The 57,671-nt window shown below is 46.1% G+C and carries 40 protein-coding genes (2 of these 40 running past the window's edge); 14 read left to right on the forward strand and 26 right to left on the reverse strand.

Annotation, left to right across the window (positions count from 1 at the left end; translation table 11 throughout):
• A protein-coding gene (locus tag K7R10_RS12980; protein WP_224485150.1) for a Pycsar system effector family protein crosses the window boundary here: on the forward strand, positions 1 to 38 show its end. The gene continues 1,138 nt to the left of window position 1, outside the view; the window shows 38 of its 1,176 coding nt (coding positions 1,139-1,176); its start codon lies beyond the left edge, outside the window; it ends in the stop codon at positions 36 to 38.
• Here K7R10_RS12980 and K7R10_RS12985 read toward each other — a convergent pair.
• The gene (locus tag K7R10_RS12985; RefSeq protein ID WP_224485151.1) at positions 7 to 2,388 is read right to left on the reverse strand and encodes a GAF domain-containing protein; all 2,382 of its coding nucleotides are present in this window, start codon (positions 2,386 to 2,388) and stop codon (positions 7 to 9) included. The genes K7R10_RS12980 and K7R10_RS12985 overlap by 32 nt on opposite strands.
• Positions 2,389 to 2,539: 151 nt before the next feature.
• Between K7R10_RS12985 and K7R10_RS12990 the strand changes: the two genes are divergently transcribed.
• Entirely contained in the window at positions 2,540 to 3,442 is a 903-nt protein-coding gene (locus K7R10_RS12990) for a metallophosphoesterase (protein ID WP_224485152.1), read from the forward strand.
• Positions 3,439 to 5,601: an outer membrane protein assembly factor BamB family protein gene (locus K7R10_RS12995; RefSeq protein WP_224485153.1), complete on the forward strand. Its 2,163-nt coding sequence runs from the start codon at positions 3,439 to 3,441 to the stop codon at positions 5,599 to 5,601. Before K7R10_RS12990 ends, K7R10_RS12995 begins: the two co-directional genes overlap by 4 nt.
• Here the strand turns inward: K7R10_RS12995 and K7R10_RS13000 are convergent.
• The 8 genes from K7R10_RS13000 to trmB all read right to left on the reverse strand — a co-directional run bounded on the left by K7R10_RS13000 (position 5,554) and on the right by trmB (position 11,042).
• Positions 5,554 to 6,348 (reverse strand): cation efflux transmembrane domain-containing protein, encoded by a 795-nt coding sequence (locus K7R10_RS13000; RefSeq protein ID WP_224485154.1) that lies wholly within the window; start codon positions 6,346 to 6,348, stop codon positions 5,554 to 5,556. The two genes, K7R10_RS12995 and K7R10_RS13000, sit on opposite strands and share 48 nt — an antisense overlap.
• Before the next feature lie 11 nt (positions 6,349 to 6,359).
• Positions 6,360 to 6,680, reverse strand: coding sequence for a 2Fe-2S iron-sulfur cluster-binding protein (locus K7R10_RS13005; RefSeq protein WP_224485155.1), 321 nt, complete (start codon positions 6,678 to 6,680; stop codon positions 6,360 to 6,362).
• Between the two features lie 62 nt (positions 6,681 to 6,742).
• Complete coding sequence (locus K7R10_RS13010) at positions 6,743 to 7,795, reverse strand: NAD(P)/FAD-dependent oxidoreductase (protein ID WP_224485156.1); 1,053 nt, start codon at positions 7,793 to 7,795, stop codon at positions 6,743 to 6,745.
• 79 nt (positions 7,796 to 7,874) lie between these two features.
• Positions 7,875 to 8,114, reverse strand: a complete 240-nt coding sequence (locus tag K7R10_RS13015) for a NifU family protein (RefSeq protein ID WP_224485157.1) — start codon at positions 8,112 to 8,114, stop codon at positions 7,875 to 7,877.
• 4 nt (positions 8,115 to 8,118) lie between these two features.
• Positions 8,119 to 9,252, reverse strand: coding sequence for an Mrp/NBP35 family ATP-binding protein (locus tag K7R10_RS13020; RefSeq protein ID WP_224485158.1), 1,134 nt, complete (start codon positions 9,250 to 9,252; stop codon positions 8,119 to 8,121).
• A 158-nt stretch (positions 9,253 to 9,410) separates the two neighbouring features.
• Complete coding sequence (locus K7R10_RS13025) at positions 9,411 to 9,746, reverse strand: MGMT family protein (protein WP_224485159.1); 336 nt, start codon at positions 9,744 to 9,746, stop codon at positions 9,411 to 9,413.
• Positions 9,733 to 10,368, reverse strand: coding sequence for a LysE family transporter (locus K7R10_RS13030; RefSeq protein WP_224485160.1), 636 nt, complete (start codon positions 10,366 to 10,368; stop codon positions 9,733 to 9,735). Before K7R10_RS13030 ends, K7R10_RS13025 begins: the two co-directional genes overlap by 14 nt.
• The gene (gene trmB / locus K7R10_RS13035; protein WP_224485161.1) at positions 10,368 to 11,042 is read right to left on the reverse strand and encodes a tRNA (guanosine(46)-N7)-methyltransferase TrmB; all 675 of its coding nucleotides are present in this window, start codon (positions 11,040 to 11,042) and stop codon (positions 10,368 to 10,370) included. The genes K7R10_RS13030 and trmB overlap by 1 nt, the downstream gene beginning before the upstream one ends.
• A 70-nt stretch (positions 11,043 to 11,112) precedes the next feature.
• On the opposite strand from trmB, the gene K7R10_RS13040 reads away from it, so the two are divergent.
• A complete protein-coding gene (locus K7R10_RS13040) occupies positions 11,113 to 12,174 on the forward strand; it encodes a glycosyltransferase (RefSeq protein ID WP_224485162.1) in 1,062 nt (353 codons plus the stop codon).
• Here the strand turns inward: K7R10_RS13040 and K7R10_RS13045 are convergent.
• Complete coding sequence (locus K7R10_RS13045; protein ID WP_370631318.1) at positions 12,106 to 13,071, reverse strand: sensor histidine kinase; 966 nt, start codon at positions 13,069 to 13,071, stop codon at positions 12,106 to 12,108. The genes K7R10_RS13040 and K7R10_RS13045 overlap by 69 nt on opposite strands.
• A 203-nt stretch (positions 13,072 to 13,274) precedes the next feature.
• Positions 13,275 to 13,961, reverse strand: coding sequence for a response regulator transcription factor (locus tag K7R10_RS13050; protein WP_224485164.1), 687 nt, complete (start codon positions 13,959 to 13,961; stop codon positions 13,275 to 13,277).
• Between the two features lie 179 nt (positions 13,962 to 14,140).
• Here K7R10_RS13050 and K7R10_RS13055 point away from each other — a divergent pair, with 179 nt between their 5' ends.
• The 3 genes from K7R10_RS13055 (at position 14,141) to K7R10_RS13065 (ending at position 19,978) form a co-directional block, all read left to right on the forward strand.
• Complete coding sequence (locus tag K7R10_RS13055) at positions 14,141 to 16,930, forward strand: TonB-dependent receptor (protein WP_224485165.1); 2,790 nt, start codon at positions 14,141 to 14,143, stop codon at positions 16,928 to 16,930.
• A 30-nt stretch (positions 16,931 to 16,960) separates the two neighbouring features.
• Positions 16,961 to 18,922 (forward strand): beta-helix domain-containing protein, encoded by a 1,962-nt coding sequence (locus tag K7R10_RS13060; protein WP_224485166.1) that lies wholly within the window; start codon positions 16,961 to 16,963, stop codon positions 18,920 to 18,922.
• Between the two features lie 78 nt (positions 18,923 to 19,000).
• A complete protein-coding gene (locus K7R10_RS13065; protein ID WP_224485279.1) occupies positions 19,001 to 19,978 on the forward strand; it encodes a LuxE/PaaK family acyltransferase in 978 nt (325 codons plus the stop codon).
• Positions 19,979 to 20,352: 374 nt separating this feature from the next.
• Here K7R10_RS13065 and K7R10_RS13070 read toward each other — a convergent pair whose 3' ends face one another.
• The 3 genes from K7R10_RS13070 to K7R10_RS13075 form a co-directional block, all read right to left on the reverse strand.
• A complete protein-coding gene (locus K7R10_RS13070) occupies positions 20,353 to 20,709 on the reverse strand; it encodes an endonuclease domain-containing protein (protein ID WP_224485167.1) in 357 nt (118 codons plus the stop codon).
• 64 nt (positions 20,710 to 20,773) lie between these two features.
• On the reverse strand, positions 20,774 to 20,905 hold the full coding sequence (locus K7R10_RS15290) for a hypothetical protein (protein ID WP_255610516.1): 132 nt from the start codon (positions 20,903 to 20,905) through the stop codon (positions 20,774 to 20,776).
• 251 nt (positions 20,906 to 21,156) lie between these two features.
• Positions 21,157 to 22,023, reverse strand: coding sequence for a hypothetical protein (locus tag K7R10_RS13075; protein ID WP_224485168.1), 867 nt, complete (start codon positions 22,021 to 22,023; stop codon positions 21,157 to 21,159).
• A gap of 81 nt (positions 22,024 to 22,104) precedes the next feature.
• Between K7R10_RS13075 and K7R10_RS13080 the strand changes: the two genes are divergently transcribed.
• The gene (locus K7R10_RS13080; RefSeq protein WP_224485169.1) at positions 22,105 to 23,124 is read left to right on the forward strand and encodes a LacI family DNA-binding transcriptional regulator; all 1,020 of its coding nucleotides are present in this window, start codon (positions 22,105 to 22,107) and stop codon (positions 23,122 to 23,124) included.
• Here the strand turns inward: K7R10_RS13080 and K7R10_RS13085 are convergent.
• The 5 genes from K7R10_RS13085 to K7R10_RS13105 are packed head-to-tail and all read right to left on the reverse strand — an operon-like array spanning position 23,121 to position 35,252.
• Complete coding sequence (locus K7R10_RS13085) at positions 23,121 to 24,020, reverse strand: GyrI-like domain-containing protein (RefSeq protein ID WP_224485170.1); 900 nt, start codon at positions 24,018 to 24,020, stop codon at positions 23,121 to 23,123. The genes K7R10_RS13080 and K7R10_RS13085 overlap by 4 nt on opposite strands.
• A 3-nt stretch (positions 24,021 to 24,023) precedes the next feature.
• Positions 24,024 to 25,367, reverse strand: a complete 1,344-nt coding sequence (locus K7R10_RS13090; protein WP_224485171.1) for a vanadium-dependent haloperoxidase — start codon at positions 25,365 to 25,367, stop codon at positions 24,024 to 24,026.
• Positions 25,360 to 28,635, reverse strand: a complete 3,276-nt coding sequence (locus tag K7R10_RS13095) for a VCBS repeat-containing protein (RefSeq protein WP_370631315.1) — start codon at positions 28,633 to 28,635, stop codon at positions 25,360 to 25,362. Before K7R10_RS13095 ends, K7R10_RS13090 begins: the two co-directional genes overlap by 8 nt.
• Positions 28,625 to 31,981, reverse strand: a complete 3,357-nt coding sequence (locus K7R10_RS13100) for a VCBS repeat-containing protein (protein ID WP_224485172.1) — start codon at positions 31,979 to 31,981, stop codon at positions 28,625 to 28,627. Before K7R10_RS13100 ends, K7R10_RS13095 begins: the two co-directional genes overlap by 11 nt.
• Positions 31,962 to 35,252, reverse strand: a complete 3,291-nt coding sequence (locus tag K7R10_RS13105; RefSeq protein WP_224485173.1) for a VCBS repeat-containing protein — start codon at positions 35,250 to 35,252, stop codon at positions 31,962 to 31,964. The genes K7R10_RS13100 and K7R10_RS13105 overlap by 20 nt, the downstream gene beginning before the upstream one ends.
• Positions 35,253 to 35,517: 265 nt before the next feature.
• Between K7R10_RS13105 and K7R10_RS13110 the strand changes: the two genes are divergently transcribed.
• Both K7R10_RS13110 and K7R10_RS13115 read left to right on the forward strand, forming a co-directional pair.
• Positions 35,518 to 36,816 (forward strand): sensor histidine kinase, encoded by a 1,299-nt coding sequence (locus K7R10_RS13110; RefSeq protein ID WP_224485174.1) that lies wholly within the window; start codon positions 35,518 to 35,520, stop codon positions 36,814 to 36,816.
• Complete coding sequence (locus K7R10_RS13115; protein ID WP_224485175.1) at positions 36,788 to 37,486, forward strand: response regulator transcription factor; 699 nt, start codon at positions 36,788 to 36,790, stop codon at positions 37,484 to 37,486. Before K7R10_RS13110 ends, K7R10_RS13115 begins: the two co-directional genes overlap by 29 nt.
• A gap of 102 nt (positions 37,487 to 37,588) precedes the next feature.
• On the opposite strand, the gene K7R10_RS13120 is transcribed toward K7R10_RS13115, so the two are convergent.
• The 7 genes from K7R10_RS13120 to K7R10_RS13150 all read right to left on the reverse strand — a co-directional run bounded on the left by K7R10_RS13120 (position 37,589) and on the right by K7R10_RS13150 (position 52,645).
• A complete protein-coding gene (locus K7R10_RS13120; protein ID WP_224485176.1) occupies positions 37,589 to 39,133 on the reverse strand; it encodes a RagB/SusD family nutrient uptake outer membrane protein in 1,545 nt (514 codons plus the stop codon).
• 12 nt (positions 39,134 to 39,145) lie between these two features.
• Positions 39,146 to 42,241 (reverse strand): SusC/RagA family TonB-linked outer membrane protein, encoded by a 3,096-nt coding sequence (locus K7R10_RS13125; RefSeq protein ID WP_224485177.1) that lies wholly within the window; start codon positions 42,239 to 42,241, stop codon positions 39,146 to 39,148.
• 248 nt (positions 42,242 to 42,489) lie between these two features.
• Positions 42,490 to 43,212, reverse strand: coding sequence for a fibronectin type III domain-containing protein (locus K7R10_RS13130; RefSeq protein ID WP_224485178.1), 723 nt, complete (start codon positions 43,210 to 43,212; stop codon positions 42,490 to 42,492).
• 7 nt (positions 43,213 to 43,219) lie between these two features.
• Positions 43,220 to 46,591: an alpha-amylase family glycosyl hydrolase gene (locus K7R10_RS13135; RefSeq protein ID WP_224485179.1), complete on the reverse strand. Its 3,372-nt coding sequence runs from the start codon at positions 46,589 to 46,591 to the stop codon at positions 43,220 to 43,222.
• Between the two features lie 75 nt (positions 46,592 to 46,666).
• A complete protein-coding gene (locus K7R10_RS13140) occupies positions 46,667 to 48,049 on the reverse strand; it encodes a SusE domain-containing protein (protein ID WP_224485180.1) in 1,383 nt (460 codons plus the stop codon).
• Between the two features lie 19 nt (positions 48,050 to 48,068).
• Positions 48,069 to 49,676 (reverse strand): RagB/SusD family nutrient uptake outer membrane protein, encoded by a 1,608-nt coding sequence (locus K7R10_RS13145; RefSeq protein WP_224485281.1) that lies wholly within the window; start codon positions 49,674 to 49,676, stop codon positions 48,069 to 48,071.
• Between the two features lie 11 nt (positions 49,677 to 49,687).
• Positions 49,688 to 52,645 (reverse strand): SusC/RagA family TonB-linked outer membrane protein, encoded by a 2,958-nt coding sequence (locus tag K7R10_RS13150; protein ID WP_370631316.1) that lies wholly within the window; start codon positions 52,643 to 52,645, stop codon positions 49,688 to 49,690.
• A 245-nt stretch (positions 52,646 to 52,890) separates the two neighbouring features.
• Between K7R10_RS13150 and K7R10_RS13155 the strand changes: the two genes are divergently transcribed.
• The 4 genes from K7R10_RS13155 to mdxK form a co-directional block, all read left to right on the forward strand.
• A complete protein-coding gene (locus tag K7R10_RS13155) occupies positions 52,891 to 53,934 on the forward strand; it encodes a LacI family DNA-binding transcriptional regulator (RefSeq protein ID WP_224485182.1) in 1,044 nt (347 codons plus the stop codon).
• 106 nt (positions 53,935 to 54,040) lie between these two features.
• Positions 54,041 to 55,570 carry an MFS transporter gene (locus tag K7R10_RS13160; protein WP_224485183.1) on the forward strand — a complete coding sequence of 510 codons (1,530 nt, stop codon included), beginning with the start codon at positions 54,041 to 54,043 and terminating at the stop codon, positions 55,568 to 55,570.
• A 9-nt stretch (positions 55,571 to 55,579) separates the two neighbouring features.
• Complete coding sequence (pgmB, locus tag K7R10_RS13165; RefSeq protein WP_224485184.1) at positions 55,580 to 56,236, forward strand: beta-phosphoglucomutase; 657 nt, start codon at positions 55,580 to 55,582, stop codon at positions 56,234 to 56,236.
• Positions 56,233 to 57,671, forward strand: the 5' portion of a protein-coding gene (gene mdxK, locus K7R10_RS13170; protein WP_224485185.1) for a maltose phosphorylase MdxK. It continues 868 nt past the right edge of the window; the window shows 1,439 of its 2,307 coding nt (coding positions 1-1,439); its start codon is at positions 56,233 to 56,235; its stop codon lies off the right edge, out of view. Before pgmB ends, mdxK begins: the two co-directional genes overlap by 4 nt.

The raw sequence follows: 57,671 nt of genomic DNA on the forward strand, positions 1-57,671 counted from the left end.
CGGTGCTTACTTTTCTGGCGGCCTTTCTTCTGATTTAGCAAGTTCCTGCATCAGGTCTTCATAAGTGAGCTTGCTCTTATGTTCTTCATGACGATAGAGTATACCCACCCTTAAGGCTTTAAGTCCGCTGACACCCTGGGTGTTGTCGATCTCATGGATCTCATGGTTGGCAGCAAGTATTCCCTTTGATTGCAGAAGTCTTACGTATCTTAAATATTCCCGTTCTTCATTTTTTCCGCCATATACAATGGTGATATGCCCGGGTTTGGTGATGCGCTCGTCGGTTCCCAGAATCAGGGATTTGTCGATACGTTTTTTAAGTATCTCATAGCGGGCATTATATGACCCGTCTACATCGAAATGCTTTTCATCCATTCTGAACTTAATGGCAAGCGGGTTGGAATGCACGAGAATCATAGAGGTGACATCAAGCGGAATTTCCAGTTCGGGTTTGAGATTATAGTACACATTTTCCATATGGCACATGGTTTCTAATTGCCATAATCTCAGGTTCTGAAGATACACCTCGCTGTATTCCCGGTCTTTTGAAATGGAAGCTCCGATATACATGGTATGCTCCACCCCATCGGTCTTGTACCGCTCGAAGTAATGAGGGAACATCGCGTAGGCTTCTTCGTGTTTCTGATCCAGAAGCCTTGCCATACGGCGGTTGATCAGGTTGACAGTATTATCGTATTTATTCCGGTAGGTGTTGATCATTCCGCTTTTCGAATCGATTCGCTCTTCATATTGAAGAACCTTCTTATTCAGATCTGCACTAATCGTTCTCAGTTGTGGGAGAACCGGATGGATTTCCTCGAAAAGAAAATTGATGATATCCTGTTCCGTATTTGTCAGGTAGTCGTTCCTGACATTGTCGATCAGTGACATGATACGGAAGTTGTATTCTTCATAAATAGGAAGTCTGCCGTGTTTAATGGCAAGATCCATGATCTCCTCGACCAGCGATAGTTGTTCCAGAAGGTCCCGCCGGGTTGCTGAGTTTCTTTCCTCTGAGGAATTCCTGATGTCGATCTGACCGTAAAGCGGGTGAACATCTTTAAAGCTGATCTCTCTGAATGAAACCATATTTCCTTTTTCCTTTTCTCTGAGGAAGTGTCTGGCTTCTTCAACAAATTTCCATTTCACACTGTCATGTATGGAGGTGCACTCGTTCTGTATCACTGCCTCAATGCGGTTGGCCTCTTCATTGCGGTTCCTGGCTACGGCAGTCACAATAAAAGGCATGACGTCATTCAGCTTATTGGCATTCACGCTGTTGAGTTCTTTTCTCCTGGGTGACAGCAATTCCAATACGCCCAGCAACTCCCCGTCACGGGCTACGGGAGCCAGGATGATACTTTTGTACCCCTGCTTCTTATACCGGTCATAGGCTTTGCGGTCTCCGGAATCTGTGACATAGCGGTCGATGTCAGATATGGCAAAATAACTGTGATTGTTTAACAGGGCATTCTTGGCCCCTCCGCAGAACAAATGTTCACAACGCTCGAGGCTTTCCCCTTCCAGCAGGTAACTGGGAACGTTCTCGTTGATGCGTTCAAAGCTTTTGGTATTCTCTTCATAGGCAGAAAACCCGATCTTCAGATCCGGAATACCATATATCGACTTAAAGACATTAGTGAACCAGGAAAGGTTAAGACTGCTTTTGGCACTGGTGTTCAGCAAGCCCGTTTTTAATTCAGAAATAGAATTGTCGATGGTCACATCAAAGATGTTTGAAATAACAAAGCCTTTGGCAACCCAGCTTCCCGGAGGAAACTTCTCTTTCCACAGCTCTATATTATCAAAACCATTCAGCAATTCGTCTATGTCGCCTTCATCGAGGTCAACCGCATTTTCCGTCGGGTAGATCTCCATGAAGTCTGCGTTATAGGTTACCCTGTAATGCTTCATGATTCCCTGTGAATCGGGTATGTCGTAGTATAAGGGTCTTCTGAACTGCACATTTCGCCCGTAGTAAAAACTCAGAATAACACTGCAGGCCATAATGTACATGTCATTGTCAGGGATCTCCCTGAATTTCGGACTGAAGTCATCACCTGCTTCACTAACGATATTGTCAAAGCGTTTAGAAGATTTAAAGATAAAACCTTCAAACGGTACCCCTGCGGTCTTGATCTCGTTATAAGTCAATATCGGGGAAAAGGAATCCTGTAACAGGCGGTCGATGACCTCCTGGTACTTATGAACCGATTCAAATTCGGTAAACCCTTCCCGAAGTTCAGGGTACTCCTTTTGAATCTCAAGCACTTCTTTTGCCCTGGCGGCGATATCAGTATCATCGCTTTTAGCGAGCATTTCATATGATTCCATCAGCTTATTAAAGCTGATATACATAGTAAAAGGAGAAGAAGTATGTTTATCCATAAAAATGTGCTTACTACCCTTCTGTCGTAAAAGTTGGCAATAAATAACATTTGACCTTCAGGGAATTGCAAAGATAATGAACCGGGAAAGAGATTGAAAATTCAGACTTCCCGGTTTCCCCTCTTTGGGGTTTATTTGGTATTTTTAAATCATGTCTGTTAAAAGCCGTTATGATCTGGCCTATCGGAGGGCCAAAGTTCTCGAGTTCGATGATCGCTCCCGATTTATTTTCTTAAGTGATTGTCACCGCGGCGACAATAGCTTTGCCGACGAATTTGCGAACAACCGGAATATTTATTATCACGCCCTTCAGGTCTATTATAAAAAGGGATTCACCTATTGTGAGCTTGGAGACGGAGATGAACTTTGGGAGAATCTTTCATTCGAGCCCATATTCGAATCACATAAGAATGTATTCATGCTGATCAGGGAATTTCATCGTGACAACCGGTATTTTCCCATTTACGGCAACCATGATATGGCATACCGGGATCCCGACCGGGTACGCAGGAATTACAATACCCGGTTCGACCCTGAGAAAAGGCGGGAGGTACCATTTATGCCGGGCCTGGAATATACCGAATCGATCGTTTTGAAGCATCGTGACAGCGGTCAGGAGATCTTCCTGGTTCACGGGCATCAGGCAGACTGGTGGAATTACCTGTTCTGGAGAATGAGCAGGTTTATGGTTAGGGTGTTGTGGAAACCCCTTCAGGTAGTTGGCATATCTGATCCGACCAGCCCTGCCAAAAATAACCGCGAATCTATCCGGCAGGAAAAACGTACCGAAAGGTGGATAGCAGAAAAGGGAAACCTTTTTACCATCACAGGGCATACACACCGGCCACGTTTTCCGGAGCCGGGAGAGTTGCCCCTTTTTAATGATGGCAGCTGTGTGCACCCCAGGAGTATAACGGGTATTGAACTGGAAGAGGGACAGTTGAGTCTGATCAAGTGGTATGTCGATATAACCGAAGAAGGCTTTCTCCAAATAAAGAGGGAAGTTCTGGAAGGTCCCACCCGCCTTGAAGATTACCAAACATCTGCCATATGATAAAAAAGATTGCGTTAGCAGCCGCTCTTAGCCTGACTGCCTGCTCTGAAAGACGACCCTCACAAGCGACGCCTGATCATTATGCTTGGGAGAGTTACCTGGGTGGTCCTGAGAGAAATCATTATACCCGGCTTTCACAGATCACCGCTGAAAACGTCAGCCATCTAGAGGTTGCATGGCGGTATTTTACACCTGACAGCGGACAAATGCAGATGAATCCTGTGATCAGGAATGGCCTGCTTTATGGTAGTGATTCCCGGGGAATGATATTTGCCCTCAATGCCGGAACCGGTCAACTGGAATGGCATTTCAGGGATACATTACAAACACAAAGTACCAGCAGAGGAGTGGCATACTGGGAAGGTGAAAAGGGAGATCGTCGCATATTGGTAACTACCGGACCTTATCTTTGGGCCTTAGACGCAGATACCGGGAATCCGGTGACTTCATTTGGCAAAGATGGGCGTATCGATCTTCATGACGGATTGCCTGAAATCGCCGCAAAAAAGTATATAGGTGCCACCACACCCGGTACGGTTTTTAAAGATATGATCATCATTTCTGTACGGGTTGCGGAAGGAACTGAAGCAGCGCCAGGAGATGTAGGGGCTTTCGATGTGAGAACAGGAGAAGTTCGCTGGACCTTTCATACTATCCCACACCCGGGAGAGCAAGGGTATGAGGCCTGGGAAAACAGGGAGGCTTACAGGAATGAGGGGATCGGGGGAGCGAATAACTGGGCCGGTATGGCTTTAGATGAACAGCGGGGAATAGTCTATGTTCCTACCGGAAGTATAGCTCCTGACTTCTATGGAGGTGACCGTAAAGGTGACAACCGATATGCGAACTGCCTGCTCGCCTTGAACGCTTCTGATGGAAGGCTGTTATGGTATTATCAGTTCACACACCACGATGTCTGGGACAGGGACCTGCCTGCTCCTCCCAATCTGATAAGTGTAGACCATGATGGAGAAAAGATCGATGCTGTGGCTCAAATCACAAAACAGGGTTATGTGTTTCTGTTCGATCGGGAAACCGGGGAACCTCTTTTTAATATAGAGGAAGTGCCTGTTCCCGAATCTGAACTGGAGGGGGAAGCGTTGTGGCCCACCCAGCCCAGACCTGTGAAACCTGATCCCTTTGCAAGGCAGGCTCAGGATCTGAAGGAAGAAGACATCAGCAGGGATGCTCCCGATCGCGACAGCTTGCTGGCTTTGTTCAGAAACTCCGACCGGCGGTGGTATGCCCCCGGAAGCAGCAGCCCTGTTTTACTGCTTCCCGGCTACGATGGCGGGGCCGAATGGGGAGGTGCCGGTGCCGACCCCGATCAAGGTATTCTTTATGTAAATGCAAACGAAATGCCATGGATTCACCAGTTGGAAGACTTGCAGGATGATTCCAGGGGAGCTGCCTCTGCAGGAGAGCTTCTTTATGACCGGTATTGCGCTGCCTGCCATCTATCGAATTTGAAAGGGATGCCCGAGAGTGGTTATCCTTCCCTTGAGGGCCTCCGGAATAGACTTAACAAGGAGTCATTTTCGCAAATGCTTTCAACCGGTAAAGGAATGATGCCGGGCTTCCCCCAGTTAGATGAAAAGGAGATAGACCTGCTCTATAACTTCCTGGGAGGACAGGATAAGTCTGAGTTTGTCGGGGAGCAGTTAAATGTAAATGTCGAACAGCGCTACCGGCACAAGGGGTATAGAAAATTTCTGGATCAGAGCGGATTGCCGGCCATAGCACCACCGTGGGGGACACTGAGTGCCATCGACCTGAATTCTGGAGAGTATATATGGAGAATACCTTTTGGTGAAGAAGAGCGAACCACTGCTTACAAGGGTGAACAACCTACCGGAACCGAGAATTACGGTGGTCCGATCATCAGTGAAAACGGCCTTTTGATGATCGCTGCCACCCGCGATGGTTTCTTCCGGGTGTATGATCGTCATACAGGAGAGTTGCTGTGGAAATACCGTTTGCCGGCTCCTTCTTTTGCCACCCCGGCCACCTATGAGATAAATGGCAAACAATTCGTAGTGGTCGTATGCGGAGGGGAAAAACTCGGAACATCTAAAGGAAACCAGGTCATAGCATTGAGTCTCCCCGATGACCTAGCGACCGAGCCTGAGAATTCTGAAAGCTCCCCTGATAACCACTAAAAATACGATCGTACCAATGATCAGATCCGGCAAGTTTGATTGAAATGCGGTTACGAGTATCCCCGCCAGTATTACTCCCGAATTGATAATAATATCGTTTGAAGTGAAGATCAGACTGGCCTGCATATGAGCCTCTTCTTTTCCTTTTGCCTTTTGCAGGACATACAAGCAGAAGGCATTCGCTGCCAGTGCCAGGGCAGCAATAACGATCATGGTCTGGTGATTGGGAATTTCCCGAAGGCTTATAAATCTCCTGATAACCTCAGCGAAACCGAGAAGTGCCAGGCCCAGTTGTAGGTATCCGGCGATGGTAGCTATCGATTGTTTGCGTTTAAGAGTACTGTTCACTCCCAAAAGACTGATGCCATACACTGAGGCATCTGCCAGCATATCAAGACTGTCTGCTATCAGCCCCATGGAATTTGAGATCAGTCCGGTAGTCATTTCGATCAGAAAAAAAGACAGGTTTACCCAGAAGACGATCTGCAATGATTTCTTCTGATCCTTACCTTCGAAAGTATATGGCTCTTCAGTTTCTTCTGAACTAAGCAGTTCTTCTCCCAATTTAAGAGACGCTATTAACTGTAGTAACTCATCAGGCTGTCGGTGGTGAAATATGGTCAGGCGACGGTTGTCGAGATCAAAATCCAGGTCCTGGACCTCGGGATGGTCCCCAATTTTGAGGCGGATCATATTCTCTTCCGAGGGGCAATCCATCTTTTTTATGTGGAGTACCGTTTTTCTCATGTATAGACTGCTCAGGATTCAGGAGCCAACTCCACTTCCAGTCCGTCAAGCTCTTCCGAAATCGGTATCTGGCAGCCCAGGCGGCTGTTCTCCTGAACATGAAAGGCTTCTGAAAGCATAAGATCTTCATCCATGCTCATCTCAGGTAGCGGGTGATCGCTCAGTATATAACACTGACAGGAAGCACACATAGCCATACCACCGCAAGTACCTTCTACCGGTAATTCATATGCTTTGCATACCTCCATGAGGTTCATAGCCATATCTGTCGGGGCAGTGACTTCGTGTACGACGCCCTCTCTGTCTTTGATCTTGATCTGTATGTCTGACATTCAGAAAATTTTGAAGGCAAAGATAGGCAAGAGCCGGTAAATAAAGAATCGATTATAAGGTATTAGTCAATGCTTTTGATCACCGCCTTTTCAGCTTCTTTCCGGCTTCCGTCGAAACCATCGATACCGCTCACGGTAGTATACTTCATGACATATCGCTTGTCAGGGAATATACGCTTATAGGCTGACTGGCACATAAGAGTTGCTTCATGGAACCCGCAGAGGATCAGTTTCAGTTTCCCGGGATAGGTGTTTACATCGCCGATCGCATAGATGCCGGGAACGTTGGTCTGATAGTCCAGGGTGTTGTCTACCTTGATTGCATTCTTTTCAATTTCCAGTCCCCAGTTCGCTATAGGACCTAATTTTGGAGAGAGACCAAACAAAGGGATAAAGTGATCGGTTTCCAGAATATGATCTTCGCCGTTCTTTGAAACAGTTACGGCTGTCAGATTTTCTTCACCGTGCAGTGCGGTAATCTCTGCCGGGGTGATGAGGTTGATCTTTCCTTTTTGCTTGAGTTCTTCTGCTTTTTCAACCGAATCAAGAGCTCCCCTGAACTCATTGCGTCTGTGTACCAGGGTAACGTCTGCGGCTACATCAGACAAAAATATACTCCAATCAAGTGCAGAATCACCTCCTCCGGCGATCACCACGCGTTTGTCGCGATACATTTCGGGGTCTCTGATGATATATTCAACGCCTTTATCTTCAAATTTCTCAAGATCTTCGAGCTGTGGTTTTCGGGGCTCAAAGCTTCCGAGTCCGCCGGCTATGGCTACTACAGGTGCCTGGTGGCGTGTTCCGCGATTGGTGGTGACTATAAAGGTGCCGTCTTCCTGCTTTTCAATCGTTTCAGCTCGTTCACCCAGGGTGAATCCCGGATCGAAGGGTTTGATCTGTTCCATGAGATTATCTACCAGGTCCCCGGCAAGAACTTCAGGAAAACCGGGAATATCGTAAATAGGCTTCTTAGGGTAGATTTCCGCACACTGGCCTCCGGGCTGGGGAAGTGCATCGATCAGGTGACATTTAAGTTTTAATAAACCGGCTTCAAAAACCGCAAATAGGCCGGTAGGTCCGGCTCCGATTATGAGTATATCTGTTTTAATCATTTTCATTATTCCTTAAGCAGCTTGATGATTTTCACCACGGGCTTATCCGAACACGTGACGGAAGGTGATCAGTCTGCTTTTATTCTACATTAATGACCTCCTCTATCTGGGGAACATATTTCTTGATGGTCATTTCCACTCCGCTTTTCAATGTCATTTGATTGACACTGCAACCTACGCAGGTGCCCTCGAGCCTTACACGTACCAGCTTGTCATCGTCGATGGAAACGAGGGAAATGTCTCCTCCGTCGCTTTTCAGGAAAGGCCTGATTTCTTCGAGCGCCTTCTCTACATTGGTCTTGATTTCTTCAGATGTCATGGGTTTATTTCTTGTTCACGGCAGAGCAACCGGCCATGGTGGTTATTTTAATAGCCTCTGTCGGAGGCAGGGTTTCGTTTCTTTTCACTACCTGTTCAACCGTGTCACGGGTAATTTTTTCGAAGGCTTCAGATTGCGGAGTGCCTGACTGCAGTGCAGCAGGTCTGCCGACATCTCCGGCCTCACGAATGCTTTGAACCAGCGGCACCTCTCCCAGGAAAGGTACTTTCAGGTCTTCTGAAAGATTCCGTGCACCGCTTTCTCCGAAGATATAATATTTATTATCGGGTAATTCAGCCGGAGTAAAATAGGCCATATTTTCAACGATGCCCAGCACGGGTACGCTGATGCTTTCCTGCTGGAACATGGCGACACCCTTTTTAGCATCGGCCAGGGCGATATTCTGAGGGGTACTTACCACCACCGCTCCTGTAATAGGAAGGGCCTGCATGATACTCAGATGAATATCACCTGTTCCCGGAGGAAGGTCAACCAATAAAAAGTCCAGTTCTCCCCAGGCAGCATCGAATATCATCTGGTTAAGAGCCTTCGATGCCATTGGTCCTCTCCAGATCACGGCCTGGTCGGGTTGGGTGAAAAAGCCGATAGACAAGATCTTTACCCCATAACTTTCAACCGGCTTCATTTTTGATTTCCCATCGACGTTAATGGCCAGGGGCTTTTCTCCCTCCACATCAAACATGATGGGAATCGAAGGTCCGTAGATGTCAGCATCGAGCAATCCGACCTTAAAGCCCATTTTCGAGAGTGTGACCGCGATATTGGCAGTAACCGTAGATTTTCCTACCCCGCCTTTTCCCGAAGCAACAGCCACCACGTTCTTGATCCCGGGAATCGCTTTCCCTTTGATCTTTGGCTTTTCGGCAGGCGCGTCAACCTTTACATTGACGGTTACTTTCGCCTTCTGGTGCACCTTATCGTGTATGATCTTCATGATCTCCACTTCGGTTTTCTTTTTAGCCTGAAGGCTTGGGTTGTTTATGGTGATATCGACGACAACTTCTTCGCCAAAGGTCATCACATTTGTTACGGCACCGCTTTCAATCATATTCTTTCCTTCACCGGGTGCTGAAATATGTTCCAATGCTTTTAAGACCTCTGCTTTATCTATCTTCATAGTGTGCTATTTCTGGAGCAATTTTTATTAATTCCTTTTTTATAATCATTCTAAACAGCAAAGATAATACTTCAGGTCTATATTACGAAAGTTATGAATTGAAAAGCGCGATGAGATCATAACAGGCGGCTATAGCTGGTAATACCGGGCGCGAGCTATCATAATTCCCCGGCCGGGTCCCAGAAGGTTTCCCTGAAATCTGTAATGGTATTGTCTTCAATGCGATGACCTTCGTTTTCCAGCAGCTGTTGCATGAGGTTGGTTCCCGGGAAGTGATGCTTACCGGTAAGAACTCCCTGCCGGTTCACTACCCTGTGGGCAGGAACATCTTCGCGATTGTGAGAGGCATTCATCGCCCAGCCCACCATGCGGGCACTTCTTGCCGCGCCAAGGTAACGGGCTATGGCCCCGTAGGAGGTAACTCTTCCGTAGGGAATTTTTGCAACCACCTCGTAGACCCTCTCAAAGAAGCTATCCTGTTCAGCTTTCGGCATAGAATAATCGTATCAGGGTGATAATGAGCAGTACGCCCATAAGTGCGCTCAGAATATAATCTGAATAGCGTGCAAAACGATCTGTTTTTTCCTGCAGCTTATCAAAATAAAACACATACATATAGAGCATGGCAAAGGTGCCCACCCCGGCTGCCACGATAAAGGTCACTACGTCGGTAACTTCAAATTTGATCCATCCGCTCACATTCCAGGCGGCATTGAGGCCACAGAAGTAAGCGATAGGCAAAACATTCAGGGCGCTGATCAGCATGCCTTTAAAAAAGAGGTTCTTCTTTTTTACCTTAACCCCCCTGACCTTTTTCTTTTTTCCTTTTTTGGCGAGCACCAAAAAATAAACGGCAAAGAAGCTGAATACCAGGATGGCAATCTTCAGCAAGATGTCGATCACATAGGGGTTGTTGTAGAGGTATTTTGAAATAAGTACCCCGATATAGGCCTGTATCACTACGGTAAGCGAAGCCCCGGCAGAAAAAATGATGCCGCTTTGTTTTCCTTTGTTTGTACTGGTCTTTGCTGCGGTAATATTTACCAATCCCGGAAATACAACTCCTACCATGGCGGCTGAGAAAGTAGCAAAGAACAAAATGATGATGTGGGTCATTAGTTTAGTTTAAAACGCACGTAGGTGATGGGTTTCTCCTGCTCAAGATACTGCTTTTCATAGAATGTCTGAATTCCTGTAACTTCTTCAGGGCTTCCTTCATTGCGATAGACATGGTGATTCGCATATTCGATCTCATAGCCCAGACCATGCAGGAGTCCAAGGGTATACCCATGCAGAAATTCGCTGTCGGTCTTCAGGTGAATTCGGCCTTCGGGTTTCAGAACGGCCTTGTATCTTTCCAGAAAAACCTGGTTGGTCAGGCGGTGTTTGGTGCGTTTGTATTTGATCTGCGGGTCGGGAAAGGTGATCCAAATCTCATCTACTTCGTTCTCACCGAATAACAGGTCGATGAGTTCGATCTGTGTTCTCAGAAAACGTACGTTGTCCATATTTTCATCAAGGGCTGTTTTGGCTCCTCTCCAGAACCGGGCGCCTTTGATATCGATCCCGATGTAGTTGTGATGCGGATTTTTACGGGCCAGGTTGACGGTATACTCTCCTTTTCCGCAGCCCAGTTCCAATATAAGCGGGTTGTCGTTTTTGAAAACCTTCTCACGCCACTGCCCCCGTAATTCAAAACGACCTTCGGTAACCGTATCCCTTTCAGGCTGAATCACATTCGAAAAACCTTCATTCTCTTTAAATCGCTTCAGCTTGTTTTTACTGCCCACAACAATTTTTTAAAATTTTGACAAAATTAAGGAAATCTGGTGCACCGGAAAATAAAGTTTCTTTGGACCTATGAAAATGAAGAAACGCATACTGGTTGCTCCTCTTAACTGGGGGTTGGGTCATGCCACCCGTTGCATCCCCGTGATCAAACAGCTCGAAAAGGCCGGATACGAGCCGGTACTTGCATCAGATGGGGCAGCCTTGCAGCTTCTTCGACTGGAATTCCCTCACCTTGATAGCCATGAACTGCCATCGTATCATATTCGATATGCCGAAAAAGCCAGGTACTTCAAGTGGAGAATGATGCTCGATTCTCATAAGATCATGGCAGCTGTTCGTAAGGAAAGAGCGTTAACCGCCAGACTCGTCGGAGAACTGGATCTGAAGGGGATTATATCTGATAACCGTCTGGGTGTCTGTTCGACCCTGGTGCCTTCGGTCATTATCACCCATCAGCTGAATGTGCTTTCAGGTAACACTACATGGATCAGTTCTAAAATGCATCAGCGAATCATCAGGCGTTTCGATCAATGTTGGGTTCCCGATTTTGAGCAGGAGCCGAATCTGAGCGGTCGGTTGGGGCATATGAAGAACGGGGCGGCTAACCTTGTCTATATCGGGCCGCTAAGTCGGCTCAGAAAACGGGAAGTACCTGCCTGTTATGATCTCATGGTCGTCTTGTCGGGTCCGGAACCCCAGCGAAGTATGCTTGAAGACATACTGATGGATAGGCTTCCTGAATTCAAGGGGAAAGTACTGTTCGTAAGAGGACAGATCGGGAAACAGCAGTGCATGTACAAGCAAAACAATATGGTGGTATATAATTATATGAACTCAGGTCAGCTTGAAAAGGCCTTTAATTCAAGTACCCTGATCCTGAGTCGTTCGGGTTACACCACTATTATGGATCTTGCCAAGCTGGGGAAGAAAGCGTTCTTTATACCCACCCCGGGACAGTACGAACAGGAATACCTGGCAGCACTGCTCGATCAGGAAAAAGTGGTTCCCTTTTGCAGGCAGGATGATTTTTCACTGGATAAATTGGAAAGGTCAGTTGATTATTCAGGTTTTACGCACCTGGGGTCCTGTTTTGATCTCAACGGGCTTTTTAGCCTTTTCGAGGGTGAATGAGAATTCTGAGCCTACCCCGTATACGCTTTCGACGTAGATCTTTTCTTTATGAGCTTCAATGATATGTTTAACGATCGAAAGTCCGAGACCCGAACCTCCCTCACGACGGCTTCCGCTTTTATCGACCCGGTAAAAGCGTTCGAACAGCCGGGGAATATTTTGTGACTCGATTCCCTCACCGTTATCGGTCACCCTTACGATTACCTTATTGCGAATCAGGTCTTCGATACTCACCTCGGTGGTGCCTGATTCTTTACCGTATTTTATGGAATTCACGACCAGGTTGGTGACCACCTGCTGAATGCGTTCCTTGTCGGCATATACCAGCACCGGCTCAGGATACTCGATATCGAAGGTCAGGGTGATGTTCTTTTTATTGGCTTTCATTTCCAGCATATCGAATACGCCCTGAACCAACTCTACGATATCGAATTCTTCCCTTTCAAGGTGCAGGTCTCCTGATTCGAGTTTGCTGATCATGTCGAGGTCGCGTACGATGTAGATCAGCCTCTCCACGCCTTTATTTGCGCGGGCCAGGTATTTTTTGCGTACAGATTTGTCTTTCATGGCCCCGTCGAGAAGGGTGAGAATATAGCCCTGTACGGTAAATAAAGGAGTTTTCAGCTCATGGGAAACGTTTCCCAGGAATTCCTTTCGGTAGTTCTCCCGGATCTTTAAAGATTCGATCTCCATTTTTTTGTTCTCTGCGAATTTTTCGATCTCCTGGGTAAGCGTTTTCATGTCGGTGGTGATCGGCTGATCCTGGAAACTGCTCGATTCAAGAAGGGTTACATCATCATATATCTGTTTGACCCGTTTGTAAATAAAGCGCTCCACCCTTATCTGTATTACAAAGAAGCAGACGATAAATAAAATAAGTGCGAATCCTAAAACCAGAGGGAACTTGAATTGACCGAATGCATAAATGAAAACTGCAAACAGCAAGCTGCTGATAAGGGTGATCAGCAGAGAAGACCGTAGGGCAAAGCGGTAGGATTTTTTTAGTTTGGTTTTCAAGAATTTCAAGAAGGCGAAAAATAAGCATACGATCTTACTTCACAGAGGTATGCAGTTATCTCACCAAATTACAGTTTTAATAATTAAAGCACAAACTTGTAGCCCACACCTTTCACGGTTTTGAAGTGGTGATCACCTATCTTTTCGCGCAGTTTCCTGATGTGTACATCTATGGTTCTGCCACCTACAACCACTTCATTCCCCCATACCTTATCGAGTATGTCTTCTCTTTTAAAGACCTTTCCCGGGCGCGATGCAAGCAGTGAAAGCAGTTCAAATTCCTTGCGCGGCAGAACGATGTCTTTACCATTCTGGGTGATCTTATATTCATCACGGTTGATGATGATGTCACCCACTTTGGTCTTGTTGTCTTCGGCCTGGTCTTCTTCCTTCAGTCGGCGCAGCAGGGCCTTTACCTTTGAAGTAAGCACTTTGGGCTTGATCGGTTTGGTGATATAGTCGTCTGCACCCGCCTCGAAACCGGCCACCTGAGAATAATCTTCTCCCCGGGCAGTCAGGAAAGTGATGATGGTCTGGCTTAGTTCAGGAATGGCACGCATTTTCTCACAGGTTTCGATCCCGTCCATTTCGGGCATCATCACATCTAAGATTATAAGGTGCGGTTTTTCCTTTTTTGCTTTTGCGATTGCTTCATGGCCACCTTCGGCAGTTGAAACATTGTATCCTTCCGCAGAAAGATTATAGCTCACGATCTCCAGGATATCCGGCTCATCGTCTACTAAAAGGATCTTGGTTTCCTTCTTTTTCATGAAATAAGTGATTGATTCTTATGGTCAAAAGTAAAGATAAAATTTATTCACCAAAGGGCTTAACATTGATTTAATATGATAACAATAATGTAACCTGTACCCCAGAGAGCTTTAATTTTTAGCTAACGTGCTTCGTCTGATTAGGCCGTTATTTTGCGGCAGAATTTATAAACGTAGACATGAAGAGATTACTGTTGCTGATGTTGACATTTGTTTCAACGTCAATTTTTGCCCAGGAGGGTAGCCCCGGATCAATTATGGGACTTATTACCGATAAGGAAATGAATAACGAACCGCTTCCGTTTGCCAACGTGCAGATACAAGGATCCACTAAAGGAACGACCACTGATATGGACGGCCTTTATGAAATTCCAAATATGGAGCCGGGTACCTATACCGTAGTAGTAAGTTTTGTGGGGTACGAAACCCTTGAAATACCAAATGTAGTGGTTGAAGCAGGAAAGGTTACAGAGATCAATACAGCCTTAGGTGCTGGTAGTGTAAGCCTTGACGAAGTAGTAGTGACCACTACGGTAAGAAGAGATTCAGAAACCGCTCTGTTACTTGATCAGAAAAAAGCGGTAGAGATTAAAGAGAGTATCGGAGCACAACAATTAACAACAATTGGAGTGTCTGATGCTGCCACTGCAACCACCAAAATATCAGGAGTTTCAACCAGTGAAGGCTCAGGTGACGTTTTCGTAAGAGGATTGGGAGATCGTTATTTATCGACCACTCTTAACGGGTTACCTATTCCCTCAGATGATATTGAGCGGAAGAACATCGACCTGGGGTTATTCCCAACCAGTCTGATTCAAAACATTGGAGTAAGCAAGACGTACGGTGTTGAAAACTATGCAGATCAGGCATCTGGTACCATCGATATTTCTTCGAGGGAGCTTGTGGGAGATGAGCAATTTTCTGCAGGAGCTCTTACGGGCATCAATACAAATGTTGCTCAAAATGGGGTTTGGAGTAATTTTAAAGTTTCGCCGAACCAAAACGATGTAACTGCCGGGTATTACAATCCAAGCGGAAATATATTTTCCAACATCACCCAGCAGTCTTGGAATACCCAGACTCAGGAATTCCCTATGAACTATCGTTATCAGATCACTGCCGGGAAGAAGATCGGAGAGAAGCTGAGCGTACTGGCAACCGGTAGGCAATCTATTTCGAATGAATACCGAAAAGGAGTTTTTCGTCAGTTCCGTTCGAATTTCATCGAAGATACCCTGACCGATGTAGAGAACTTCCAACGAAATGTAAATACATCAGGCTTGCTTGATGTGACCTATAAAATGGACTATCGCAACAAGATCAAGTTTAATACCCTTTTGATCAATACGCTGAGCGATCAGATCTTTGAAGGAGGTCGTAACGGAGTGGGGGCGATATTCGAGGAAACCGAACCGGTTGAAGGTCTGGGGCAGTTTATTCGTGACCAGAATACCAAGCAGACAACCCTGTGGATCACCCAGCTATCGGGACAGAACTTCCTTACCGATAAAAACCAGCTTAACTGGGGATTAGGATATAACAATGTTAATGCAGATGAGCCCAACCGAATCAGAAATGAGGTCAACTTCGATGATGATTTCGTGCAACTGGGACGTACCGGAGGTTTTCAACAGAGAAAATCCCTGCAAAAGATCACCGATAATGAGTATAACGGTTTTGTAAAAGACAAGCAGACCTTTATAGATACCGAGAATACCACTCTTGATGTGACTATCGGGGGAAGCTATAGAAACAAGAGCCGTAATTTCATTTCACAGTTTGTCGGAGTAGAAGAAAGAGCCACAAATGCTATCAATCCTCCTTCTATAGATGATCTGAGCAGCATTTTTACCCCGGAAAATTTTGAAAGTGGTTTGCTTACCTACAACTTCCTTTCTCCCGATCGTTACGAAGGAGAGCTTCAGTCATATGCCGGGTTTGCCAATATGAACCTTGCACTTGACAAGTGGAATATCAACCTGGGCGTAAGGTATCAGAACGATGACATCTATGTGCTTTACGATGTGGGTAACATCCCCGGAAGAATCGGTGAGGCTGACAAGGCTTACAGTAACCTGTACCCCAGCCTGAACCTGAAATACAATATCAATGAGAACCAGGCGATTCGTTTTGCGACCAGCCGTACCATTACCCTTCCCGAATTCAAGGAGATAGCTCCCTTTGAATACGTGTCTCAGACAGGGCAGGTGACCAGAGGTAACCCTGATCTGGAAGCTTCAACGAACTATAACTATGATCTGAAATGGGAATTCTTTCCAAGTGCTTCTCAGCTGATCTCTGTTGCGACCTTTTACAAACTGATCGAAGACCCTATTAACAAGGTACAGGATCGTGGGTCGGCAGGCGTGTTCTCTTATTTCAATTCAGGAGATGAGGCTGAGGTTTACGGGATGGAACTTGAAACCCGACTGGACCTGATAAAAAGTGCAGAGGAAGATAAGGGATATGACCTGGCACTTAACCTGAACGCCACCCGTATGTGGCATGAGCAGGATCTTAAAGAGATACGTGACGAGAACGGAAACTTTATAAGAACCTTCCAGTATAACAATAAAACCACTAATGGCCTTCAGGGAGCTTCTGACTGGATCTTGAATTCAAGTCTGATCTTCAATACCAAGGGAGCGAATCCATTTAATGCGTCGCTAACGGCGAATTACGCTTCTGACAGGATCTTTGCCATTGGTGCACCTGAAATACAAACCGCAGGAGATTTGTTCTATAATGATGACATCATTGAAAAAGGTTTTGTCACCCTTGACGCCGTTTTGAGAAAAGACTTTGGTGATCATTGGAGCTTTCAGTTCAGGGGATTGAATCTGTTAAATCCTGAGATAAGAAGAACACAGTTGATAAAACCCAGTACCACAGGTATTGAGCGCGAAGTAGACGTGAGGTCTTATACCCGTGGTGCGATACTGAACCTGGGCGTTAACTATACATTTTAACCCAATAATCTAAATTTTAAATCAGAAATTATGAAAACTAACATGATGAAAATCACAGCCTTTGCCTCTCTGTTCGCAGCAGTCGCCTTTGTTGGCTGTAGCAGTGACGATAGCGGTATCGTTATTCCGCCCGACGGTGGAGGAGGAGAAACTCCCGATGTCGAAACCGAACTGCAGGGAACTATCAGCCAGGATTCCATCCTGGACCCCGCTATAGCATACGAACTGAAAGGAACCCTGCTGGTTGAGGCGGGAGCTACCCTGACCATTCCTGCCGGTACCACCATCACATCAGATGCGGGAACAGAAAACTATATAGCCGTATTAAAAGGAGCTCAGATCGACGTTCAGGGAACCATGTCTGAACCGGTAATCATGACTTCTGTCAACGGGAATGCCGGTGACTGGGGTGGACTACTTCTTTGTGGAGAAGGTATTACCACCGAAGGAGTTGATGCCATTGCTGAAGTAGGCGGACTGGTATACGGTGGAACCAATCCAGCAGATAACTCGGGGAATATCAATTACCTGGTCATCGAAGGTGCCGGAGCACAGATCAACTCTGAGTCGCAGTATAACGGACTATCTCTTTATGCAGTCGGTTCTGGTACTACCATCTCTAACGTGGCGATACTTGACGGTGCTGATGACGGAGTTGAATTCTTCGGAGGTTCGGTTTCAGTAGAGAACCTGTACCTCGAAAATAATGAAGATGATTCAGTAGACTGGACCGAAGGATGGGACGGTGCGATCACAAACACCTACGTATTGCACACTATCACCGGTTTTTCAACTGCCATAGAAGCAGATGGTGAAAACCAGAACCCTACCATCACCAATTTTACTGCTGTTTCAGAAACCGGAGGAACTGCATTACAGTTCAAAAAGGAATCAGGTGCTACCATCACCGGATTGTCACTTACCGGATATGATACTTCTATCGATATGCGTGACAACGGTCCTCTGGCAAACATCCAGATCGACGGCGCCGATGCAAATCCTGAACTGACCTATACCGCTCCTGCGACTGTAGATGTTAGTATGTTTGACTGGGTCTCTAACCGGGGAGAGGTAGCTGAAGATATACTTCAGGGAACCATCACCGGTGATGTTGTACTCGATGCTTCAGTAGCTTACACGCTGAACTCTTCGCTTATCGTTGAGAACGGTGCTTCGCTTACCATTCCTGCGGGAACCAAGATCACTGCCAGAGCCGGTGGAACAGATGTTTACATCGCAGTACTTAAAGGAGGAACCATCGACATTCAGGGAACTGAAGAGAATCCTGTAGTTATGTCTTCAGCCAATGAAATGGCCGGTGACTGGGGTGGACTTACCATCTGCGGAAATGCTTCTACCACTGCCGGTGTTGATGCAGTAGCCGAAGTGGGAGGTTTCATTTACGGAGGAAATGACGATGCTGACAGTTCAGGTAACATCTCTAACCTGGTTGTTATAGGAAGTGGAGCTCAGATCAATGCTGAATCTCAGTATAACGGAATCTCTTTCTATGCTGTAGGTTCAGGAACCACCGTTCAGAACATCGCGGTTATCAACGGAGCCGATGACGGAGTTGAATTCTTCGGAGGTACCGTAAGTGCGGCCAATATTTATCTTCAGGATAACGAAGACGATGCGGTTGACTGGACCGAAGGATGGAACGGAACAATTACCGATACATATGTACTTCACGATATTACAGGTTTCTCTACAGCTGTTGAAGCTGACGGAGTTAACGCCAACCCTAAACTAATCAACTTTACTGCTGTTTCTTCTACCGGAGGAACCGCCCTGCAATTCAAAAAGGAATCAGGAGCTACTTTTACCAATGCTTCTATTTCAGGATATGCAACCTTAGTTGATATGCGAGATGGCGGACCTGTGTCAAACATCTTTGTAGATGGTACGCCTTTAAGCACTGCCACTGATGATGTTTGGAACGGAACGCCGGTTGATATCTCCAGCTGGACGTGGATAGATGCCAGATTGTAATCTGCATTTATAAATTCTGTTAAAGCACCCTTCGGGGTGCTTTTTCATTTTCGTACTTTTGCGTTCTTAATGAAAGGCATGAACGTCAGGGCTGTTTTTGATATTTCCAATAAGGAAGAGTTCCGGGAGAGAGCCCTGGAGGTTTTTAATTATCAGTACGACAATGTGCCCGTCTACAGGGAATTCTGTGAGTTGCTGCAAACCGACAGGAACGCGGTGAAAACGCTTGAAGAGATCCCCTTTCTTCCCATAGCTTTCTTTAAGTCTAAAAAGATCATCACTTCAGACACTTCGGCCATGCAGGTTTTTAGCAGTAGCGGGACTACGGGAACGATCCCCAGCAAACATTATGTGGCTAACCTGGGTGCTTATGAGCAGAGTTTTATGAAAGCTTTTGAGCTGTTTTATGGTGACCCTCAGGATTACAATATCCTGGCCTTATTGCCTTCTTACCTGGAACGGGAAGGCTCCTCTTTGATCTATATGGTGGCTGAACTGATAGAACGATCGAAGAAGAAGATCAGTGGATTTTACCTGAACGAACTGGATGAACTGGCTGCCCTTCTCAGAAAGGTCGACGCTGCCGGAGAGAAAACACTACTTATAGGGGTTTCTTTTGCGCTGCTCGATCTGATCGAATCACATTCATTCGAACTGAAAAACACCCTGGTAATGGAGACCGGCGGAATGAAAGGCAGGCGCAGGGAGATGATTCGGGAAGAGCTGCATGAGGCCTTATGTAATGGTTTCGGTATCGACGCCATTCACTCTGAATACGGAATGACCGAACTGCTTTCTCAGGCCTATTCAAAGGGCAACGGAATCTTTCACGCTCCGCCCTGGATGCAGGTTCTGGTCAGAGACACTGAAGATCCTTTGAGCTATATGGAGAATGGCAGAACGGGAGGAATCAATGTCATCGACCTTGCCAATGTGAATTCCTGCAGTTTTATCGCTACACAAGATCTGGGCAAGCTACATCCCGGTGGCGGTTTCGAAGTGCTGGGTCGCTTTGACAATTCTGATATCAGGGGGTGTAACCTGATGGTACTTTAACATAACCACCCCTGCCAGGCCATGCCTGGCATCCTCTTTCAGCTAGCATGCTGCTATAATTAACCACAACCACCCCTGCCAGACCACGCCTGGCATCCCCTTTCAGCTAGCATGCTGCTATAATTAATCACAACCACCCCTGCCAGGCCACGCCAGGCATCCCCTTTTGGCTAGCATGCTGTTATATTTAATAACAACCACCCCTGCCAGGCTGAGCCTGGCATCCCCTCCTTGTAAAGGAGGGGAATTCAAGTGCATTCATATAGGATGTATTACAAACCGATTAGAGAGTTATATAAGAAAGCCATAAATCTCCCCCTCCTTTGCAAGGAGGGGGGTTGGGGGGAGGTTGATTTAAAGCTTTACATGTTTAATTATAAGTATCCGGCGATTTTTTTTAATACGTTTTCTGTATCATTAAATACTTCATCGTTCCGAAACCTTAGAACTTTGAAACCCATTCTTTGAAGGTGCAGGTCTCTTTTGATGTCTTTTTCTTCGCTTAAGGGATTAAAATGGGGAGCACCATCCAGTTCGATCACTAATTTTGCTGATGGGCAATAAAAGTCTACGATGTAATTACCCAAGCCAGACTGTCTTCGAAATTTTTGGCCTTTCAGTTTACGGTTTTTCAGATGATACCATAAGTATTTTTCAGCGGGTGTAGCTTCAGTTCGAAGTTTTTTTCTAAAGTGGTAGGTGTAAAGGCGGTTGAAAAAGAAGCGTTTCATGCTATCATATTTTGTAGAAAATATACTAAATAATACTGAAGCCTAACTTTTTTTATCTCTTTTGTCAGCGCAACCATCCCCTGGCATTTCCTTCCGGCTGGCATTTCCTTCCGGCTGGCATACTATCATGATTAGTCACAACCACCCCTGCCAGGCTGCGCCTGGCATTTCCTTCCGGTTGGCATACTGCTATCATTAGTCACAACCACCCCTGCCTGGCTACGCCAGGCATCCCCTCCTTGTAAAGGAGGGGAATTCAAGTGCATTCATATAGGATGTATTACAAACCGATTAGAGAGTTATATAAGAAAGCCATAAATCTCCCCCTCCTTTGCAAGGAGGGGGTTGGGGGGAGGTTGTTTACAAAGGTTTAGTTGAAGTATTAATAGAGCAGGACTGCAGTGTGGTTTCAGTTCCAACTTCACTGTATTCCTTCACGCAGGCTAATCACTCCACCACCAACTCATACAAATTCCCGCCGCTTATCCCGCGTCTTTCATCGCTGATCAGTAAATGGGTTTCGTCAGGGCTGAAGCAAATGCCTTCTTTCTGTGAATAGTATTCCATGTCTCTCACCGTAATCTCGCCGGTGGTGATGTCGTCGTTTTTGAAATTGCTTATGGTCCAGATCTTATTATGACCAAGAAGTACGACCGTTTTTCCATCAGCGGAGATGTCGGCGCCGGTGATAAAGCAAGTATTTTGCTCATCACAGGTCTTCAAAGTGCCCAACAGCTCAGCCGCATGTTCACCGGGCTCAGCCGGAATTTTATAAACATAGGCGCTTCCGTCGAAATCACTGCTCCTGTTTTTGGTGATGACGTATAAATAGCCCTTGCTGAAATACATGGCTTCAGCATCATAATGAAAGTCTTCCTTTTTCGGAGGGAAGTCTTTTTGTTCCGGATAATAGAAGCGAATTGCCTCCGCTTCCACATCATCTTCAGCCTTCAGCACATCTCTTACCCTGTATATGACCAGGTCATCCCGGTCGTTATCATTATTTCCGAAGTCACCGATAAAAAGGGTTCCGTCGGGAGCTGTTGCCAGGTCTTCCCAGTCATCGTTGTCTGCATTCTCGACGTTAAGGTCTTTGATTATATTTCCTTGCCGGTCGAGGCCGTAGATATGATCATCATTTCCTGAATCGGCGATCGTCCATATCAGCGGAGAACCGGGAAGGGTTTCCAGTGCTGAGTTTTCGTTCAGTAGTTCGGGCATGTCGGCTATAATCTTCAATTGACCGTAGTCGTAACTGCAACTCAGAAGCGTCATTAAGAGGGAGTTATAGAAAAGCAAGGATTTGAATTTCATGCGAAGCCGGGGTTTCGTGTAATTTCCATTCTGTATTAAAGATAAAACACTAATTTTAATCCTGCGAAACACAGCCGATTAATGAAAAAGAAAATTACCCTTAAGGAAATATCAAAACGTTTTAATGTATCGATCTCGACCGTATCTAAGGCGTTGAAAGACAGCCCCGAGATAAGTGAGAAAACACGGAAGATGATCCAGGCCTTTGCAAAGGAGCATAATTATAAGCCTAACAATATTGCCCTTAGCCTGAAAAATCAAAAGACCAAGAACATCGGGATCATACTTCCCGAGATCGTACACTATTTCTTTTCTTCTGTGATTACGGGAATTGAAAGATATGCCACGGAAAAGGGTTATAACGTGATCGTCTGTATCTCGAACGAGTCTTTCGATAAAGAGGTGATCAATATGGAGATGCTGGCCAATGGCAGCATCGATGGCTTCATTATGTCGCTGTCAAGAGGAACCGAACGCAAACAGGATTTCCATCATATCAAAGAAGTGATCAACCAGGGGATGCCGGTAGTGCTTATCGACAGGGTGACTGATGAAGTGGAATGTGATAAGGTGATCATCGATGACTTTCACGGTGCCTACAGCGCTGTGAGTTACCTGGCTGAGCAGGGCAGAAAACGTATTGCCCTGATCACCATGCCTGATTATATGAGCGTAGGCCGTTTGCGTATGGAAGGGTACAAAAAGGCCCTGGAAGATGCCGGTCTCGAATACGATCCGGAGCTGGTACTGCGCATGGAAGATTTCTATGAGAACTTTGAGGCGATCGAAAAGGTCATCAAAGAGCGAAAGGCCGATGCGGTTTTTGCAGTCACTGAATTCTTCGCCGTCAGCGCCATGAAAATGGCCCAGAAAGAAGGTATCAAGGTCCCCGAAGAACTCTCGGTGATCGGTTTTACCGACGGTATCATTTCCATAAGCAGCAGTCCTTCACTAACCACCGTAAGTCAGCACGGGGAAGAGATCGGAGAAAAGGCAGCCCATTTACTGATCGAACGACTCGAAAATGAAAACATGGCCGAGCAGAAACCACCTCAGAAAGAAGTGGTCAAGACCACGCTGGTAAAAAGAGACTCTGCCTAATTTGCCAACGGCATAAAGATCTCGGTGGTCCATGCCAGTTCATTTCCTCCCTGATTCGGATTATCATGATAGATCTCCAGAGGGAGCTTCGCCAGCTCTTTATCGCGTTTAACAGCATAATCATAGATCGAATACCAGGCACGGTTCGAGTGGATATAGTTTCCATTGAACACGGCCTTGATAGAGGGTGATGCTTCGATCTTCTTGTAGAAAATCTCAGGATGCTCCGGCAGGCTGTCGGTTTGATCCACAGGAAAACAGAAATCAAATGCGATCTCATTGGTCTCCTCATTATAATCGGTAACCTGAACCATCGGATTACCCCTTAGCGGAAGTTCGTGTTTGTTCAGGAATCCGGTGATATAGTTATAGTGACGCATCATTTCCCTTGCTTTCTTCTCTGGTGTGGAGGTAGTGCTGTAACAGGCACAAAAAGAGTCGGGAGAAACGCTTTCGCCGACTACCCTGACGCGGAACCGATCCAGGTTATCATCGAGTATGTCTTTAAAATCGTAGATGAGTTCCTTGGTGTGCAGTTCCACCGGTAATTCCTCAAAATACATGAGAGCCCGGTTCCTGAGGGAATTTCCCGGTTCTGTAACCTTAAGAGTAACCCGGCTGCTGCTGTCTGTTAGTTGCTCGACCTCCCACCTCAGCTTATAATTCCTTTCTTTAAACGCGATCTCCTGTTCGATATACCGGTATTCTTCACGGGCGATCTCATTCTTCACCGTCAGACTGTCTGAAAGGGTCGTATAGGCATTGATCTCATGAAAGAGATTACCCGTACTGGTTTCGGTGTTAAAGGCAGCGATATAATCTGCCGGTTTCAGGAAAAGATAAGTGGCAGTGCCTGCCAGCAAAAGCGCAAGCACCATAATCGTGTTCTTTTTCATTTATTATTCTTTTTCAGCGATTGTTTCTTCAGATTGCATGTCAAGATTCTCGACTACATAATCTCCCAGGTTACGCCCCTGATCCAGTCCTACCTCAATGGCCATTCGGTAATGAATACCTCCGTACATACGGCTTATGGCTGCCTCTTCGGCTGCATTGCGGAATGATTTAAAACTTCTTACCGGCAGCCCGTATGGCAATTCTGTGTCGTCGTCAAAGGCAAAATCTTCCCCGAAAACCGAGGTCAGGGCTTCTGAAGCGGCACCCGACACCACAGAATGTCCGCTGGTATATTCAGGAAAAGGCGGAGTCTGTAAAATGGGTTTCCAGTTGTCGTCTATGTATTTGTTGATCAGGGTTTCGGGGCGGATCAGGTTACTCCGGTATTTTTCATCCCAGCAGCTGATAAAGCCATCTGCGATAGCGATCGAGGTTTTGGTATAAGCCATGACCGTTTTTCTGAAATCACTATCGGTTTGTTTACAGGCGATCTTGCATATGCCGATCCAGTGTGCTCCCGGAGTGATCTTTTTTGTGGCGAACATCAGGTGACCGCGTGTAACCGAAACATAAGGGTTACAATCCCAGAACTGAGCGATGGCCACTTCTTCAGATTCGTCTGAGGTAATTTTATTTCCCACCTCGTACACTTCCATCAGTTCCTTGTGAAATTCTGAACCTTCCTCCATGGAAAAAGGAGCCGGAGGAGCCGGTTTAAACTGAGAAGCTGAGTCGAGGGTAAAAGGTCTGATCTTGTTCCAGTGCGGCTCGATACCATCCATATAAGCCGGAGGAGTGGGTTGCCACCTGCCGGGTTCTTCACTCCTGACGGTAAACTTGGGCATGGTACGGGTTTGCTTATAATTATCTTTGTCCATCCAGTCGCGGATATGCGCCACCACTTTTTCAGCATATTCCTTGGTTTTATTGAATTCTGAGCTGTTTTCTTTTTGCCATTGGTTCAGAACACTATCCTGGTAGGTGGCCAGTTTCTCTTCTGAAAAGATCAGGGATTTGCTCAGCTGCATGTGAGCGATCATTGCAGCCAGGTCCATATTTACTCCTTCTTCCTCCGGTTCGGGTATGGGAGTTAATCCGTTCACCTGCCCCGCAAGACTGTTGTAGTTGGCATCGTCTAAAGCAATGATCTCATAAGCGGCGATATTCGGATAAGCGAAGATACGGCTGGCAACAGGGGGAGAGAAGATATCGTGTATCATCACCTCAACGGTTTCATCGACAGACTGATGAAAATGGTCTGCCCTGATTGCGATCGGCGCTTCATTCCTGCTGCAGGATTGCAGTATCAGAAAAACAGTAACAAGAATTACAATAGGTTTATTCATTGATCTTAGGATTATTTATGCGATAGATTTCTGCCTCGCTGTTATTAATGGTTACAACCAGATATGAATCACCGGCAAACTCGATCACATCGAGAGCCCTGATTGCCTTACCGCTGAGGTTCAACCCATACTCGTGGGTTAAATGTACATTATCGATATCAGTTATCAAAGCACCGGGAAAGCCGTCAAAGCGGCCGTGATAAGGCCTTACTCCGAAGTAATTTCCACCGGCAAGCACTTCAGGCTGTCCGTCTTTATTGAAGTCCTGTAGAGTAAAGGCGGTAATGGGAGCCAACTGTAAATCTTCTCCAAAGGGTATGAACTTAAAAATGCCCTCCTCATTTAACAAGATGCCTGAGCGAAGTTCATGTACTTCTAATTTTTGAGCCTGATCAAGCAGGGACTGATCGATTACTTCATGAATGGGTTTTCCGGCGAAATCCCTGTAACGGGTAAATTTCTTGCGCATGAGCGTTGGCATCTGGGAAGCCAGATGATCCAGGCCGTCGAAGGTGTAATATTCACCATTGTGTTCCTGGGTTACAATGGTTTCTCTTTTTCCGTTTTTATCGAAGTCGTGATGATACATACGCAAAGGTGCTTGCTCCGTGGCCCTGAACTTAGTGTTCGACCCCCAATTTCCGAGTATAAAATCCAGGTCTCCGTCATCGTCTATGTCGAAAGGCTGAACAGCCTGCCACAACCCGTTCAGCTTATCGGGGATCACTGAGGAGGCTCTCTTGAGGGAGCCCTTTTCATTCATGAATAGCACGGGTGACATCCATTCGCCCACAACCAGCAGATCCGGCCAGCCATCTTCATTGATGTCCTGCCAAACCGCATCGGTGACCATGCCAACAGATCCCGGCTGTTGTTTCCCGTCTTCTCTGAAAACACCTTTCTCATTCAGAAGGAAAACAGACTCGGGAAGGACGCCGAAATCGTCAGAGTTCGTGTGACTTCCGAGAAATAAATCCAGGTCACCGTCACCATCATAATCGGCGGCGGCGATGACATTGTTGTTTTGATAGCTTTCGGGCAGTTGTTTTTTTACAAGCATTCCGGCCTCCCCTGCATAGTAATGGTCGAGCAGAGGCGCAGCTTTGCCAAAAAAATGTGCTCCGCCGGTAGTAGTTATCAGGTCGTTCAGGCCGTTGTTGTCGAAATCAAGAATCAGGGCCCCCGTATCTTCACTGATAGAATCTCCGGCCACTGCATCGAAGTTCTGCTCAGTAAATCCGTCTTCATTCTGCAAATAGATCTTTGACGGAAAGTAGCGGGAGCTTCCGAAGAACAGGTCGGTTTTTCCGTCACCGTTCAGATCACCTGAAGCGAATGCCGGCCCCCTGTCTGATACCTGGTACGGAATAAGCTTATGGTTATTGAAATCGACATAATTGTCTTCGGTGTGCACGTAATCGATGCCGAGATTGTTTTTCGATTTCTCAAACAACAGAGAATTCCTGAGTGGGGTTTCAACACCCCTCTCGTAAGTATCCTGTTGTACCGTTTTCAAGGTGGTATTCGTGGGAACATCTCTCAGCAGGGTCTCTGACCGGTCAGGCCATGTGATCAGAACAGAATCTATTTCGGCGACATTACCGGGGAAGCCTATATGAACAAAAGGTTCTGATGATGACTGAAATCCTCTGACGGGATACAGTTCCCGAAAATAGATTTTGCCGTTGCTGTAGGCGGTCACCTTTGTTCCGGTACCAAAGCTGTTTTTACCATTAGCTTTAAGCTTAAGCTTGAGGAAGCGGGTAGCTTTTTGATCTGTCTGGTTGATCAGTACAGTGGCAGGAGCATTCACGTTATTGATGACCAGGTCGAGGTCTCCGTCAAGATCCAGATCTCCATAGGCGGCTGCGGTGGCATTAGTGGTTTCTTTCGGTAACCAGGTATTGCTTCTGTCTGAGAAGAACAGCGAATCGCTTCCCTCAAAGATGTAGTTGGGAACGGTGCCTGAAGGCATCCGGTCTAAAGCTTCTTTATCAATACCCTTGGCAGGATTGAGACTTGCCTTGATCTCCCCACTCGATATGAACCTGATATAATCCAGATCATTAGGGCGCTTTGGAATTCCGTTTGCGATAAAAAGATCCTGGTTGCCGTCCTGGTTAAAATCGCTGAAGAGAGCCGACCAGCTCCAGTCAGTAGCTGCTATGCCGCTATGCAGAGCGGCTTCGGTAAAGAATTCGCCTCCCCGGTTCAGTTGCAGCATGTTTCGGGTGAACTGATAATGGTAGCCCAGTTTTTGTGTACGCAACTTCATCATCTGCACATTGTCATCTCCTTCAGAAGCCTTCAGTGGTATTTCCTTTTCGGGCAACATATCTAAAGAGAGCAGATCAGGCCAGCCGTCATGATTGATGTCGGCCACATCATTTCCCATCGAGAAACGGGAGATATGTTTAAAATGCGCCTTAACAGACTCTTTGAAGGTGCCGTCTCCCTGGTTCAGATAAAAATAGTCATCTTCATGAAAATCATTTCCGATATACAGGTCTGGGTAGCCGTTCTTGTCGAAGTCAGATACCGCAATTCCGAGTCCAAATCCATTGATCCCTCCGTATATTCCCGCAGCTTCGCTCACATCGGTAAAATGATCTCCATCGTTTCTCATCAGCCGGTCACCTGTTTTCGGGTTACGTTGGTCACGAAGACTAACATCGCCATAAGACTCTTGTGTGTGTACGGCATGGTTCAGAAGGTAGAGGTCAAGATCTCCGTCCAGATCGTAATCAAAGAAAGCGGCATGGGTGCCGTAAGATTCCAGGTTGAGATTGTAAGCTTCAGACATTTCTTTGAATGTCAGATCGCCCTGGTTGATGAAAAGCTCGTGGTGCCCCTGAAAATCATGGATTCCGGATACGGCAGAGACAAAGATGTCGAGGTATCCGTCGCCGTTCACATCTGCCATGACCGTACCTGTGTTCCAGTTTCCGGTGCCGGAGACTCCTGCCGTTTCGGTAATATCTTCAAACCGCAGGCCTCCCTTATTCAGGTATAATTTATTGGGAACCCGGTTGCCGCTGAGGTAGATATCAGGAAGGCCATCGTTGTTCACATCTCCGATCGATACGCCACCCCCGTTATAGTAATAGAGATAATCGAGTATGTTAACCGTATCATCCGTATCAAGGATGTTGGCAAACTCAATACCGCTTTTTTCCGGTTCCAGATACACGAACAGTGTATCTTCCTTCTTGCAGGCAAGCAGGATCATTGAAAATACAATCGATATGTAGATCGCTTTATGGTTCAAGGCTGTATATACGTGGTTTCTGATCGTTGATTGCTGCTATGACATATCGTTTTCCGTCTTTATCCTGAAAAACTTCCAGGTGTTTGATTTCATCACGAATAAACATTCCTGCTTTTTGGTAATCCTGCCATTCGAAATTCATCTTTCCGTCACCCAGCAGTACGTTGCCATAATTGGCATCAAGTCTTGAGAACTGGGGTTTGAATTCGAAATTATTCCCCCCCATAATAAGATCAGGATTTCCGTCATTATTTATATCAGTACAACTGATATCACAAACACATGAGAATTGCACCCTTGAGGGAAGCTCCTTTATGGTAAAAGATCCGTTACCCTCGTTGATAGCCACTACCGAAGCAGAAATGGTCACTTTTTTCTCCTTGCTTTTTCTGAAAACCGCCGGAGGAAAGAGTTCGTCTATCGACTTACCGGCATATTCTGATGCTTTCAGATTTTGCTTTTTAAGTGATACCAGCTGGGCGGTCAATTCCTTTTTCATATGAACGGGGTAATCCTTTCCTTTTAAATGGCGGGTAACGATCTGCTCGGTGCTGCCATTATCATCGAAATCATTTACCCACATCTTCACCGGATTTTCGGGTGAAGGCTTGTAGGGTAGGTTTTTGCCTTTATTTCCTAAAACAAGGTCCTGATCTCCATCGTTGTCAAGGTCATAGGCGGCCACGGTGTTCCACCAGCCATATTGTTCATCAAGACCTGATTCCTCGCGCAACAGGCGGCTTCCTGTGTTTTTAAGTATCACGGGGGTTCCCCATTCAGAAACCGTTACGAGGTCTTTGTGTCCGTTGCCGGTAACATCAGACCACACGGCATCGGTGACCATGCCCAAATCCTGCAGGTCAAAAGCCAGCAGATCGGTGACATCTTCAAAATTACCCTTACCGTCATTTCTCAGTAAAAAATGTTGAGGGTCTTTTCCGTAGGTTGCGGTTACATTTCGGGCACCGATAAAGACATCGGTGTCACCGTCGTTGTCGAAGTCATGCGGACTTATCACGGCGATGTTCATAGTGCTTGAAATCACATCTGTTAGTGCAGCTGTGAATTTACCTTTCCCGTTATTGAGGTAAAGCCTGGTTTTGTTGTATTCTTCCAGGCCCATTTCGTTACCTCCCGACCCTACCATGAGATCCAGGTCCCCGTCGTTATCTGCATCGAAAAATGCTGCTGCGGTATCTTCAAAAATGGCGTCCTTTTCCAAATCAGGTGTTTTGAGAACAGCCAGGTCCCCATTACCCTTATTCCTGTAAAGAACGGAAGCCTGATCCCGGGCTCCCCCTATAAAAACATCTTCATTTCCATCGCCGTCTATATCACCAACAGCCAATGAAGGGCCTTCCTGGGAGATCATTTGATACAGCAATCCTTCGTAATCAAAATCAACATGTGAGTTCTCGGCATGTTTTACCGTAGTCGAATTATCCAGCTCTCTCATCAGAGGTTTTTCAGCTGTCTTTTTACCGGGAGTATAAACAGCATCAGCATCAGCCTGGTTGAATTCGAGAAGCTGATTGCCGGCAACCGAGGAAACAACAGAAGTACGGGTATCAGGCCAGATCACACGAATGGAATCTATTTTCCGGGCGTCGCCCAGACCTATTGTCATGGTGTAATCCATTGAAGACTGAAAACCTCTTGAAGGATTGTGTTCCTGTATATAGTGCTGTCCGTTAAAATACAGGTATACGGTACTACCTACAGCAAATCTGTTGGTTTCGTTACCGTTGAGTTTTATCTTTATGTAATTGTTCTCTGTAAGTTCGTTGGCGTTGTTGCGGTACAGGAATGATTCCATGTTGACATTGTTCACCACCAGGTCCAGGTCACCATCGTTATCCAGGTCACCGTATGCACAGCCGTTCGAAAGGCTTGGTTTATCCATTCCCCAGTCAGCGGAAGCATTGTCAAAAGTGATGTCTCCGTTATTTCTGAAAGCATAGTTGGGAACCGGGACGATAGGCATTTTATTAATGATAGAATCTATGGCTTCTTTCTTTCCGGTGAGTGCCATTTTTTGAATGATCTCATTGGCAAAGAAATCCACAAAATCAAGATCGGTAAGGTCATGGTTGACCCCGTTTGTTACATAGATATCACGGTAACCGTCATTGTCCATATCGAACATGAGGCCGGCCCAGCTCCAGTCTGTTTTTGCAACGCCACTGAAATAAGCCACTTCTGAGAAGCTTTGATTTCCGTTGTTCAGCTGAAGGGTGTTCTGAATATACTGCTGGTAGAAGTCCTTACTCTGTTTAAGTTTAAATACATTGTATCCTTCGAAGGTCATCACCGATTTGGTACGCTGATCTCCTTCCGGGAGCATGTCAGTGATGAAGATGTCCTGGTTTCCATCATTGTTGATATCGGCCATATCGATACCCATGGCCGACAGGCAAAGGTGAGATGTCCAGTTCTTGATGTCTTCGGTAAAGGTGCCATCCTGGTTATTGATGTAGAGGTAGTCCCTTTCATAGAAATCATTGGAGACGTAGATGTCAGGGTAAAGATCTTTATTGATGTCGCTGATCACCACGCCGAGTCCGAATCCTATCAGGCTTCCGTAAATTCCGGCCTCTTCACTTACATCTGTAAACTTCCCGTTATCGTTTCTCAGCAGCATATCGCCCACACCTCTGAAGATTTCCGGTACTCCTTCCCAGTCCTGAGCCCGCACCTCACGTTGCTCGGCATACCCAAGACTGCTTACAGGAATATTACTGTTATTGAGTATGTATGCATCAAGATCTCCGTCTTTATCGTAATCAAAAAAGGTGGCATGGGTTGAAAAACCGGTTTTTGCCAGATTATATTCTTCAGCTCTTTCTGTAAAAGTAAGGTCACCGTTATTTATATACAGGTCGTTATCGTGATTATTACCTTCCATATTACCGGCATTGCTAACATAGATGTCCAGCAGTCCGTCCTGGTTAATATCAACCATATTAACCCCGGTAGACCACGGCTTGTTTCCCTCGATCCCTGCGCTGGCTGAAATGTCTTCGAATTTCATGTCGCCCTTGTTGAGAAAAAGCTTGTTCTTTCCCATATTGGCGGTCAAATAAACATCGGGAAGGCCATCGTTATTGATGTCACCGATAGCCACCCCGCCACCGTTATAGAAGTTTCGGTACTTGAATATGTTAAAATCGGGTTGGTTTTCCACTTCATTGAGAAATCTGAGCCCGGTTTCTTCAGGAGACATCAGGGTGAATAGGCTGGGTTGCTCCATATGTTCAGCTGTTTCAGACTTTTCACTGTCACAGGAGAAAAGTAGCGTGCAAACCGCTGCAATCAGGTACGTATGGTTATTTCTTAGAAACATCATGGGTTTTATTTGCATTTTTGGTAAAAATCAGGAGGCTGTCATTGTTTCGGCCAGTTATAAAATATTCTTTTCCGGCGATTCTTATTTTATCCAGGTCCCTGACAGGACCGTCGATTGCGAATCCGCTGTTTGTCGGGCTGAAGAATCCATTTCCATCGTTCAGCAATAATACGCCCTTATTGGCATCCAGCCTTCCGAGTTGGGTGCTTATTTCAAATAGATTCCCGGCCAGGAACATATCTGTAAACCCGTCTTCATTGAAATCATCTGTGATGATAGTCATAACAGCAGACAATTGGGCAGGGTACGGGAGTGGATGAATTTCAAAGCTATTATCACCTTTGTTCTCAAAATAAGTACTTTCAAGGGTATAGACCTTTTGTACCTCTGCCTGCGATAGCTTTTCACTGCCTATCAGTTCATTCAGGCTGGCACGGGCATATTCGCGGTAACTGAGAAACTCCTTGTTGAGATAGGGCAGATTCTTCATCAATTCATCTTTACTGGTGAAGGGCGTTTCGATCCCGTCGAGCCAGTGGGTGATGAGCGGTTCCGTACGTCCGTTGTTGTTAAAATCAAAGCGATACAGGGTGACAGGTTCAGAAGGGCTCGCATTTAACCGGGTGTTGCGCCCCCAGTTTCCGGCAACGAGGTCAATATCGCCGTCGTTGTCGAAGTCTTCAGCTACAATGGTGTTCCACCATCCGTGGGTTTCGTCAAGGCCTGCCCTGAGAGAATCGAAGCCGTCGCCTTTATTTATCATTATGCTTACCGGAGACCAGTTGCCGCAAATTATGGCATCCGGCAGTTTATCGTTGTTCAGATCTTTGAAAACAATATCATTTATCTGGCCGATTCTGGAAAGTGAGGAACTGTAGTCATTATGAGTTGTGAATCTACCCTCACCATCGTTCATCCAGACATATTGCCCGGTCGGGGTGCCAAAGGTCCCGGGTTCGGTATCTGCAGTGAAAACGAGGTCGATATTTCCATCGTTATTCAGATCAGTGGCTTCCACATCACTCGCATTCAGGGAAAGTTCAGGAAATGAATTTTCTTGTTCCTCGAGTTGTCCATTTCTGTTCAGGTATAGGCGTGGATTCAGGTTCTTGCCTCCTGTAAATTCGTTACCTCCGTATACCACGACCAGGTCTTTCCAGCCGTCGTTGTTGGCATCAAAGATTATATGGCCGGTGGTTTCTGCCATGGCGTTCTCTATGAAATAAGAAGAATTTTGAGCTTCAAAGCTTCCATCGGGCTGCTGATAATACAATTGGTCAGCCTGCCTTTTCGCACCACCGATATAGACATCATCCAAACCGTCATTATTCAGGTCTGATACCCCGATGGAGGGTCCCATGTTGGTATTCGCGAAAGGAATCAGCGGGTCTCGGTTAAACATAAGGGTTTGCTGGTCTTCGTGCTTATAGGCGATGGCGGCTTTCACTGCTTTTAAAAAGGTTTCATCCGGAACAGAAGCGGGAGAATAATTTCGGTCAGCATTTTTGATGTCTGCCTTCAGCGTGCTGCCGGCCTTAATCTTTTTCCATGTCTGTGTGCGCCCATCAGGCCATTTCACGGTCACAGAGTCGGCTGTTGACGCTTTGCCTAAACCGAAAGTCAGGTCAGAAACCTGATGGGAAAGGTAACCGTTTGTGGGGAAGTTTTCTTTTGTTTGTATCCCCTCCTCATTATACAGGGTCACCCGGGTCCCGATTCCATGTGTGTTCAGACTGTCTCCCTGTATTTTGATCCTGATAAATCCGTTTTCAGGTTGTAGTTCGCGGCTGTTGTTCTTTAAAAGGAATGCCTGTTGGTTGATGTTGTTGGTGATAATATCGAGGTCTCCGTCGCTGTCAAGATCGGCATAAACGGCTCCCTGACTATACGAGGCATCGTGACCAATTTGCGCACTCAGATCTTCGAATTCTCCATTTCCGGTATTGCGGAAGAACTTATTTTTAAGTCTCTTTTCAGGGATCTTATCGATAAATCGCATTTCCTTTTCTCCCATGGTTTCTTCTGCCAGTGCGCGCTGAATGTTCTCGTTGGCTATGAAGCTCACAAAGTCCATATCATTGGTAGCCCCGGGGATACCATTGGTGATATACAGGTCCTGATGGCCATCAAGGTCAAAATCAGCAGCAAGTGGTGACCATGACCAATCACTGGCTGCAATCCCGGCAGCGTAGGCAGCTTCGGAAAATCTCTGGTTTCCCTGATTGAGATGCAGGGTGTTTTGCATGTATTGAGGTAAATATCCATTCTTCAGATAGTTCTGATAGATCTGATAATGAAATTCAACTCCCGAAGTTTTGTAGTTCTCTATGTCGTCCGGCAACATATCCAGGGAAATAATATCTGCGAGGCCGTCATTGTTCATATCGCTTATGGTGTTCCCCATGGAATAATGCGTGGTGTGACCCAGCGCACGCCCGTCGGCGTTGCCATCTACAAAGCCGCCACGGCGGTCGTTCAGGTAGAGGTAGTCATTTTCGAAAAAGTCATTTCCGATATACAGATCAGGATAGCCGTCGTTGTTCAGGTCACCGACGCTCACCCCCAGACCATAACCGATCTTTCCCCTGTAGATACCGGCATTCTCAGAGTCATCGATGTAGACGCCGTCTACATTCCTGTAGAACCGATCTCCTGAAAGAGCGTCGGCCATATATCTTTGGCTGCCGCGACCATAGTTCTGGTTGGGATGCACAGAGTGATTCAGTAGGTACATGTCGAGGTCTCCGTCCAGGTCCTGGTCGAAGAAACTTGCCTGGGTAGAAAACCCGGAGAAATCGAGCCCGTATTTAGCCGACATTTCTTTAAAAACCGGGAATCCCTTGCTGTTGTTACCCTGATTTACATATAACAGATTATGGCCGGAGAGGTTGCGGTACCCTGAAACCTTACAAACGTAAATATCCGGAAGACCGTCATGATTCACATCGGCAACCGTTACTCCTGTGGTCCAGCCTGAGCCGTTGTCGATACCGGCTTCCGTGGTTATATCTTCAAATCTGAAATCCCCGCGGTTTAAGAATAATTTGTCTGCAGAGGTGTTCGCGGTGAAATAGAGGTCTGTTTTTCCATCGAGATCGAAGTCAGCGGCAGCGACCCCCGCACCGTTGTAGAAATAGAGATAATTAAGAATGTTCAGTTCAGGGGTGGAGGTGATGGTATTGGTGAAGTCCAGGTTACTGTACGACGCGTCGATTTTTTCAAATAGGGTTTGTTTCCTGTTGCATGATAGCGAAAGGAGCGTGAACAACACCAGCAGGGTGAGGCCATGTATTTTTTTAACTGTTCTGATCGGTTTCTGAGTGTTAATTATCTCGATTAAAAAAAGCTAACTTTGAGTTAGCTTTAATTATTTAATTATATGAAAAACGCTTTGCTATTTGACTTGTGCTAATATAGGCAAATAGTTCAAGGCGCTGTATTAACGGTTGGTCAAAAAGGATTAATGAAAAGTTAATAGGATTAATGAAAGTTTAAACTTGATTTCAAACCGGAAGGAATCCTGAACTTGTAGCTGTATGAATGCACGAAAGATCTACATCCTGATTTTTATTGTTTCCGTGTGCGGACTGGTCTTTGTTCAATACCAGTATTTGAGAGTAGGTCTGAATCTGGCCAGGGTCCAGTTCGGGGAGAAAATGGGAATGGTGGTTACTGAGATTAAGGAAGGCCTGGAGTTTGAAAACGAACTTACTTTTTTGGTAGGTAAGGCTATTACGGGTGAGGAAGGATATTTTCGACTTAGCCTTGACAGTGTGCAGGATGCATCCCGGTATTTCCTGGATGACTATCTCAAAAGTTCCCTGGTGACTAACGGTATCAACGCTGATTACGTATATGTACTGAGGTCCCGTGATTCACTGACCTATCTTTCTTCCCCGGAATCTTTTGAAGAAGGGGGAGAACAATTTTTGTCCTATCCCGTGCGACTGGAGGGATACCTCCCGGAACGTGCCGGAGAGCGATTGGTGCTGGAGCTGAAGTTTAAGGATTTGAACCGCTATTTTGTTTCACAGCTGAACGGACTGATAATTCCGGGAATTGTGTTTCTTATTGGGATACTAGGGGTGACAATATGGGTATTCAGGGCTTTTTATTTGCAGCGTAATGTGATCACTATTACCAACGAGTTCATTAACAATCTCACCCATGAATTGAAAACTCCCGTATTTTCAATAGGTGTTGCCACACGACTTTTAGAGGAAAAGGGAAATGATCAGACGCGGCAGATCGTACAGGTTATCAGAGGCCAGGTGGATAAGCTGAATAACCAGATCAACCGTGTTCTGGATCTGGCTACCGTAGAGAGTCAGGGTATACTTAAAAAAGATCCCGTTGAGCTGACTAGCTTACTAAGTCGTATATCGGATGAGTATGCGGGAGTCTCTGAAATCGAAGATTTTGATTTTTCGGCTGATCTGCCTGAGGAGAAACTATATGTGAAAGGGGCAGAGGGGCATTTAGAGAATGTGATCGGCACCCTATTGGATAATGCAAGAAAATATTCGTCTCCCCCGCGAAGGGTGGAATTAGGTGCAAACAGAGAGAACGGCATGGTGCGTATCTTTGTCAGAGATAACGGAATCGGCATCCCTGAGAAGGAGCAGAGTCGGATATTTGAAAAATTCTATCGTGTTTCGTCCGGTGACCTGCACGATGTAAAAGGTCACGGTCTTGGTTTAAATTATGTACAGACGATCGTCAGAGGTCTGGGAGGAAAAGTAATAGTTATCAGTAAACCCGGTATGGGTTCTGAGTTCATCATAGAATTGCCCTTAATAAAGCGATATGCAAAAGAACCACATTATTCTGGTTGAAGATGACCAGGCTCTTGGATACCTGCTCTCTGAATACCTGAAGATGAAGCATTTTGAGGTGACCTGGGTCACAGATGGGAATCAGGCGCTGGAAATTATACGTCAAAAGGAATTTGATTTAGGGATACTCGATGTGATGATGCCGGGTATGGATGGTTTTACCCTTGCGGAAAGGATCCGTCAGGAGCAAATAGAACTTCCTTTTATTTTTCTTACCGCCCGTTCTTTAAAGATCGACGTTTTAAAGGGCTTTTCCCTGGGTGCCGTTGACTACTTGAAGAAACCTGTTGATGAGGAAGAATTAGTGGTTCGTATTCAAACGCTTTTGAAACTGGTAAAATCGAAGACCAGGAATGCAGAGGACGACCAGTTATCACAGATGGGCATCTTCGATTATGATGCCGAGAACCAGATCTTAAGAGCTGAAGGACAGGAATTGCGTTTAACGCAACGGGAGAACGAGGTGCTGAAGTATTTATGGAACCGCCGGAACCAGGTTTGCAGTCATCGTGATATTCTGAATACGATCTGGGGAAAGAATGATTATTTTAACCGTAAGAGCCTGAATGTATTTATAACCCGTCTGCGTAAATACCTGGAGAAGGAAGAAAGAATTTCCATCGATAATATACATAATCAGGGCTTTATTCTGAGTTTCAAAGAAGACTGAAAATACCAATATAATGGTATGACCGTACCTGATTACTTCACGAAGAAAAATAAAAAACCACGCCGAAGCGTGGTTTTTATTATCACTTAAAATTAAATCAGATTAATATCCGGGGTTCTGTACCAGATTCGGGTTGGTAGACAACGCCTGAATCGGAATAGGATACAGTGTTTTTGATTCATCTCCGGAAACTTCCTTATAAGACCATTCGCTGGTAAACTGGCCAAAGCGAATCATATCATTCCTTCTCCAGAACTCAGCATAAAGTTCACGACCTCTTTCGTCGAGCAATTCCTGCTCACCTACGCTTCCAAGAGGAGCAGCCCCCCTGATAGCACGTAGTTCATTAACAAGCGCGGTAGCATCACCTCCCATACGCATCATGGCTTCTGCTTTCATCAGATGTGCATCTGAATAGCGGAATATGATCTTATGTCCGGCGAAAGCTCCGTTTACAGGGTGGTATTTGATCACCCTGATCCCTGTTTTCTCGTCGTTACCCAAAAGTCCGGGTAATTCTTTAGAGAATACGAGCGGGTTACCGGGACGGTCTCTAAGTGCAGACCCATCTCCGTCATATTGTTGCCCGATGAGGAATCCGTAACCAATTCCAAAGTTTTCGGTGGTTGAAGGCGGAATAGCAGTTCCTGGTGCAGGAACATACCCACGTCTTTCTTCCTGTCCGGATCCGGGGATGTTGATTTGCGGATCACCCTCGAACAGATCATAAAATTCTGCAAGAGTAGAGAATCCGTTCCATCCACCACCTTCATTATCAGGACTGTTCTGAACATAGTGTAAGCCGTTCCAGATCTGATTACCTACACTGGAAGTAGTAAAGAAGATAGTTTCAGAATCTGCATCAGGAGCAAAAAGTTCAAAATATCCTTCCTGAAGGTCAAAACCAGCGGCATTGATCTCATCAACCAGGTCAACTACCATTTGCATATCGGCATTGTCAGGAGAGCCTGATCCTGTATAAATATGCTTGTTCAGCAATACTTTCGCCTTTAGGAATTTGGCAGCTTCAGCAGTGGCTGTTGAAGCACCACCTGCAGGGGCTGAAGGCAGATCAGGAATAGCCTCATTGAGATCAGTCAGAACAAAATCGATCGATTCTGCTCGTGTCATAACCATGGGCGGTTCATCGATAGCATCATCTACATTTCTGAATGGCTGTTGTCCATACAGGTCAGCGATCCAGTACATGGCATATGCTCTTAGAAATTTAGCCTCTGCAGCTTGTTGCTGATTAGGGCTACTTCTTTGATCCAGAATAGCTGTGGTATTAAATATCACACGGTTCAGGTTATTCCATACGGCACGAACATAGGCGTGATTCGCATCCCATGTGTGTGAGTGCAGGGTTCTCCATACACCATTATCACCCCAGTCAGTACCACGGGTAGGTACCAGGAACTCATCGGTACTCACTTCTGCAAGTGCGTAAAGATCGGCCTGGTTCTCCAACTGCCCGCGTAGGTCGTTGTAAACGTTTTCCAGAGCTCCTGCGGCTTCCACTCCGGTGAATTCACCAGACTGCTCACCGAAGACAGAGTCTGTCTGTTCGATTTCCAAGTCGGTACACCCGACTACGCCTATCGCCAGGATGGCGAGAAAAAGCGGTTTAACAATTAATTTCTTCATTCTTCATTTTTTTTAAAAAGTTGCGCTTAGGCCAAGTGTAATAGTTCTCGGTCTTGGGAAACTTGTATAGTCAATACCAAGTGACGGCAGGTTGTTCAGAGGTTTGTTAACGTTCACCTCAGGATCCAATCCGCTGTAGTCGGTAATAACGAACAGGTTCTGTCCGGTAAGCGATATTCTGAAGGAATCAAATCCGTCACCACTTACAGGTACATCATAAGCCAAGCTTAAGGTCTGCATTCTGAGGAAATCACCCTTTTCAAGGAACCTGGTTGATACATCAGGTGCGTTGGCAGGAGACTCCCCATTCGTCAATACGTCTTCTATTACGTTCTTACCACCTGCAATAATACCGGCAGTAAAGAAGGCGTTCTCAGTATTGTTGTAAATGTATTGTCCAAACTGACCGGTAAGGAAAGCATCCAGACTCCATCTTCTCCAACTGAAAGAGGTATTGAAACCAAGGTTCACTGTTGGAAGTGCAGTTTCACCTACTACAGTCTGTACGTCACCATTTGGATAAATACTGATTCCATTTTCATCAAATCCGCCAAATTCTCTTAAGAAATAAGAGAAAAGCGGCTCTCCGTCTGTCAAAATCTGTGCAAAAGCACCTGTTAGTCCGTTACCGTTGATCTCACCTGTTTGAATTTGAACATCACCCAGGTCAGTCACTTCGTTCTTGTTATAAGATACGTTAAATCCTGCAGTCCAAAAAAGATCTTCCTGAACAATTAAGTCATAGTTCAAAGAAAATTCTGCACCGTAGTTTAAGACTTTAGCGTCAATATTCTCGAAGTTAAACTCCTGTGGAGAAGGCTGTGCAGTCGAGAATCGAAGCAGAAGATCTGCAGTGCTCTTGTAATACAGGTCAAAAGTACCATTCAGTCGTTGCTGGTTGAAACCGAAGTCAATACCAAAGTTGTACTGAGTGGTTTCTTCCCATTTAAGGTTTCTGTCAGGATATGATTGAATTGCCAATCCCGGAACTACGATATTTCCGTTGTTCTGAATCCCGATACCTGCATAACGCTCTCTGAAAAGGAAGTTACCGTAACCCAGACCATCCTGGTTACCGGTGATACCGAAACCAAGTCTTAGTTTCAGGTTGGAAACGTAATCTCCTACGAAATCTTCCTCATGGATCTTCCAGGCAAATGCCGCGGAAGGGAACCAACCATAGCGATTTTCGGGTCCGAAACGGCTGGAACCGTCAACCCTTAGAGTTGCGGTAAACAGGTATTTGTCGGCAATGGTATAGTTCGCACGACCGAAAAATGACTGTAATTCATCTGTAGCGTCAAAGGTGTCATATCCCGCAGAACGCAGCGCAATCCCTGAAGGTCTTGAAAGCGAAGTGTTTTCATCGCTGAACAATCTATTCACTGCCAGATCATCACGATCAGGAGAATATATGATCTGCTGGTACTCACCGTCTACCGATGCGGTAAGAACATCACGGGCTTCGTCCAGTTCATCACGCATATCGTTGTGATCGGTTGAGCCAAATCCGAAACCTAAGGTAGTGCTACCATATCGCTGAAAACTTTGATACGAATAACCAAGTAAAAGGTCTAGAGAGGAATTATCGAATTCTTTGTTGTAGTTAATAGTTGCATCCAGCAACTGGTTCTTAAGATTAACTTCGTTTAATCCACCACGTCCGTTATTTACGGTACCGTTATTAAATCCGATTACATCACCTGTAAGTGACTGGTAACGATCTGAATTCGACTGATCATAACCAACAAGAACTTTGGCTTTCAGATTATCGGTAATACTGTATTCTGCCGAAGCGTTAAACAGCACCCTGTCTGAGAAAGTTAAATCCTGGTATTCCTGAAGCAGGTTAGCAGGGTTTAACTCAGCTCCTCCCGGATCGAAAGTAGGGCTGTTAGGATAAGTTGGGTTAGCGAAATAAGCTGCACCCAGTACATCACCCTGAGAACCGGCATTATTGGTCACCAGAGGCGTCTCATCGTTTACTCTTGAGACGGTACCGTTAAAATCCAGTTTTAATTTATCATCAAGGAAGCGCTGAGAGATGTTCAGACGCCCTGTAATTCTTTCCTGTGAAGAGTTTTCAAGAACACCGAATTGCTTTTGATACCCGAATGAGGTTCTTACGAAACCAGAACCGTAGTTATTAGAGTATGCTATGTCGGCAATAGGCGATAAAACACTTCTTGTAACAACGCTTTGCCAGTCGGTATTAGCTCCAAAATCCAATTCGCTTGGATTCGGGTTACCATATTGTGCCAGCGCATCGAGGAATTGTCCTCTGTCTAACAGGTCAAATCGGTTGGCTGGTTCTGAGTAAGCTGCGTTGGCATTTACTTCCCATCTTCCGCCTGAACCGGCTTTACCTGATTTGGTGGTGATCAGAACCACCCCGTTAGCACCCCTTGAACCGTAGATCGCCGTAGCAGAAGCATCCTTCAGGATACTGATGCTTTCGATGTCATTCGGGTTCAGGAAGTTCAGCGGGTTTCTGGTCGAGAAACCACCCTGACCTACATCTGTACCACCACTCTGGGTGTCATCTGCAGCCAGTGGCACTCCGTCTACTACAAATAGCGGGTTGTTGTTCGAACGTACAGAAGCGGTACCCCGAATCCTGATGTTCACTCCCGCACCGGGCTCACCACTCGCCTGGGTAATCTGCACCCCGGCAGTTTTACCCTGAATCAATTGTTCAGGTGATGAGATAACCCCTTTCTGGAAATCTTCAGAGCTTACCACATCAACGGCACCCGTTGCATCCTTTACGGCCTGAGTACCATAACCGATCACTACCACTTCGTCAAGAGCCTGAGCATCTTCAGTAAGGGTAACGTCGATAGTCGATCTTCCGTTTACCGGAATTTCCTGGGTTTGAAAACCCACATAGCTGAATACCAAAGTGGCATCAGAAGGGACATTGTCCAGGGTGTAATTCCCGTCGAAGTCCGTTTGTGTACCAATGGTAGTACCTTTTACCAGAACGTTAGCTCCCGGTAAAGGTCCCGTTGCATCATACACTGTTCCACTAACAGTCTGAGCCTTGGTCAGGGAGAAGCACAGTAATGCCACCACCATCACAAGACCATTTAGTAAAGTGTTCTTCATACAATTAAAAATTTAAGTTCAAATAGTTAGCTATGTTTTTGCAACCAAAGGAGGTCGATTCATCGAAAACCTTATAGTGTTAAAAACAGTTAATCGGTTGTGAATATAGTAAAATTCTAGGATTATTTTGAAAATCTCATTCTTTTGGGATAGAAAAAGGGTGATCTGTGCAATCGGTCAAGCCCCTTTTGCCGCAGATCACCCTGTTTTATTAGGATTTTCGAAAAAGTTTCGAAAGTCCGTTACTGTTATTGTGCTACTTTAAAGCTGGATATAAGCGAATTAGAGGTATTATTTTGAGCGTCTTTACTTACAACTTTCCAAAAATATGTCGTTCCTGAAGTTAGATCGGTCACCTCAAAATCTTCAATTGTCAGGTTTTCAGCGATTAAAGTTGAAGGTTGATCATTAGTGTCTAGATAAATATCATACCTAAGTTCGGTGTTATCGACGTCACTTCCTTTCCATGCCAGCTGTACGATCCCTCCCGAGGGGTTAACGCTTGTTCCCGGTGCGGGAGAAACGATCTCTGCAGGAAAGGGTGCATAATTGGTCTCTCCTGAACCCTCCAGGTAAAATTTCCAGGTTTCGCTTATCGCTTCATCGTTTGAATTCGTCTGCTTTGAAACAACTTTCCATTCGTAAGGCTCTCCTTTGACAAGGCTGGCCGTATTACCGGGAGTGGTACTGTTGTAAACGCTGAGTACACCTGAATTGAGATTGGTGATCTCCAGATCATAGGAATCGGTGTGCTCAGAAGGTTCCCAGCTGAATGCCACCTCGCTGAGTTCTGCATTGACCGTTGTACCGGATACGCATAATTCATTATTGGCAGGTGCGGTAAGTGTAGCAGCTGCGGGAGGAATGGTCGGTGTCTCCGGTGTCGGCTCTTCTCCGCCTGAATCGCCACCACAAAATGCAAGGGTATTGGCAAGGAACAATAAAAGTATGAGTCGTGAGTATTTCTTCATGTCTGGCTTATTGTTTGATAATTTTAATCGTTTGCTGCAATTCGGTTCCTCTAAGCTCAAGCAGATAGAGACCGGGCTGAAGCTGTCCCAAATCCAGGCTTTTTCTGAATTCTGAATTCTGCAGGCCGAAACTACCTGATTGAACCACTTGTCCGTTCATGGCGAATACCTTAAAAGTCACCGCCCCTTTCTGCTGTTGGGTGAATAGTATTTCGGCTATATCTCTTACAGGATTAGGAAACAGGAAGACGCCCTGACTCAGCATGAAGGTTTCTTCATAAACGCCCTGGCATGATTTGGCGGCGCGAACTTTAAGGGTGTTCAGCCCATCCTGTAGTTCAAGGCTGATGGTTTCTGCCCTGGTTTCAGTAGTGACCCCATTCAATTCGATATAATAAAGGTCAGAACCTTTTAATTCCAGGTTCAGGGTTTTGAGATCTTCGTTCACCTGAGAAAAAACGGCGAGGTCTTCAGGTTCTCCGATGGTTATTTCAAAGCACTGTTCATAGTCAGGCTCAGAAGAAAGGGTAAAGCAAAGCTGATAAGTGCCTGCTGGCAGATCGGCTGCTATCCACTGATTGCCGGAGAAATTTTCGCTCAGGGTAATTCCGTTACCGCTCAGATTCACAGTATAATCCAATGCCTGCTCTGTGCTTACAGTGATCACCCCGTTATCGGCATTGGAACAGGTCTCACCGGTAGATTGAATGCTGTAATTCGAGGTTGGAAGCGTAAAAATTTCGCACCCGGTAACGTCTACGGTAGCACCCAGTGTGGTCCCGGGGCACAGGTCATCAGCGTCGATAACACCGTCACTGTCTTCGTCGGGCGGATTGGTATTCGGAAACAATGCCGACGGCTTATCGGCAAATATTCTGAATTCTCCGGGAGCCAGAGTTATGGTAGCTTCGGGATCGGTAACAACAAATTTCTTGTTTTCTTCAAGCACTTCGTACCAGACGCCTGTTTGCTGGAATCCGGGAACGATGTCCTGTTCTGTTAGTCCGAAGTTCCCGACGATGGTAATTAGAGCTATCTCATCGGTTCCGGCTGAGGTATTTGCGAGATGTATTCGCTTAAGTCCTGAGGAGCCGTTCAGGTCAAGGGTGAAATTCTCACTTTCGAATATGGCTTCTCCTACTGTAAGTTTATTCAGGTCTGACCAGGTTTCATAGATGGCACGCCTTTCGGTTACATCGAAATATTCCCAACGGATCGGTTTGTTTCCGGTTCTGCCATTCTCGTCTATCGATACTTCGTATCCTAATTCTCCGAATTGCCAGATCATTTTCGGTCCTGGAACGGTGAAGAAGAAAGCTCCTGCAATTTCCATCCTCGAAAGGGCTGTGTTAAGATTCGTTACATCGTAACCACCCGTGGCATTGCCGAATTGCAAATTTTTGAACATGAGTCTTTCTTCATCATGACTCTCCATATATGAAATGGCTGCAGGGTTCGAAAAGCCTTTAGCCTGGTAGGAGACACCTGAAAAGTCAGATTTCCCGCTGTCATGGTAGCCCATGGTGGCTTCGTTATAGGGGGTGGTTTGCTTGTTCCACAGCATGATGCCTTTTCCTTCGTCCAGTCGGTATTCGGCCCATTGAGACTCTTCCTCAATAGTGCCCAGATGTTCGAAGATCACCATGAAGTCGTCGTTTGAAGCCCATTGTGTATCGGCGTAGCCTTTAAGAACCTCGATCCGGTCTGCCTGCGGACTATTGGTACAATTATCGTTCGACGGACCGCAATTCTGAGTGAAACCCTTGGTGAGATCCCAGCGAAAGCCGTCTACCTTAAATTCCTCGATCCAGTATTGTACGGTCTGGTTTACGTAATCGCGTGTTGCCTGAGACTGGTGATTGAAGTCGTTGAAAACACTGTAGGAATGCTTTGCCTCGGCATTGAAAAAGGGGTTGTCCTGGGAGGCCGTTCCTCCGGTTCCTCCACCTGAAGTATTCCACATTCTGAAATAGGGATGCTGACCGGTTGCATGGTTATAAACCACATCGATGATCACTGCCATGCCACGTCGGTGGCATTCGTCTATGAGCTGCTTAAAAGCTTCGGGAGTACCATAGTATTTATCAAGTGCCATATGAAAGGAGGGGTTGTAGCCCCAGCTTTCATTGCCGTCGAATTCATTTACAGGCATGAGCTCAATGGCATTGACTCCTAAGGTTTCCAGATAATCGAGTCTCGCTTTTACGGCATCAAAGCTGTGCAGCTCATCAAAATCTCTGATCAGCAGTTCATAGATGACCAGATCTTTTCTCTTGGGAGGCTGAAAGTTCAAGGTGTTGTCTGACCAGTTGAACTCCGGTTGGCCAGTTCGCAGAAGGGTTACGGCTTCGGTCGTCTGGCCTTCGGGGTAGGCAGGGAGGCCGGGGTAGGTTACCTCTGTGATGTACTGGTCGTTAAAAGGATCCAGGATGGTGGTGGAGTAGGGGTCTGCGATATTGATAGAAGATTCCACCATATATTGGAACATGTGATCAAACTGAGGGGTAAGCCCGGTGATCTCGATCCAGAATCGGTCTGTGGCCGGGTCTTTCTTCATAAGGTAGTTGTCGTTGATCTGCCAGTTGGTAAAGTCTCCGATCACATGAACAAATTCTTTCTGAGGTGCGTATAACACCAGGGTGACATGGGTGTTGTCATTGGGGTCGAAGTTGATCCCGTCTTTCAAGCCGGTCGGAAGCGGTTCTTCGGTAACGGTGGGGCTGACAACTGCTGTAAAGCTTTCACTCAGGGTTTCGTTTCCATCGGTTGCACTGAGCGTAAAGTTAGTGGTCTCAGTCACCGTATAGGTATAATTAAAAGCGGTGACGCCTGATGCGGTGTTTACGGTTTGTCCGTTTGCCGTCAGGGTAAAGTCTGAGCTTAATGAAGTCTCGGCAGTGATATTGAATCCGGTGCCTGACTGCACTACCGTAGTGGTCTGGGCTGGCGAAGTGAGGTTTAAGACATACCCGCCCACTTCATATAAAAAGTCTTGTGTTTTCTTATCGCCGGTCCCGTCTTTGGCTTTGGCCAGAAAGCCGATTCGTCCTATGGGGGAGCGGTCGTAAAAAGTTGAGGGGACAAAGGTAATGCTGAAGGTGCCGTCTCCGTTATCGGTCAGTTTCTGGGCTTCATTCGAGCTTTCCCATGTTCCGTTATTGGGCGAATTTTGGATGTTCTGATCGTTTTCGTCAAATGACCATGCCCACAGGTACAGATCTGAAACGCCCCATGCGGCCGGGTCGATATCGGTAAAGGTGATAGTGATCTGGTCGTTTTCACCGAAAGTAGCAGGGTTCACAGTAACAGATGCTTCCTGTTGCTGTGCCCAGCTGAATACCGAAAACAAGGAGATCAGCAGTAGTAATAGTTTTTTCATAAACGGGTTGTTTAAAATAAAAGAGGTTACCGGAACAACCGGTAACCTCTTTTGATATTTGATTCTTATATCATCTTATTGAATCGTATAGGTAGGAGCACCGCTATCACTGAAATCAAGCGTGATAGTGTAGGTTCCTGCAGTTACAACAATGTTGTCTCCATCCTGATCAAGGATTCCATCTGCACCGGTATCACCGTAATTGGTTCCCCAGTCTTCGTTGATACGGAATTTCATTTCACCGTCTAAGAGCGTGATGTCTTTTCCGATCCAAACACCGGGTTGTACTTCTGTAAGCAGGGCATCGGGTCCGGCACCTCCCCAATCATTGTAGGCCGATCCGACAACGCCGAACAACTCAGCCTCTTCGATAGTGTAGGTCTGGTTCGCGATATCCAGAGTGATCAGGTAATACCCGGCACTAACCACGATATTGTCGCCACCGTTATCCAGTGTACCGTCTGCACCGGTATCTCCGTAGTTCACAGCCCAGTCATTGTTAAGTCTGAATTTGATCTCACCATCAGCGAGTTTCACGCCGGCTTTGAAGGTGTTGGTAGTGTAATCATAGTAGAAAGGTTGGTCAGGACCATCCCAGCCATTCGCTGAGGCTTCTCCAACAACTCCCCACTGATATTCTTCCATGGTATAAGTCAGTGCTCCGAGATCCATAGTGATCTTGTAAGTTCCGGCAGTGACCATGATATTGTCTCCTCCTTCATCCAGAGTGCCATCTGCACCGGAATCTCCATAATTGAGGGTCCAGTCATTGTTCTCTCTGAATTTGATCTCCCCATCGGCCAGGTCAACATAAGCAACATAAATGTCTGCCTGATCGGTGGTGTAGAAAGGCTGGTCGGGACCATCCCATCCGTTGGCGGTGGCTGATCCTACGATACCCCATGCAGATACCTCGAACCCATTGCCTCCATCTTCTGATTGTTCGATCAGGGAGATTGTAAGGGCCATGGTCTCAGACATGGTTTCAACTGCGTTCACAGCTCCTGCGTCTCCGACAAAAGCTTTAACCCTGAAGTATACGTCACCGCTATTGTTCGCTTCACCATTCTCATCGGTAGTAGCAGGGTCGTTGTCAAGGCCTTTTATCTCTGCCATCGATAAAAGATCTCTTACCATTACAGCCTGATTGGTGGCTTCGATAGTCCCGGAACTGTAATCTACAGAGGCAAATTCAGGAGTCACAGATCCTTCCAGGATGTAATTTACCGGGGTAGGAGCTTCAAAGTTTGGTTCGTTCCATACAAAACGCTCTGCAACGTTAGAAGCGGTTTCTGATGAAAGAAGGTACTCTTCAGAGAGCGTGTTGGTAAACATAACAGCGTCACTGGGCTCCTGGGCGGTGATCACCAGGTAGTCTTCATTGTCGCAGGAAGTGAAACCTGCACCCACGGCCGCAGCCATGGCAAATATTTGTAAGCTTTTTAAGAATTTTTTCATTGTTCTAGAGTGTTAGTTATTAGTAGCCGGGATTTTGAGTCAAATTGGGGTTGATCTGCAGTACATTGGTAGGCAGTGGGAATAGTTTTCTGTATTCTTCCACCGCTCTACCGTTGGTAGCACCGCCTTTGAAAGGCCATAGATAAGAACCGGAAACGAACTGTCCGTATCGAATCAGGTCGGTTCTTCTGAGTCCTTCCCATTTCAGCTCTCTTGATCTTTCGTCAAGAACGAACTGAGGAGTCAGGTCTCCTTCAGAGATGGCCGGAGCATTGGCTCTTGTGCGTAATTCGTTGATCAGGCTGGCTGCCGTACTCAGGTTTCCGCCACCGCCTTTCACTGCAGCTTCTGCGTAGTTGAGATAGATTTCGCCCAAACGTATCAGGGGCATATCACAGTCGGCAAAGTCACCTGAACTGTCGCTTCCCTGGTTTCCGTTGATATCAACGTTTCGGTATTTGGCAAGCGCATATCCGTCTGAAAAGTTTCCGGCCACTTCTTCGATCTCATAGTCCTGTCCGTCGGTAAAGAAAGTCGCCCTTCCGTCTTCCCAGGCCACCGGGAAGCCGTTGGCATCGGTTTCGGTCTGGGCATAATCGAACTTCTGAACAAGAGCTTTGGTGGTTCTGTAACCGGCCCAGCCTCCGTTTACACCGAACTCGGCAGGATCCATATTACCCCCTACCGGAGCATGACACATAAAGGTTGAGCCACCGAAGGTCTGGGCATTGATCCCGTCGAAGGTTGCCACGAATATGAATTCATTCTGAGCTCCGTTGGTGTCGTTGTCTGCGAGGAATAACTCATCGTAAGCATTGCCGTTTCCGTTACCATCGGTGGTATTGATGGTATACCCGCTGTTGATCACCTGTTCGGCGAATTGCAGGGATTCTGCGTAGCGTGCCTGTCCGGTATAGACCTCTGCATTCAGGTACAATCTTGATAAAAGTGCCCATGCGGCTGCCCGGTCTACTCTTGCGTATTCGTTAGAACGAGGTTCGGGGAGCAATTCCTGTATCTCCAGCAATTCACTTTCGATAAAGGCAAAGATCTCTTCACGATTGCTTTGCTGAGGAAGTTCAGTGCTGATCTCGGTTACCAGGGGAACATTTGCATATAAATCCATCAGGTTGTAATACGCATATGCTCTGACAAACCGGGCTTCAGCTATAAAGGTTTGAGCTTCGGCTGATTCAAGCTGTCCCGCATTCGAGATGAATGAGTTACTAAAAGATACCACCTGTGATAGTCGGTAATACATGGCTTCGGTAAAGTCATTGCTCGATCCCCAGTCCATCAGGTACAGGTTCGGAAGACCCGGGTCACCCCATCCCACAACGGCATGGTCTGTGGTTAGTTCATTCAGGTTGTACAGCATACGGGTAAACTGAGAGAACCCCTCATCGATACGTCCGATATCAGGCTGACCTGCAGGACCCTGTTGCCCGGTCAGGGCCAGGGAGGCATATACCTTGGCGAGGGCGCTTTTAGCTTCCTCTACATTTTGATATACATCGATCTCGGTGAAAAGGTCCGGATCGATAGGGGTCTGGTCCAGGTCGTCGTGGCAAGAGATTACAACCCCTGACACAGCCAGACCTAAGATTAAATATTTAAGCTTCTTCATCATTAAATTTTTTAAAAGTTTAGATCAAGACCCAGTACGAAAACTCTTGGTCTCGGATAGAAGTTGTTGTCTATACCGCCGTTGATCTCAGGATCAAGACCGGAATAGTCAGACGCAACTAGTACGTTGTTACCTGCAAGGTATACTCGGAAAGGTTGGTTGTTCAAACCTTCGTTGAAGGTATACCCTAAAGTTATATTATCTATTCTGAAAAAGGAAGCGTTCTCTACGAAATAGTCGCTTTGCAGACCTACCACGGTCTGGTTTCTGAACTGCGTTTCCAATACATCGGAATTCTGGTTGAAAAGTATGCCCTCATTCAGCCAGATTCCGTTATATGAGGCAGTGCTGGCGATGTTATTGTATACGTAGTTGCCGATGTTGGCGCGGGTTACGGCCTGGAAGTCCCAGTTCTTGTACTGAATGGTTGTATTCAGTCCCATGATCACATCTGCATACGGATCTTTGTAAATATACTTATCATTCTCGTTTACCTGTCCGTCTCCGTTCAGATCGGCATAAGCCCCTTCTATAGGATTGCCGTCTTCATCATAGATCTGCTTGTACACGTAGAAGCTGAAAGGAGCGATTCCTTCCCGGTGAATCTGAATGGTGTTACCCACTCCACCTGAAATACCTCCCACTTCCTGGGTGTCTGGCAGTCTTGTGATGGTGTTATCGTTAAAGGCAACGTTATAGCTGATGTTCCAGTTGAAATCTTTAGTTCGGATTGGGGTGTAGCTTAATTCAAGTTCCACACCTTTGTTTTCCATATCTCCGATGTTGTCAGAAATGATGTTTCCGAAGTTGGTGAACGGATCGACCACTACATCGGTGATCAGGTCTTCGGTGATCTTCAGGTAGGTGTTTACGGCTCCTGTGAGACGACCTTCCATGATGCTGAAGTCAACCCCTGCATTAAAGGTGTTACCAACCTCCCAGCGCAGGTTTTCGTTTACCGGCTCGGGACGATAGGTTCTGAAGAATTGATTGCCCAGCTGGTATTGTGCCGTCTGGGTACTGATCACATATCGGGTCAGGAAGTTATAGTCACCAAGCCCGTTTACGTTACCTACTTCACCGTATCCGACTCTGAGTTTTAACTGATCAAAGAAACCACCATCCATAAAGTCTTCCTCATGAATGTTCCAGGCTACGGCAGCTGAAGGGAAAAAGCCCCAGCGGTCATCCGGATTCAGCTTTGAAGAGGCATCTGCTCTCATTGTTGCTGTGATCAGGTATTTATTGCTGATGTCGTAGTTCACCCTTCCGAAGTAAGAAAGAAGTACGTTTCTCGAACGGTCAACAAATTGCTGGTCGATGGTTCTTTCATCGTTGAGCGACCCGTCTTCGTTGAGGAAGCGTGTGAGGTTGCTTGAAAAATTATCGAACTCAAAGCGCTGGTAAGAATAACCTGCCGTTGCATCAAGCGTGCTGTTTCCAAACTCTTTATTGTAGTTGAAATAAATATCCAACAGGTAGTTGTCTGCCTCCTGGGTATAGATATTGGTAGAGCCGTCAAAACCTGCCTGCGCAGTGGGCAGATTAGGTGCTGTAACTCGTGATCCTTCGCTCTCAGAGATATCGATACCGGCATTTACAGTAGCGGTCAGTCCTTCGAGGAATGGCAATTCGTAGTCAGCCTTGAAATTACCCACAAGGCGGTCGACCGTAGCCTGATCTTCAATAAGATCCAGAAGCGCTACCGGGTTAGTGGGAGCGAGGTTCAATTGACGTGGGGGGTTACCGTTGTCGAGGAAGGAATAATAACCAAAATCGGTTCCATTTTCATCGGTAAAAGCGAAATAAGGCGAATTCACATCGTATACCGGTTTGGTCGGATCGAAAGAATTGGCACTTCCGATAGCTCCGCGGTCTGCAAAAGTGTTATCGGTACGTGATATTCTTGCATTGAATTCGAGGCGAAGGGCATCGTCGAACAGCATAGGTCGAATATTGATAGAAGCTGTTCCTCTTTTGAGGTTATCACCCATCAGGATACCTCCCTGGTCGGTATACCCTGCAGAAGCTCTGAATGGGAGTCCAAACAACCCGCCTTGAGCGCTCAGGGTATGATCACTACCAAAGGCGGTGGTATAGATCTGATCCTGCCAGTCTGTATTGGCATTCCCCAGCCGGGAAATATAGTCTTCGTTCCCCGTATTGGTTACCACCTCTCTGAACTCATCAGCCGTTAATACGTCTACGAAGTTCGTAGGCTCATATACAGAAGTAATATTTCGGTAATTCAGTTTCAGGTCACCCACCTTACCTTTTTTGGTCGTGATCAGTATCACCCCGTTCGCTGCACGGGCACCGTATATAGAGGTGGCCGAGGCATCTTTCAGGATACTGATAGACTCAATGTCATTAGGGTTGATCAGGTTGAGGGGGTTTCTTGTTCCGCCTACCCCGCCATCGTTCAACGGCACCCCGTCGATCACGTATAGCGGATTAGAGTTCAGGGTAAGGGAGCTTATACCTCTGATCAGTACGTTTGAGCCTTCGCCCGGCGCACCACTGTTGCTGGAGATCGATACCCCGGCAACCTTACCTTGTATCAGCTGTTGAGGCGATACGATAGGTCCCTGGTTGAAATCTTCATCGGTCACCAGGTTTACAGCCCCAGTAGCATCTTTTTTCTTCACGGTACCATAACCGATGACCACCACCTCATCAAGAGCCTGGGCATCTTCGGTCAATGCTACATTAATAGTAGAAGAATTTACCGTCTTTTCCTGGGTTTGGAACCCGATATAGGAAAAGACCAGCACATCACCATTTTCGGCCTCGATGGAATAGTTCCCGTCAAAATCGGTCGCCGTACCCACCGTAGTACCTTTCACAACCACGTTCACACCGGGCATGGGTGTTCCCGTGGCAGCTTCCGTCACCACACCGCTTACCATTTGTTGCGCCAAAAGTCCGAGCGGACTCAGTAACAACAGCAGGAGGATGTATCTTTGCATTGTTCTCATACAATAATTTTAGATAGTTAAGTATTAGTTTGAAACAGTTATTTAAAACTGTATGCATCATTTCTCGGTGTTAAAAATATGTAAAGAGCAAGGCGGGAAAGGTGATAAAAGTCACTAAACCAAAGCGAAAACGTTTTCGTGTTAAAAACTTTTTAAATATTCAGAACCCCGTTTTTTTAAAGGGAATAAGTGATAAATTGCTAATATCTTGCTATGAAAAATGTCAAAATCTCACTATGAAAAGGAAAGTGACCCTGAAGCAAATCGCAAAAGAGCTCGATGTTTCGGTCTCAACGGTTTCTAAGGCGTTAAGAAACAGTAAAGAAATAAGCCAGGATACCATAGATAAGGTACAGGCTTTTGCCAAGCTGTATAATTACCGGCCTAATAACATTGCGATCAGTCTGAAGAACCGGAAGTCGAAAAATATCGGGGTGATCATTCCTGAGATCGTGCATCATTTTTTTACCATGGTGATCAGCGGGATCGAAAATGTAGCTAATGAGCAAGGCTATAATGTGATCGTTTGTCTTTCGAACGAATCATTCGATAAGGAAGTGATCAATATGGAAACTTTGGCAAACGGCAGTATCGATGGGTTTATTATTTCTGTATCAAAGGAAACCCAGCAGCGTCGGGACTTTCATCACTTGAGAGAAGTCGTCAACCAGGGAATGCCGCTGGTGATGTTCGACAGGGTAGCCGACGAGATCTATTGCGACAAGGTGGTGATCGATGATGCTCAGGCAGCATATAACGCTGTCAATCATCTTATTGAAACAGGTTGCCGTCGCATTGCACTGATCACTACAGAAGATTATGTAAGTGTGGGAAACCTGCGAACTTTGGGTTATCTCAATGCTCTCCGGGATGCCGGAATCGAGGTTAACGAAAACCTTGTAGTAAAAGTGAACAGTGAGCAGGAATGCCGTGAAAAAGTCGCAAAACTATTTAAATATCAGGTGGTTGACGGAGTGTTTGCGGTTAATGAGCTTTATGCTCTTATCGCCATGAGGGAAGCTCAGAACCGTGACCTGAAGATACCCGATGATGTTTCCTTTATCGGTTTCACCGACGGGCTGCTTTCGCAGTACTCGAACCCGACATTGACCACGGTGGTACAGCACGGTTATGAGATCGGTCAGCACGCCGGTCAAATGCTCATCGATAAACTGGAAGAACGGGAGGCAGATGATTATTTCAGAACTGAGGTGATCAAGACAAGTATCCTGAAGAGAGAGTCCACAAAATCAGGCGATAATCTTAAGGTTAGCCAGTAAAAAAAACGTATATTAGCCGCTCAAAACTTATGCATCACTTCTCACCTGTTTATAAGTTTTGATAAGTGTAGACGCTTATCGTACTGTGTTCTAATTAATTACGATAATGAAAAAGCGTACCTTAAGTTTCTGGGAAATCTGGAATATGAGTTTCGGATTCCTGGGGATCCAGATGGGATTTGCCCTCCAAAATGCCAATGTTAGCCGAATCTTTCAAACCCTTGGGGCCAAGATAGATGATATACCCATACTCTGGGTGGCAGCGCCTCTGACCGGTTTGATCGTTCAGCCGATCATAGGGTATTTCAGCGACCGTACCTGGACCCGCCTCGGAAGACGAAGACCTTATTTCCTGGCAGGAGCCATACTGGCCTCTGCAGCTTTACTCATCATGCCCAATTCACCTTATTTATGGTTCGCCGCAGGAATGTTATGGGTAATGGATGCCTCCATTAATGTCTCCATGGAGCCTTTCAGGGCTTTTGTGGGTGATAATCTGCCCGACCGGCAACGCACCATGGGCTTTGCCATGCAAAGCTTTTTTATAGGGATTGGAGCCTATATCGCATCGAAACTTCCTAATATATTAACGAATATGGGGGTGGCCAATACCGCTCCTGAAGGGGTGATCCCCGATTCAGTGAAATATTCCTTCTATATTGGAGGTGGTGCTTTTCTGCTTACCGTATTATGGACTGTTTTCACTTCTAAAGAATATAGCCCTGAAGAATTGCAGGCTTTCGAAGATGATGATAAGGAAGGGTATGAAAAGGAGGAAAAATCTGCATCATGGTTTCGGGAAAACGGGAAGCGACACAGCCTGATCGGGTTGATCGCCATGATTATTGGTCTTTCTTTTACATGGTGTATCAGTTATTTTGATCTGAAAAAAGATCTTTATGTGCTTTCTCTTGGGCTTATCGCCCTGGGCGGACTCGCACTGATCATTTCGGGATGGCTTCAACAGAAAGGGAAATATGATAATGGTTTTATTACCATTATGAATGATTTTCAGTTCATGCCAAAGGTGATGAAGCAATTGGCATGGGTGCAGTTCTTCTCCTGGTTCGCGCTTTTTTCAATGTGGATCTATACCACACCTGCGGTTACTGAACATATCTATAAGACCGTGGATACGACCTCAGAGGCTTTTAATACCGGAGCCAATCAGGTTGGTGAAATGTTTGCCAATTACAATATCATCGCTGCTGCCGTAGCCTTTTTGTTACCGGTCATTGCGAAACGCAGCAGTCGCAGGTTTACTCATTTCCTGGCACTGGCCATAGGGGGTGTGGGACTGATGTCGATTTATTTTGTTACCGAGCCTACCGCCATGAATCTTGAATGGTTGCCCATGATCGCTGTTGGTATTGCATGGGCAAGTATATTGTCGGTGCCTTATGCCATGCTTTCGGGCGCCTTGCCTGCAGATAAGATGGGGTATTACATGGGGGTGTTTAACTTCTTTATCGTAATTCCGCAATTGGTTGCTGCGTCTATCTTAGGATTTATGGTGAACGTGTTTTTTGATAATAAGCCTATTTATGCACTCCTGATCGGGGGTGTAAGTATGATCATTGCCGGCCTTTTGTCATTAAGGGTTGATGATGAAGATAATGTTGTTATAGAAGATTAGTATATTTATATGAAAGGATTAATTTTTGACCTTGACGGGGTTATAGTAGATACGGCCCGATTTCATTTTCTGGCCTGGAGTAAGACGGCAGAAGAATTGGGCTATGAACTTACCGAAGAGAAGAATGAAGAACTGAAAGGAGTGAGTCGTATTGATTCGCTGAAAAAAATATTGTCATGGGCGGGAACTACCATCGAAGATGAACAATTCCGCAAAATGACCGCAGAAAAAAATGAAGACTATCTGTCTTACGTCGATAAGATGACCACAGACGATATTCTTCCCGGTGTTTATGATCTTATCGCTGATCTGAAAGCCAAAGGCTACCCCATTGCCCTGGGATCTGCCAGTAAAAATGCCCCTCGTATACTTAAAAAAACAGGAATGTACGAAATGTTCGATGCCATTGTTGACGGGAACAGTGTGAGTAAAGCCAAACCGGATCCTGAAGTGTTCCTGGTAGCGGCTGAGGCCATACAGGTGGCTCCTGAAAACTGCGTGGTGTTCGAAGATTCTTCAGCCGGAGTGACTGCGGCAAAACGCGCAGGAATGATCGCTATTGGTATCGGGGATCAGCAGGTGCTGGGCCATGCCGATTTCGTATTTCCCGACCTGAAGGAAATGAGTGTTAATTTTATTGAAAACCTTGAAAACAAAGCAAAATGAATCAGGATTATATAGTGCCGAATGAATGGTCGTTGATCGAAGAAGGATTCGAAGCAGGGAGAGTAAAATCTTCTGAAAGTTTATTTAGTATGGGTAACGGGGCCATGGGCCAGCGTGCTAATTTTGAAGAGACCTACACCGGTCCGACCTTCCAGGGGAGTTACATCGGCGGGGTGTATTACCCCGATAAGACCCGTGTGGGCTGGTGGAAAAACGGCTATCCTGAATATTTTGCAAAAGTACTGAATGCTCCCAACTGGATCGGAATCAACGTGAAGGTGAACGGAGAAGAGCTTGATCTGAACAACTGTAAGAAGGTTGATGATTTCAGACGTGAGCTCAATATGAAAGAAGGGTGGCATGAAAGAAGCTTTGTGGCAACCCTTCAGAACGGAGCCAGGGTAAAAGTCAGGGCGCGTCGCTTCCTGAGTCTGGAAATGGATGAGGTGGGAGTGATCAGGTATGATGTGACTCCTGTCAATATGGATGCCGTTATAGAGTTCAATCCTTATGTAGACGGGGGTATCAAGAACGAAGATTCCAACTGGGATGATAAGTTCTGGGATGTATATGAAACCGAAGCGGCTGCCGATCACGCCTATGTGGTATCAAAGACCATGAAAACCGAATTTCACGTTTGCACGGGTATGAAGGCCCGTGTCTTTAAGAACGATCAGTCACTGGAAATCGAGCCCGGCCTGCATAAAGACGCATTTAAGAGCGGACAGCTGTTTGCCGTAAAAACCGCTGAGGGAGAAACCGCATCGATCGTGAAGATGGCGGGTTATGTCACCTCATTAAATCATAAAAAGGAAGATCTTTTAAGCGCTTCGCAAAGTGTGCTCGACAAGGCCATGTCGAAAGGCTATGAAACGATGCTTGAAGATCAGAAAGCCCAATGGGCAGGAATCTGGGAGATGGCAGATATTTCCATCGAAGGTGATGTGAAAGCCCAGCAGGGTATTCGCTTTAATATCTTTCAGCTCAACCAGACATATACAGGTAGAGATGCCCGTCTGAATATAGGGCCTAAAGGATTTACCGGTGAAAAATACGGAGGAAGTACCTATTGGGACACCGAAGCCTATTGTATTCCGTTCTATATGGCAACCAAAGATCAGCAGGTGGCCAGAAATCTTTTGAAATACCGTTATAACCATCTTCAGAAGGCCATCGAAAACGCTGAAAAATTAGGTTTCAAGAACGGAGCAGCTCTTTATCCCATGGTAACCATGAACGGGGAAGAGTGTCATAACGAATGGGAGATCACCTTCGAGGAGATCCACAGAAACGGGGCGATCGCATTTGCCATTTATAATTACGTGAGGTACACCGGTGATTACAGTTATGTGCCTGAAATGGGGCTGGAAGTGCTAATCGGGATCGCAAGATTCTGGCATCAACGAGCGAATTACTCGGCCCAAAAAGAAAAGTA

The sequence above is a fragment of the Robertkochia aurantiaca genome (assembly GCF_020166495.1).
Taxonomy (GTDB): domain Bacteria; phylum Bacteroidota; class Bacteroidia; order Flavobacteriales; family Flavobacteriaceae; genus Robertkochia; species Robertkochia aurantiaca.

What these genes read in the sequence shown, in the direction of transcription:
- K7R10_RS13005 (WP_224485155.1), bottom strand. Translation starts at nt 6,680, where the DNA reads ATGTCAGACATACAGATCAAGATCAAAGACAGAGAGGGCGTCGTACAC.
- K7R10_RS13145 (WP_224485281.1), bottom strand. Translation starts at nt 49,676, where the DNA reads ATGAAGAAGCTTAAATATTTAATCTTAGGTCTGGCTGTGTCAGGGGTT.
- K7R10_RS13075 (WP_224485168.1), bottom strand. Translation starts at nt 22,023, where the DNA reads ATGAAATTCAAATCCTTGCTTTTCTATAACTCCCTCTTAATGACGCTT.
- K7R10_RS12985 (WP_224485151.1), bottom strand. Translation starts at nt 2,388, where the DNA reads ATGGATAAACATACTTCTTCTCCTTTTACTATGTATATCAGCTTTAAT.
- K7R10_RS13055 (WP_224485165.1), top strand. Translation starts at nt 14,141, where the DNA reads ATGAAGAGATTACTGTTGCTGATGTTGACATTTGTTTCAACGTCAATT.
- K7R10_RS13155 (WP_224485182.1), top strand. Translation starts at nt 52,891, where the DNA reads ATGAAAAGGAAAGTGACCCTGAAGCAAATCGCAAAAGAGCTCGATGTT.
- K7R10_RS13085 (WP_224485170.1), bottom strand. Translation starts at nt 24,020, where the DNA reads ATGAAAAAGAACACGATTATGGTGCTTGCGCTTTTGCTGGCAGGCACT.
- K7R10_RS13000 (WP_224485154.1), bottom strand. Translation starts at nt 6,348, where the DNA reads ATGAGAAAAACGGTACTCCACATAAAAAAGATGGATTGCCCCTCGGAA.
- K7R10_RS13160 (WP_224485183.1), top strand. Translation starts at nt 54,041, where the DNA reads ATGAAAAAGCGTACCTTAAGTTTCTGGGAAATCTGGAATATGAGTTTC.
- K7R10_RS13060 (WP_224485166.1), top strand. Translation starts at nt 16,961, where the DNA reads ATGAAAACTAACATGATGAAAATCACAGCCTTTGCCTCTCTGTTCGCA.
- K7R10_RS13020 (WP_224485158.1), bottom strand. Translation starts at nt 9,252, where the DNA reads ATGAAGATAGATAAAGCAGAGGTCTTAAAAGCATTGGAACATATTTCA.
- K7R10_RS15290 (WP_255610516.1), bottom strand. Translation starts at nt 20,905, where the DNA reads ATGATAGCAGTATGCCAACCGGAAGGAAATGCCAGGCGCAGCCTGGCA.
- K7R10_RS13125 (WP_224485177.1), bottom strand. Translation starts at nt 42,241, where the DNA reads ATGAAGAACACTTTACTAAATGGTCTTGTGATGGTGGTGGCATTACTG.
- K7R10_RS13120 (WP_224485176.1), bottom strand. Translation starts at nt 39,133, where the DNA reads ATGAAGAAATTAATTGTTAAACCGCTTTTTCTCGCCATCCTGGCGATA.
- K7R10_RS13010 (WP_224485156.1), bottom strand. Translation starts at nt 7,795, where the DNA reads ATGATTAAAACAGATATACTCATAATCGGAGCCGGACCTACCGGCCTA.
- K7R10_RS12990 (WP_224485152.1), top strand. Translation starts at nt 2,540, where the DNA reads ATGTCTGTTAAAAGCCGTTATGATCTGGCCTATCGGAGGGCCAAAGTT.
- K7R10_RS13065 (WP_224485279.1), top strand. Translation starts at nt 19,001, where the DNA reads ATGAACGTCAGGGCTGTTTTTGATATTTCCAATAAGGAAGAGTTCCGG.
- K7R10_RS12995 (WP_224485153.1), top strand. Translation starts at nt 3,439, where the DNA reads ATGATAAAAAAGATTGCGTTAGCAGCCGCTCTTAGCCTGACTGCCTGC.
- K7R10_RS13130 (WP_224485178.1), bottom strand. Translation starts at nt 43,212, where the DNA reads ATGAAGAAATACTCACGACTCATACTTTTATTGTTCCTTGCCAATACC.
- K7R10_RS13040 (WP_224485162.1), top strand. Translation starts at nt 11,113, where the DNA reads ATGAAAATGAAGAAACGCATACTGGTTGCTCCTCTTAACTGGGGGTTG.
- K7R10_RS13140 (WP_224485180.1), bottom strand. Translation starts at nt 48,049, where the DNA reads ATGAAAAAATTCTTAAAAAGCTTACAAATATTTGCCATGGCTGCGGCC.
- K7R10_RS13135 (WP_224485179.1), bottom strand. Translation starts at nt 46,591, where the DNA reads ATGAAAAAACTATTACTACTGCTGATCTCCTTGTTTTCGGTATTCAGC.
- K7R10_RS13090 (WP_224485171.1), bottom strand. Translation starts at nt 25,367, where the DNA reads ATGAATAAACCTATTGTAATTCTTGTTACTGTTTTTCTGATACTGCAA.
- K7R10_RS13150 (WP_370631316.1), bottom strand. Translation starts at nt 52,645, where the DNA reads ATGCAAAGATACATCCTCCTGCTGTTGTTACTGAGTCCGCTCGGACTT.
- K7R10_RS13115 (WP_224485175.1), top strand. Translation starts at nt 36,788, where the DNA reads ATGCAAAAGAACCACATTATTCTGGTTGAAGATGACCAGGCTCTTGGA.
- K7R10_RS13050 (WP_224485164.1), bottom strand. Translation starts at nt 13,961, where the DNA reads ATGAAAAAGAAGGAAACCAAGATCCTTTTAGTAGACGATGAGCCGGAT.
- K7R10_RS13100 (WP_224485172.1), bottom strand. Translation starts at nt 31,981, where the DNA reads ATGATGTTTCTAAGAAATAACCATACGTACCTGATTGCAGCGGTTTGC.
- K7R10_RS13015 (WP_224485157.1), bottom strand. Translation starts at nt 8,114, where the DNA reads ATGACATCTGAAGAAATCAAGACCAATGTAGAGAAGGCGCTCGAAGAA.
- K7R10_RS13110 (WP_224485174.1), top strand. Translation starts at nt 35,518, where the DNA reads ATGAATGCACGAAAGATCTACATCCTGATTTTTATTGTTTCCGTGTGC.
- pgmB (WP_224485184.1), top strand. Translation starts at nt 55,580, where the DNA reads ATGAAAGGATTAATTTTTGACCTTGACGGGGTTATAGTAGATACGGCC.
- K7R10_RS13070 (WP_224485167.1), bottom strand. Translation starts at nt 20,709, where the DNA reads ATGAAACGCTTCTTTTTCAACCGCCTTTACACCTACCACTTTAGAAAA.
- K7R10_RS13030 (WP_224485160.1), bottom strand. Translation starts at nt 10,368, where the DNA reads ATGACCCACATCATCATTTTGTTCTTTGCTACTTTCTCAGCCGCCATG.
- K7R10_RS13080 (WP_224485169.1), top strand. Translation starts at nt 22,105, where the DNA reads ATGAAAAAGAAAATTACCCTTAAGGAAATATCAAAACGTTTTAATGTA.
- K7R10_RS13025 (WP_224485159.1), bottom strand. Translation starts at nt 9,746, where the DNA reads ATGCCGAAAGCTGAACAGGATAGCTTCTTTGAGAGGGTCTACGAGGTG.